60 protein-coding genes and 3 tRNA genes (2 of these 63 only partly in view) are annotated in these 56210 nt (G+C 57.0%); 22 read left to right on the forward strand and 41 right to left on the reverse strand.

Features of this window, described 5'->3' with window-relative positions:
- The 5 genes in view from hisB to G7069_RS09745 are tightly spaced (at most 10 nt apart) and all read right to left on the reverse strand, a layout consistent with a single transcriptional unit that may run on beyond the window.
- On the reverse strand, positions 1–167 hold the beginning of the coding sequence (hisB, locus tag G7069_RS09725) for a bifunctional histidinol-phosphatase/imidazoleglycerol-phosphate dehydratase HisB (protein ID WP_166297046.1). It extends 916 nt beyond the left edge of the window; the window shows 167 of its 1083 coding nt (coding positions 1–167); it begins with the start codon at positions 165–167; its stop codon lies off the left edge, out of view.
- On the reverse strand, positions 164–1246 hold the full coding sequence (gene hisC, locus G7069_RS09730; RefSeq protein ID WP_166297048.1) for a histidinol-phosphate transaminase: 1083 nt from the start codon (positions 1244–1246) through the stop codon (positions 164–166). Before hisC ends, hisB begins: the two co-directional genes overlap by 4 nt.
- Positions 1243–2541 carry a histidinol dehydrogenase gene (gene hisD, locus G7069_RS09735; RefSeq protein ID WP_166297050.1) on the reverse strand — a complete coding sequence of 433 codons (1299 nt, stop codon included), beginning with the start codon at positions 2539–2541 and terminating at the stop codon, positions 1243–1245. Before hisD ends, hisC begins: the two co-directional genes overlap by 4 nt.
- Positions 2538–3443, reverse strand: a complete 906-nt coding sequence (gene hisG, locus G7069_RS09740) for an ATP phosphoribosyltransferase (protein ID WP_166297052.1) — start codon at positions 3441–3443, stop codon at positions 2538–2540. The genes hisD and hisG overlap by 4 nt, the downstream gene beginning before the upstream one ends.
- A 10-nt stretch (positions 3444–3453) precedes the next feature.
- Entirely contained in the window at positions 3454–3768 is a 315-nt protein-coding gene (locus tag G7069_RS09745) for a YerC/YecD family TrpR-related protein (RefSeq protein ID WP_166297054.1), read from the reverse strand.
- Positions 3769–3888: 120 nt separating this feature from the next.
- Between G7069_RS09745 and cysS the strand changes: the two genes are divergently transcribed.
- The 3 genes from cysS to G7069_RS09760 all read left to right on the forward strand — a co-directional run bounded on the left by cysS (position 3889) and on the right by G7069_RS09760 (position 6937).
- Positions 3889–5259 carry a cysteine--tRNA ligase gene (gene cysS / locus G7069_RS09750; RefSeq protein WP_166297056.1) on the forward strand — a complete coding sequence of 457 codons (1371 nt, stop codon included), beginning with the start codon at positions 3889–3891 and terminating at the stop codon, positions 5257–5259.
- Positions 5259–5690, forward strand: coding sequence for a SufE family protein (locus G7069_RS09755; RefSeq protein ID WP_166297058.1), 432 nt, complete (start codon positions 5259–5261; stop codon positions 5688–5690). The genes cysS and G7069_RS09755 overlap by 1 nt, the downstream gene beginning before the upstream one ends.
- 68 nt (positions 5691–5758) lie before the next feature.
- The gene (locus G7069_RS09760) at positions 5759–6937 is read left to right on the forward strand and encodes an MFS transporter (protein WP_166297711.1); all 1179 of its coding nucleotides are present in this window, start codon (positions 5759–5761) and stop codon (positions 6935–6937) included.
- A 48-nt stretch (positions 6938–6985) separates the two neighbouring features.
- Here the strand turns inward: G7069_RS09760 and dksA are convergent, their stop codons facing one another.
- Positions 6986–8083, reverse strand: coding sequence for an RNA polymerase-binding protein DksA (gene dksA, locus G7069_RS09765; protein ID WP_166297060.1), 1098 nt, complete (start codon positions 8081–8083; stop codon positions 6986–6988).
- A 107-nt stretch (positions 8084–8190) separates the two neighbouring features.
- Here dksA and yidD point away from each other — a divergent pair, with 107 nt between their 5' ends.
- Genes yidD through G7069_RS09780 form a run of 3 tightly spaced genes read left to right on the forward strand, consistent with a single transcriptional unit; the run spans position 8191 to position 10591 of the window.
- Entirely contained in the window at positions 8191–8439 is a 249-nt protein-coding gene (gene yidD / locus G7069_RS09770) for a membrane protein insertion efficiency factor YidD (protein ID WP_205758716.1), read from the forward strand.
- Positions 8424–9770: a dihydroorotase gene (locus tag G7069_RS09775; protein ID WP_166297062.1), complete on the forward strand. Its 1347-nt coding sequence runs from the start codon at positions 8424–8426 to the stop codon at positions 9768–9770. Before yidD ends, G7069_RS09775 begins: the two co-directional genes overlap by 16 nt.
- Positions 9767–10591 carry a M23 family metallopeptidase gene (locus G7069_RS09780; RefSeq protein WP_166297064.1) on the forward strand — a complete coding sequence of 275 codons (825 nt, stop codon included), beginning with the start codon at positions 9767–9769 and terminating at the stop codon, positions 10589–10591. The genes G7069_RS09775 and G7069_RS09780 overlap by 4 nt, the downstream gene beginning before the upstream one ends.
- Positions 10592–10603: 12 nt before the next feature.
- On the opposite strand, the gene folE2 is transcribed toward G7069_RS09780, so the two are convergent.
- The 6 genes from folE2 to efp all read right to left on the reverse strand — a co-directional run bounded on the left by folE2 (position 10604) and on the right by efp (position 15530).
- A complete protein-coding gene (folE2, locus tag G7069_RS09785) occupies positions 10604–11524 on the reverse strand; it encodes a GTP cyclohydrolase FolE2 (protein WP_166297066.1) in 921 nt (306 codons plus the stop codon).
- Between the two features lie 9 nt (positions 11525–11533).
- Complete coding sequence (locus tag G7069_RS09790; RefSeq protein ID WP_166297068.1) at positions 11534–12163, reverse strand: hypothetical protein; 630 nt, start codon at positions 12161–12163, stop codon at positions 11534–11536.
- Positions 12163–12825, reverse strand: a complete 663-nt coding sequence (gph, locus tag G7069_RS09795; protein ID WP_166297070.1) for a phosphoglycolate phosphatase — start codon at positions 12823–12825, stop codon at positions 12163–12165. The genes G7069_RS09790 and gph overlap by 1 nt, the downstream gene beginning before the upstream one ends.
- A gap of 1 nt (position 12826) precedes the next feature.
- Positions 12827–13534 (reverse strand): bifunctional 2-polyprenyl-6-hydroxyphenol methylase/3-demethylubiquinol 3-O-methyltransferase UbiG, encoded by a 708-nt coding sequence (gene ubiG, locus G7069_RS09800; RefSeq protein WP_166297072.1) that lies wholly within the window; start codon positions 13532–13534, stop codon positions 12827–12829.
- Complete coding sequence (locus tag G7069_RS09805) at positions 13531–14877, reverse strand: TRZ/ATZ family hydrolase (RefSeq protein ID WP_166297074.1); 1347 nt, start codon at positions 14875–14877, stop codon at positions 13531–13533. The genes ubiG and G7069_RS09805 overlap by 4 nt, the downstream gene beginning before the upstream one ends.
- 86 nt (positions 14878–14963) lie before the next feature.
- Positions 14964–15530, reverse strand: coding sequence for an elongation factor P (gene efp, locus G7069_RS09810; RefSeq protein WP_166297076.1), 567 nt, complete (start codon positions 15528–15530; stop codon positions 14964–14966).
- Between the two features lie 92 nt (positions 15531–15622).
- Between efp and epmB the strand changes: the two genes are divergently transcribed.
- From epmB to G7069_RS09845, 7 genes are all read left to right on the forward strand, one after another.
- On the forward strand, positions 15623–16633 hold the full coding sequence (gene epmB, locus G7069_RS09815; protein WP_166297078.1) for an EF-P beta-lysylation protein EpmB: 1011 nt from the start codon (positions 15623–15625) through the stop codon (positions 16631–16633).
- Positions 16634–16719: 86 nt separating this feature from the next.
- Positions 16720–18795, forward strand: a complete 2076-nt coding sequence (locus G7069_RS09820) for an EAL domain-containing protein (RefSeq protein ID WP_166297080.1) — start codon at positions 16720–16722, stop codon at positions 18793–18795.
- Positions 18796–18810: 15 nt separating this feature from the next.
- Positions 18811–19671, forward strand: a complete 861-nt coding sequence (gluQRS, locus tag G7069_RS09825) for a tRNA glutamyl-Q(34) synthetase GluQRS (protein WP_166297082.1) — start codon at positions 18811–18813, stop codon at positions 19669–19671.
- 78 nt (positions 19672–19749) lie between these two features.
- The gene (locus G7069_RS09830; protein WP_166297084.1) at positions 19750–20490 is read left to right on the forward strand and encodes a beta-ketoacyl-ACP reductase; all 741 of its coding nucleotides are present in this window, start codon (positions 19750–19752) and stop codon (positions 20488–20490) included.
- Positions 20491–20553: 63 nt separating this feature from the next.
- The gene (phaR, locus tag G7069_RS09835; protein WP_166297086.1) at positions 20554–21045 is read left to right on the forward strand and encodes a polyhydroxyalkanoate synthesis repressor PhaR; all 492 of its coding nucleotides are present in this window, start codon (positions 20554–20556) and stop codon (positions 21043–21045) included.
- Position 21046: 1 nt separating this feature from the next.
- Positions 21047–21403, forward strand: coding sequence for a TfoX/Sxy family protein (locus tag G7069_RS09840; protein ID WP_166297087.1), 357 nt, complete (start codon positions 21047–21049; stop codon positions 21401–21403).
- A 103-nt stretch (positions 21404–21506) separates the two neighbouring features.
- Positions 21507–21875 carry a hypothetical protein gene (locus G7069_RS09845; protein WP_166297089.1) on the forward strand — a complete coding sequence of 123 codons (369 nt, stop codon included), beginning with the start codon at positions 21507–21509 and terminating at the stop codon, positions 21873–21875.
- Between the two features lie 30 nt (positions 21876–21905).
- Here the strand turns inward: G7069_RS09845 and G7069_RS09850 are convergent, their stop codons facing one another.
- Positions 21906–23540: an FMN-binding glutamate synthase family protein gene (locus tag G7069_RS09850; RefSeq protein WP_166297715.1), complete on the reverse strand. Its 1635-nt coding sequence runs from the start codon at positions 23538–23540 to the stop codon at positions 21906–21908.
- 157 nt (positions 23541–23697) lie between these two features.
- Between G7069_RS09850 and G7069_RS09855 the strand changes: the two genes are divergently transcribed.
- A complete protein-coding gene (locus G7069_RS09855; RefSeq protein ID WP_166297091.1) occupies positions 23698–25965 on the forward strand; it encodes a heavy metal translocating P-type ATPase in 2268 nt (755 codons plus the stop codon).
- Positions 25962–26354, forward strand: coding sequence for a Cu(I)-responsive transcriptional regulator (gene cueR, locus G7069_RS09860; RefSeq protein ID WP_166297093.1), 393 nt, complete (start codon positions 25962–25964; stop codon positions 26352–26354). The genes G7069_RS09855 and cueR overlap by 4 nt, the downstream gene beginning before the upstream one ends.
- 8 nt (positions 26355–26362) lie before the next feature.
- Here cueR and G7069_RS09865 read toward each other — a convergent pair.
- The 20 genes from G7069_RS09865 to G7069_RS09960 all read right to left on the reverse strand — a co-directional run bounded on the left by G7069_RS09865 (position 26363) and on the right by G7069_RS09960 (position 42471).
- Positions 26363–26449: transfer RNA gene (locus tag G7069_RS09865), tRNA-Leu, on the reverse strand.
- Between the two features lie 85 nt (positions 26450–26534).
- Positions 26535–26608, reverse strand: a tRNA-Cys gene (locus G7069_RS09870).
- Positions 26609–26652: 44 nt separating this feature from the next.
- Positions 26653–26728 (reverse strand) — tRNA-Gly (locus tag G7069_RS09875).
- A gap of 36 nt (positions 26729–26764) precedes the next feature.
- A complete protein-coding gene (gene pgsA, locus G7069_RS09880; protein WP_166297095.1) occupies positions 26765–27340 on the reverse strand; it encodes a CDP-diacylglycerol--glycerol-3-phosphate 3-phosphatidyltransferase in 576 nt (191 codons plus the stop codon).
- On the reverse strand, positions 27337–29226 hold the full coding sequence (uvrC, locus tag G7069_RS09885) for an excinuclease ABC subunit UvrC (protein WP_166297097.1): 1890 nt from the start codon (positions 29224–29226) through the stop codon (positions 27337–27339). Before uvrC ends, pgsA begins: the two co-directional genes overlap by 4 nt.
- Positions 29227–29228: 2 nt before the next feature.
- Complete coding sequence (gene kdsB / locus G7069_RS09890; RefSeq protein ID WP_166297099.1) at positions 29229–30002, reverse strand: 3-deoxy-manno-octulosonate cytidylyltransferase; 774 nt, start codon at positions 30000–30002, stop codon at positions 29229–29231.
- Positions 29999–31021 (reverse strand): tetraacyldisaccharide 4'-kinase, encoded by a 1023-nt coding sequence (gene lpxK, locus G7069_RS09895; protein WP_166297101.1) that lies wholly within the window; start codon positions 31019–31021, stop codon positions 29999–30001. The genes kdsB and lpxK overlap by 4 nt, the downstream gene beginning before the upstream one ends.
- Positions 31018–32766, reverse strand: a complete 1749-nt coding sequence (gene msbA / locus G7069_RS09900; RefSeq protein WP_166297103.1) for a lipid A export permease/ATP-binding protein MsbA — start codon at positions 32764–32766, stop codon at positions 31018–31020. The genes lpxK and msbA overlap by 4 nt, the downstream gene beginning before the upstream one ends.
- The gene (locus G7069_RS09905) at positions 32766–33212 is read right to left on the reverse strand and encodes a biopolymer transporter ExbD (RefSeq protein WP_166297105.1); all 447 of its coding nucleotides are present in this window, start codon (positions 33210–33212) and stop codon (positions 32766–32768) included. The genes msbA and G7069_RS09905 overlap by 1 nt, the downstream gene beginning before the upstream one ends.
- 7 nt (positions 33213–33219) lie before the next feature.
- The gene (locus G7069_RS09910) at positions 33220–33828 is read right to left on the reverse strand and encodes a MotA/TolQ/ExbB proton channel family protein (protein ID WP_166297107.1); all 609 of its coding nucleotides are present in this window, start codon (positions 33826–33828) and stop codon (positions 33220–33222) included.
- Positions 33829–33830: 2 nt separating this feature from the next.
- On the reverse strand, positions 33831–36239 hold the full coding sequence (locus G7069_RS09915; RefSeq protein ID WP_205758717.1) for a DNA internalization-related competence protein ComEC/Rec2: 2409 nt from the start codon (positions 36237–36239) through the stop codon (positions 33831–33833).
- Complete coding sequence (lolD, locus tag G7069_RS09920) at positions 36240–36932, reverse strand: lipoprotein-releasing ABC transporter ATP-binding protein LolD (protein ID WP_166297111.1); 693 nt, start codon at positions 36930–36932, stop codon at positions 36240–36242.
- Positions 36925–38169, reverse strand: a complete 1245-nt coding sequence (locus G7069_RS09925; RefSeq protein WP_166297113.1) for a lipoprotein-releasing ABC transporter permease subunit — start codon at positions 38167–38169, stop codon at positions 36925–36927. Before G7069_RS09925 ends, lolD begins: the two co-directional genes overlap by 8 nt.
- Positions 38170–38192: 23 nt before the next feature.
- The gene (locus G7069_RS09930; protein WP_166297115.1) at positions 38193–38531 is read right to left on the reverse strand and encodes a hypothetical protein; all 339 of its coding nucleotides are present in this window, start codon (positions 38529–38531) and stop codon (positions 38193–38195) included.
- A 70-nt stretch (positions 38532–38601) separates the two neighbouring features.
- On the reverse strand, positions 38602–38847 hold the full coding sequence (locus G7069_RS09935) for a succinate dehydrogenase assembly factor 2 (protein ID WP_166297117.1): 246 nt from the start codon (positions 38845–38847) through the stop codon (positions 38602–38604).
- Positions 38848–38871: 24 nt separating this feature from the next.
- On the reverse strand, positions 38872–39657 hold the full coding sequence (locus G7069_RS09940) for a succinate dehydrogenase iron-sulfur subunit (protein WP_166297119.1): 786 nt from the start codon (positions 39655–39657) through the stop codon (positions 38872–38874).
- A gap of 14 nt (positions 39658–39671) precedes the next feature.
- The gene (sdhA, locus tag G7069_RS09945; protein ID WP_166297121.1) at positions 39672–41462 is read right to left on the reverse strand and encodes a succinate dehydrogenase flavoprotein subunit; all 1791 of its coding nucleotides are present in this window, start codon (positions 41460–41462) and stop codon (positions 39672–39674) included.
- Between the two features lie 3 nt (positions 41463–41465).
- Positions 41466–41858 (reverse strand): succinate dehydrogenase, hydrophobic membrane anchor protein, encoded by a 393-nt coding sequence (gene sdhD / locus G7069_RS09950; RefSeq protein ID WP_166297123.1) that lies wholly within the window; start codon positions 41856–41858, stop codon positions 41466–41468.
- The gene (gene sdhC, locus G7069_RS09955; RefSeq protein WP_166297125.1) at positions 41855–42253 is read right to left on the reverse strand and encodes a succinate dehydrogenase, cytochrome b556 subunit; all 399 of its coding nucleotides are present in this window, start codon (positions 42251–42253) and stop codon (positions 41855–41857) included. The genes sdhD and sdhC overlap by 4 nt, the downstream gene beginning before the upstream one ends.
- A gap of 47 nt (positions 42254–42300) precedes the next feature.
- The gene (locus G7069_RS09960) at positions 42301–42471 is read right to left on the reverse strand and encodes a DUF1674 domain-containing protein (protein ID WP_166297127.1); all 171 of its coding nucleotides are present in this window, start codon (positions 42469–42471) and stop codon (positions 42301–42303) included.
- Between the two features lie 25 nt (positions 42472–42496).
- Here G7069_RS09960 and G7069_RS09965 point away from each other — a divergent pair, with 25 nt between their 5' ends.
- On the forward strand, positions 42497–43312 hold the full coding sequence (locus tag G7069_RS09965) for a folate-binding protein YgfZ (protein ID WP_166297129.1): 816 nt from the start codon (positions 42497–42499) through the stop codon (positions 43310–43312).
- Positions 43313–43315: 3 nt separating this feature from the next.
- Here the strand turns inward: G7069_RS09965 and G7069_RS09970 are convergent, their stop codons facing one another.
- From G7069_RS09970 to G7069_RS09990, 5 genes are all read right to left on the reverse strand, one after another.
- A complete protein-coding gene (locus G7069_RS09970; protein ID WP_166297131.1) occupies positions 43316–44854 on the reverse strand; it encodes a DUF2235 domain-containing protein in 1539 nt (512 codons plus the stop codon).
- A 102-nt stretch (positions 44855–44956) separates the two neighbouring features.
- On the reverse strand, positions 44957–47227 hold the full coding sequence (locus G7069_RS09975) for a thiamine pyrophosphate-dependent enzyme (RefSeq protein ID WP_166297133.1): 2271 nt from the start codon (positions 47225–47227) through the stop codon (positions 44957–44959).
- 14 nt (positions 47228–47241) lie between these two features.
- Positions 47242–47829 carry a GNAT family N-acetyltransferase gene (locus G7069_RS09980; RefSeq protein WP_166297135.1) on the reverse strand — a complete coding sequence of 196 codons (588 nt, stop codon included), beginning with the start codon at positions 47827–47829 and terminating at the stop codon, positions 47242–47244.
- 14 nt (positions 47830–47843) lie between these two features.
- On the reverse strand, positions 47844–49007 hold the full coding sequence (locus tag G7069_RS09985) for an acyl-CoA dehydrogenase family protein (RefSeq protein WP_166297137.1): 1164 nt from the start codon (positions 49005–49007) through the stop codon (positions 47844–47846).
- Positions 49008–49109: 102 nt separating this feature from the next.
- The gene (locus G7069_RS09990) at positions 49110–49913 is read right to left on the reverse strand and encodes a glycine zipper 2TM domain-containing protein (RefSeq protein WP_240912578.1); all 804 of its coding nucleotides are present in this window, start codon (positions 49911–49913) and stop codon (positions 49110–49112) included.
- A gap of 184 nt (positions 49914–50097) precedes the next feature.
- Here G7069_RS09990 and G7069_RS09995 point away from each other — a divergent pair, with 184 nt between their 5' ends.
- Both G7069_RS09995 and G7069_RS10000 read left to right on the forward strand, forming a co-directional pair.
- Positions 50098–50328: a DUF6116 family protein gene (locus tag G7069_RS09995; RefSeq protein ID WP_166297139.1), complete on the forward strand. Its 231-nt coding sequence runs from the start codon at positions 50098–50100 to the stop codon at positions 50326–50328.
- Positions 50329–50343: 15 nt separating this feature from the next.
- A complete protein-coding gene (locus tag G7069_RS10000) occupies positions 50344–51108 on the forward strand; it encodes a TatD family hydrolase (protein WP_205758718.1) in 765 nt (254 codons plus the stop codon).
- On the opposite strand, the gene G7069_RS10005 is transcribed toward G7069_RS10000, so the two are convergent.
- Positions 51105–51893, reverse strand: a complete 789-nt coding sequence (locus tag G7069_RS10005) for a tRNA threonylcarbamoyladenosine dehydratase (protein ID WP_166297141.1) — start codon at positions 51891–51893, stop codon at positions 51105–51107. The two genes, G7069_RS10000 and G7069_RS10005, sit on opposite strands and share 4 nt — an antisense overlap.
- Before the next feature lie 60 nt (positions 51894–51953).
- Between G7069_RS10005 and G7069_RS10010 the strand changes: the two genes are divergently transcribed.
- Together G7069_RS10010 and G7069_RS10015 are read left to right on the forward strand one after the other, a co-directional pair.
- Positions 51954–52400, forward strand: a complete 447-nt coding sequence (locus G7069_RS10010) for a cytochrome c (RefSeq protein ID WP_166297143.1) — start codon at positions 51954–51956, stop codon at positions 52398–52400.
- Positions 52401–52525: 125 nt separating this feature from the next.
- Positions 52526–52987: a glycine zipper 2TM domain-containing protein gene (locus G7069_RS10015; protein ID WP_166297145.1), complete on the forward strand. Its 462-nt coding sequence runs from the start codon at positions 52526–52528 to the stop codon at positions 52985–52987.
- Positions 52988–53081: 94 nt separating this feature from the next.
- Here the strand turns inward: G7069_RS10015 and G7069_RS10020 are convergent, their stop codons facing one another.
- Positions 53082–53291 carry a cold-shock protein gene (locus tag G7069_RS10020; RefSeq protein ID WP_166297147.1) on the reverse strand — a complete coding sequence of 70 codons (210 nt, stop codon included), beginning with the start codon at positions 53289–53291 and terminating at the stop codon, positions 53082–53084.
- A gap of 239 nt (positions 53292–53530) precedes the next feature.
- Between G7069_RS10020 and G7069_RS10025 the strand changes: the two genes are divergently transcribed.
- Positions 53531–54031: a DUF456 domain-containing protein gene (locus tag G7069_RS10025; RefSeq protein ID WP_166297149.1), complete on the forward strand. Its 501-nt coding sequence runs from the start codon at positions 53531–53533 to the stop codon at positions 54029–54031.
- The gene (locus tag G7069_RS10030) at positions 54028–55059 is read left to right on the forward strand and encodes a mechanosensitive ion channel family protein (protein ID WP_166297151.1); all 1032 of its coding nucleotides are present in this window, start codon (positions 54028–54030) and stop codon (positions 55057–55059) included. The genes G7069_RS10025 and G7069_RS10030 overlap by 4 nt, the downstream gene beginning before the upstream one ends.
- A 7-nt stretch (positions 55060–55066) precedes the next feature.
- On the opposite strand, the gene G7069_RS10035 is transcribed toward G7069_RS10030, so the two are convergent.
- Positions 55067–56210, reverse strand: partial view of a fumarate hydratase gene (locus G7069_RS10035; protein ID WP_240912580.1) — the 3' portion only. It continues 380 nt past the right edge of the window; 1144 of the gene's 1524 nt are visible here — the last part of the coding sequence; its start codon lies off the right edge, out of view; its stop codon occupies positions 55067–55069.

The raw sequence follows: 56210 nt of genomic DNA on the forward strand, positions 1-56210 counted from the left end.
TTCGTCACGATCACAAATTGCCAACCGGCAGCTTGTAAGCGCAAGAGCGCAGGAATGACACCATCGACAAAGCGCAGCTTCTCAAACGCATCGATTTGAAAATCGTCCGGTTCGGCAATCAAGGTGCCATCACGATCCACGAACAGGACAGGTACTGGCGACGTCATGCCTGCACCCTCGGCTGCGTGAGCGCAGAAATCACACAATCGATTTGTTCGGCTGTCCCAATGCTAATCCGCAGCGCATCTTCCAGACCGGGCGTTGCGCGCATATCGCGCACGATGACACCCGCGCCAAGCAGGCATGCCAACACGGACTCCGCATCTTCAAAACGCACGAGTAGAAAGTTTCCGTGTGAGGGATAGACGCGCCGCACACATGGAAAACGCAACAACGCATCTCGCAAACGCGTCCGCTGCTGCCGAACGACCAAGACCGCATCACGCGTCGCGGCTAACACCCGCGTCGTAAGTGCGTCCAATGCTGCCTGTACCGCTGGCTGTGCAAGGGGATACGGCGCTTGGCTACGTTTGAGCATGCCGATCAACGTCGGTGCGGCAATCACGCTGCCAATGCGCGCACCCGCAAGTGCGTGCGCCTTGGACAGTGTGCGCAGCAGAACAAGGTTGTCATAGGTATCGACGAGCGACACGCATGCATCCTCGTCTGCAAACTCCGCATACGCAGCATCGACCACGACCAAGGCCTTACTCGCTAAGCGCGTTGCGAGCTTCGCAATGTCTTCCAAGGCGATGCACTCACCGCTTGGATTACCCGGGTTGCAGATAAAAACGAGGGGGGCATCGTTGCTCAGGGCTGCCGTGGCCATCGCATCAAGATCGCTTCGCCAACCTTCGGGCGTATCCAATGCGGGCACTTCAATGACACGCGCACCTTGGAGCTTTGCGACCACCGCATACATACCAAATACCGGCGGCGCTATGACAACCGCACCCTGACCCGGCGCGCAAAATGTACGAACAAGTAGATCGATCCCTTCGTCGCTTCCGCGCGTCAACAAAAGTTGCGTTGGCGCAACGCCATAGAGTTCAGAAAGCGCTTCGCGGAGTGCGCTTGGTTGCGGATCAGGATATCGACGGAGTGTTCCGCTTGAATCACTTAAGGACGCCGATGGAGATTCATTGGCGTTGAGCCAAATATCGCCATCCAACACATCGCTGCGTGCAGAGCGATAGCCGCCAAAAGCACGGAGGTCCTCGCGCAGCAATATCTCCGCCGTGCTCATGCGCTTGCCGCCAATCGAATTTGCACTGCGCGCGCATGCGCATCGAGGCCTTCTGCTTCCGCCAAACGTGCCGCACACGGGCCAATCGTGCCAAGCCCCGAACGACTCGCCGTCTGTACCGTCAAGGCCTTCATAAAGCTCGAGACTGACAACCCACTCCATGCGCGCGCCGCGCCACCCGTCGGCAAAACGTGGTTGCTACCGGTGCAATAGTCGCCCAACGATTCAGGTGTCCAATCGCCCATGAAGACCGTACCGGCATTCTGTACGGATGACAGCCATTGCTCGGGTTCGCGTACGCTCAAGATCAAATGCTCAGGCGCGTAGTCATTGCTGACGGCAATCGCTTCTGCAATGTCCGCGACGCGAATAAAACGCGCATGCGCCAAGGCAAGACGCGCAATCGCCGCACGCGGGAGCGTCGCGATCTGTCGCTCGACTTCCAGCGCGGCTGCTTCAAGCAGTGCATCGTCGTCGCTCAGCAGAATCACTTGCGAATCAGGTCCATGCTCCGCCTGTGACAACAGGTCTGCAGCCACATAGGCCGCATTCGCGCCGGCGTCTGCGATGACCAACACTTCCGACGGGCCGGCGGGCATATCTATTGCAGGCCCACCCTGACGCTGAGCAACCTGTCGCTTGGCTTCGTCTACATACGCATTACCAGGACCGAAAACCTTATCGCACCGCGGTACGGTTTCCGTCCCAAGACTCATTGCAGCGATGGCCTGTGCGCCGCCTAGTTTGAATATCCGAACATTCGGTGCAAAGTGCGCGGCCACCACCACGGCCGGATCTGCTCGCCCGTCGGGTCGTGGCGGCGTGCACAGTACGACTTCTTCGCAGCCGGCCAGCATCGCTGGGATGGACAGCATCAATGCCGTCGACGGCAGGGGCGCACTCCCTGCCGGGACATAAAGACCCACCGTAGTAATTGGCCGCAACACGCGTTCACAGCGCACGCCTTGTGTCGTGTCGACCGCATAGGGTAAGGGCATCCCTGCACGGTGAAAGCATTCGATGCGCGCAGCCGCTTCTTTGATGGCTGAAAGCAGATCGGGCTGAAGTACATCAAACGCGGCTTGGCGCTCCGCCTCGTCCACCTCAAAATGATCGAGAGACACCTTGTCGAACTGTTCCGTCAGCGTGCGAAGCGCGCGATCGCCGTGCGTCGCGACTTCGGCAATGATTTCGCTCACGCGAACGCTTGTTTCCAAAGCAATGGTGCGCGCAGGACGCGCGAGGAGTTGCGTACGAAGCGTCGTATCGGCTTCATTCCAATGGATACGCCTCACGCCAACATCCTTTCAACGGGTAGCACCATCAACCCGCGTGCACCCGCACGTTTCAAGGCTTCCAATTGCTGCCAGCTGACCAAGCCATGACACAGCGCCTGCATCGCCAACAGTTCGCCGCCATCGACGGAATAACTTGTCGGTGGCTCGGAGTTCGGCAACAGCTTCAACACATCGGCCGCCGCCTCACGCGTGGTTTGAAAGATCAACAGTTTGCTGTCGCGTATGCGCAGTACGCCGTCGAGTCGCTGCAACAACACCTGCGCAATCTCATTGAGATCCGGATCGAGTTCGGCCACGGGTCCGGCAAGCACAGCTTCGCTTTGAAGCACATCACACACGGGCTTGAGCTGATTTGCTGCAAGCGTTGCCCCACTTGAAACGAGGTCGCAGATCAGGTCTGCTTGCCCAAGACGCGGCGCAATTTCGACTGAACCCGAAAGGACAACGACTTCCGCGTCCACCGATTGCTGTTGCAACCAAGCGCGTGTCAACGCCGGATAAGAAGTAGCGATGCGCATGCCGCTTAGTTGCGCAACGCCTTGCCATGTCCAGTCGTTCGGGATCGCCAACGAGAGCTTGCAACCGCCGAAAGCAAGCGCGCGCCATTCGCTGAAATTTGCGGCCTGCCCCATTTGACCTGCGTGTTCGGCCAACACGTTGCGGCCGACAATGCCTAAATCGCACAGCCCACTGTGAATCAGGCCGGGAATGTCGTCGTCGCGTACCAATAGCAGATCAACAGGTACGTTTTCGCCGTAGCAAAACAGTTTGTCTGGACGCTCGCGCCACACCAGTCCACATGCGCTGAGCAAGGCACGCGCCGGCTCACTCAGACGACCATTCTTTTGGATTGCAATGCGCAAGCGATCGCGGCGCATTGGCGCGGGCTTTGGGTTCATGTTGAACATCTCAAGGGGAAGGTGTTTGTGTTGCGAGTGCCGCGGCGTAACCACCTGCGCCCTGCTCCAAGGTGCGCGCAACGCGACCGATCGTCGTGACACTGACGCCGGTTTTGTCATGAATCGCGCGGTACGGCTCACCGGAGGCAATCTGCGGCACGACCTTCCATCGGTCACACATCGATTCAAGTTCGGCCGGCGTACAGAGGTCGCGCAGGAATGCAGCGACCTTTTTCGGATCGTCGAGTGCCGCGAGTGCACGCGCGAGCGAATGAAAGTCTGTGTCGGATTCACGCTTCGTGGGGCTATAGGGCCGGATTTTCATACTTGACTCAATGTGTTAACACGTTAATACATTAACATACTATGGGCACAGGATTGCAGCCGTCAAGTCCTATTTGGTTTTCCCGCCCGTTAAACTGTGGGCTTACCCTACGAGCCGTTTATGAGCCTGCATCTTTACAACAGCCTGAGCCGGACACTGGAACCCTTCGCACCCGCGGACCCCGATTGCCCGACCCTGTATCTCTGCGGGCCCACGGTCTACAACTACGTCCATATCGGCAATGCGCGCGGCCCCGTCGTTTTCGATGTGCTCGCCGCCCTCCTGCGCCGCCGCTACAAGGCCTTGAAGTACGCGCGCAACATTACGGACGTCGACGACAAGATCAACGCGGCGGCCAAAGAAGCCGGCGTGCCGATCAGTGTCATTACAGACAAATACGCCCATGCGTATGTGGAAGACATGTCAGCGCTCGGTGTGCAGGCCCCGGACATTGCACCAGCGGCAACCGCGCACATCGCCGAGATGATCGCCATGATCGAAACGCTGATCGAGAACGGTCATGCCTACGCCGCCGAAGGCCATGTGCTGTTTTCCGTGAACGCGTTTGCTGACTACGGCAAGCTGTCACGGCGCGATATTGAAGACATGCGCGCAGGCGCACGGGTGGAAGTTGCGCCCTACAAACGCGACCCGGGCGATTTTGTCCTGTGGAAGCCTTCGACCGACGACTTGCCCGGCTGGACCTCGCCTTGGGGCCGCGGTCGCCCCGGCTGGCACATCGAATGCTCAGCCATGGCCGCCAAACACTTAGGCGAAACGATCGACATCCATGCAGGCGGCGTGGATTTGCAGTTTCCACATCACGAAAATGAAATCGCGCAAAGCGAGTGCGCCCACGGCGGCAAAGTGTTTGCGCGCTGGTGGTTGCACAACGGCATGCTCAATTTCGACGGCGCCAAGATGAGTAAGTCCGTCGGCAATATCGAGCGCGTGCACGAACTCATTCAGAAGCATCCGCCGGAAGCCCTGCGCTTGGCATTGCTGTCGGCACATTACCGTCAACCGCTTGAATGGTCTGACCGGCTTGTTGATCAAAGCATTCGGACGCTGGATCGCCTTTACGGCACCCTGCGCGAGCTCGACGGCATTGAGGCACAGGCAGTGATTCCAGACAGCATCGAAGCGGCCTTGAATGACGATTTGAATACGCCCGCTGCGCTCGCAGAGATCGCACGCATTGCGGCGGATGCGCGCAAAGCCACTTCAATGGAAGACAAAGTGCGCTTGAAGTCCGAACTACTCGGCGCAGGTCTTGCGCTGCGCCTACTGCAACAAGAGCCCGACACTTGGTTCTCGCGTGGCGCGACTGAAGACGAAGATGCAAGCATTCAAGCCTTGGTGGATGCGCGCACTGAAGCCAAACAGAACCGCGACTTTGCGAAGGCCGATGCACTGCGTGCACAGCTCGATGGCTTAGGCATTCAATTGGAAGACACACCACAAGGTGTGCGCTGGACCAGGAAAGCCTAATGTCACTTTTCCCGATGGAAGCGTCCACGCAAGAAGCGCAAGCGGCAATCACCGACGAATTCACTTTGTTCAGCGATTGGTCCGAGCGCTATCAATATTTGATCGACCTCGGCAAAAAACTGCCACCGCTGGACGACGCGTTCAAGACAGAAACCTATCGCTTGCATGGCTGCCAATCCAATGTATGGATAACGCATCGCCTTGAGGATGGCCGTCTGTATTTTGATGCCGCCAGTGATTCAACCATCGTCGCAGGTCTGATTTTTCTTGCCCTGCGTGTGTATTCCGGCCGCGCACCTGACGAGATTCTTGCAACAACGCCAGATTACGTTCGTACCATCGGACTGGAACGCCATCTTTCGCCGACCCGCTCCAATGGACACGCTGCATTACTACAGTTCATTCAAGACCGCGCGAGCGACGCCCAGTGAGCGACACGATTTCGGCTGAAATCGCGCCCGCACCCTCGCCTTTTACGGTCACCGGCTTCCGATGGTTGATGGTGTACCGCATCGCCACGATGCTTTCCTATCAAATCGTGGCGGTGACAGTCGGCTGGCATATCTACAGCCTGACGCGTGATCCATGGCAATTGGGTTTGATCGGATTGGCGGAAGTGATTCCGTTTTTTTGCGTCGCACCGTTTGCGGGACATCTGGTCGACACACTGCCGCGTCGCAAACTCGGTATGGCGGCGAGCACCCTGCTTGGCATCAATGCCATCGTCCTCACATTCATCGCTAGCGGACATATTTCTTTTAATGGCACCTGGCCGATTTATGCGGCCGTGATGGTGGGTGGCGTGGGCCGCGCCTTTCTGGGCCCGATTTACAACGCATTGTTTGGACGCGTGCTGACGCGCGCACAATTTCCCAAAGGCGCAAGCTTGGGCAGCGTGATTTTTCAACTCGGTCTCGTGCTCGGCCCGGCCATTGGCGGTTTGATTGTTGGGCATTTTGGAAAAGCCACCGCTTACGCCACGTCAACCGTATTCGTCGTATTAGCGATTTTTGCGCTTGCGGTCATGAAAGTGACCGAGCCTGTGCAAACGCAAAATCGTGGACCAGTGTTTCAAAGCATCGGTGAAGGTCTGAAATTCGTATTCGGACATCAGATCTTGTTGGCTGCTTTGGCACTCGACATGTTTGCCGTTTTGTTTGGCGGCGCGATTTCACTCGCACCTGCCTTTATCAAAGACGTGTTGAATGCAGGTCCGGAAGCTTTGGGCATGTTGCGCGGCGCGCCCGCCTTGGGTTCGGTCTGCGTCGCGCTATGGCTGTCGCGTCATCCCTTGGATAAAAACGCCGGCAAAATCATGCTGTTTGCCGTGGCGGGGTTTGGCGCCTGCATGATCGGTTTCGGACTCAGCAAAGTCCTTTGGCTGTCCATTGTGTTTTTGTTGATTTCGGGCATGTTCGACGGCGTGTCAGTGATCTTGCGCTCGACCGTGTTGCAACTTGCGACGCCGGACGACATGCGCGGGCGCGTGTCATCGGTGAATAGTGTGTTTATCAGCAGTTCGAATGAACTGGGTGCGTTCTATGCGGGCTCAATGGCCAAGTTGCTGGGACTGGTGCCCGCCGTGGTGCTCGGCGGCTTTGTCACGATTGGCATTGTGACTGCGACGGCTACATTGGCGCCGCGCTTGCGCAAACTCAATATGCGGGAATTGCACTAAACATCTGAATTCCCTGTCCGCGAGACGGACAGGGAATCCCCGTTCGACTTAGTCGCTGAACTGACGTTGCAGGTGTTCGCGACGGCCTTGCGCATCCAAGGTGCGCTCGGCTTCCGGGCGTGCTTCCAAACGTTCGAGGCCGATTTCTTCACCGGTATCGACGCAGTAGCCGTAGTCGCCGTTATCGATGCGACGCAAGATTGAATCGAGCTTGCCGATCATTTTGCGGTTGCGATCGCGTTCGCGCAGTTCCAACGCATTTTCTGTTTCACGGCTGGCGCGTTCGGCATCATCACCCACATCGCGCACTTCTTCTTTCAGGCTTTCGATCGTTTGCTTCGATTCGGCCACCAAAGAAGCGCGACGATCGAGCAACTTCTGACGGAAGTACTCGATGTGCAGCGGATTCATGTATTCCTCTTCCACCGACGGCTTGTAGCCGGCCGGCAAAATCGGGCGTTTGGTTTCGCGATCAATGTCGTATTTGACGACTTTGACCTTGGACGACTTCGGCGCGACTTTTTCGGTCGGCGTCTTGGCGATCAGGGTTTTGCCGGTCGGGCGTTCGCGCGGCGGTGCCGGCGGAATCGGACGCGGTGCCGGTGCCGGTGCGACGGCCTTCTTACCGCTCTTCTTTGCCGGAGCTGCGACGCTGGCCGACTTCTTGACCGGTGCCGGTGCCGGTGCCGGCGTCGGTGCGGGCTTGGCAACGGGTGCCGGTGCAGCTTTCTTAGCCGGTGCTTTGACCGCCTTTACGGGCGCGGCTTTGACCGGTGCAGTCTTCTTCACTGCAACAACGGGGGCCTTCTTGGCAACGACGACTGCTTTCTTCGCAGGCGCTTTGCTCGCCGAGGGCTTTGCAGCCTTCGCCACAGCCTTTGCAGGCGCAGCCTTTTTCGCAGGTGCTTTGGCAACGACGGGCTTCTTGGCGACCTTCACAGGTGCTTTCACGGTCTTTTTGGCCGCTTTGGCGACTGGCTTAGCAGCGGGTTTGGCCGACTTGACCGCTTTCGCGGCCGGCTTCACCACTTTCTTTGCCACGACCGGTTTCTTTGCAGGTGCCGACTTCTTGGCGGGCGCCTTGGCCTTGGTGCTGGTCTTCGCAGTGGTTTTCACTGCTTTCTTTGCTGTTTTCTTGACTGCCACGAATCCGTCCTTACTGAAGTCCCTTGAGCGCGGGACGTCGGCTGTTATAGCCTAAGTACCCCTCGCCCGCAAGCCGGAGATACTGCGCCACGCGGCGTTGAATTGCTGTGATTTCAGAAATCCTCATTTTTTGCATTCGCATTTACAAGCGATTGCTGAGTCCGCTGTTGGGACCACGCTGCCGTTTTTACCCCAGTTGCTCTACGTATGGTATCGAAGCGATTCAACGCTTCGGTCCACTTCACGGCGGTTGGCTCACAATGAAACGTATCGTGCGCTGTCATCCCCTCAATCCTGGTGGGATCGATCCCGTACCCGAAAAAACCGACAAGGAGCCGAAATGTCATCGACATTGATCACCAACGCGCGCATTGTGAACGAAGGACGGGAGTACGTCGCCGATTTGCGTATTGAAGGCGACCGCATTGCATTGATTGGTGATGCCTTGGCGAGCAAACCCGGCGAAACAGTGCGCGATGCCAAGGGCGCGTGGTTGATGCCCGGTATGGTTGACGATCAAGTCCACTTTCGTGACCCCGGCCTGACGCATAAGGGCGACTTGGCAACAGAATCGCGCGCTGCGGTGGCGGGTGGCATCACCAGCTTCATGGATATGCCGAATACCGTGCCGCCCACGCTGTCCGCAGACGTCTTGGAAGCCAAATATGCGAATGCCAAAGGTCGAAGCGCTGGCAACTATGGCTTCTACATGGGCGCAAGCAACGACAACTTAGAACACATCAAAGTGATTGACCCGCTGGCGACACCTGGCGTCAAAGTGTTTATGGGTGCATCAACGGGCAACATGTTGGTGGACAACCCGGAAACCCTAAACGGCATTTTCGCCGCGGCCCCTGTGCCGATCATTACGCATTGCGAAGACACCCCGATGATCGACGCAATGATGGCCAAGTACCAAGCGGAATACGGCGATGCATTGAGTGCCGAGCAGCATCCGGACATTCGTTGCCGCGAAGCTTGCATCAAATCGACGCGCTTGGCTTTGGAACTCGCCCGCAAGCACGATGCGCGATTGCACGTGCTGCACATTTCGACAGCAGATGAATTGGCCTTGTTTGAACGCGGCCCGTTGATTCGTGCGGATGGCACGCGCAAACGCATCACGGCAGAAACCTGCGTGCACTTCTTACATTTCGATCGTGCCGACTACGCCACGCTCGGAAACTTCATCAAATGTAATCCGGCGATTAAAGACGAATCGGATCGCTTGGCCATTCTGCAAGCCTTGGCGGAAGACGTGCTGGATGTGCTGGCCACCGATCATGCCCCGCATACCTTGGAAGAGAAGCAATCGCCCTACGCGAAAGCGCCCAGCGGCTTGCCATTGGTGCAATACGCATTGATCTCGGCCCTTGAGCGCGCACATGAAGGTGCCCTCACCCGCTCGCAAGTGGTGCAGAAATTCGCGCACGCACCGGCGCAACTTTTTGATGTCAAAGACCGTGGCTTTATTCGCGAAGGTGGCTATGCCGATTTGGTCTTGGTTGAATCCAAACCCTTCACGGTCAAACGTGAAGAGGTGTTGAGCAAATGCGGTTGGTCGCCGTTTGAGGGTCAGACCTTTCATCACCGCATCGCATCGACTTGGGTGAACGGTGAATTGGCGTGGGACGGCACGGCAATCCTCAATGCATCGGCGGGTCGACGCATGGAATTTGCCCGATGAGGCACCTGTGGCGCCTGCTGTTTTTTGTATTGGCGAGCGCCACCGCACATGCACAGTCGATCGACACGTCGCGCGTGATTTCACTGCCGACTGAAGCGCTGGAAGGCAGCCTGGTGATCGGTCATGCACCTGTGGGTGCACGCGTTTCAGTTTTTGACAAAGATATCCGAGTCGGCGCTGACGGCGCATTCGTTTTCGCGGTGCCCCGCGAAACGAAAGGCAGCGTACGCGTCACCTTCACCACGACGGCTCACGAATCCTATTCAAAGCAAGTCAAAGTGCTGCCTAAAGAATGGGTGGAGCAGCGCGTGAACGGTGTGCCGCCCGCGACCGTGAACCCACCGCCTGCCATTGCCGAACGCATTGCGCGCGAGCAAGCCAGCGTGGTCGAAGCACGCAAGCGCAACGACAACCGGGAAGACTTTCTGCAAACCTTTATTTGGCCCGTCAAAGGCCGAATCAGTGGCCAGTTCGGCAATAGACGCGTGTACAACGGACAGCCGGGCGCGGCGCATTCGGGTGCCGATATTGCTGCGGCCAAAGACACGCCCATCAAAGCACCCGCAGATGGCGTCATTACGTTCGCGAACCCGGATCTATATCTCACCGGCGGCACAGTCGTGCTCGATCATGGTTTCGGCGTCAGCACCAATTACCTGCACATGTCGCGCATCGACGTCAAAGTCGGCGATGTGGTGAAACAAGGCGATATTCTCGGCGCGGTGGGCGCTACCGGACGCGCCACGGGTCCCCATTTGCATTGGGGCATGAGCTGGTTTGAAACGCGCGTGGACCCGTTGTTGATGGTGCAAGGCCAATAACGCGCCCGCGCCTTATTTGGCGATGATCTTCCCGCGCACCGATGCCACTGCATCGTGCGCATGCAAGCTTTCAATATGTGCCACGCGCACTGCGAATTCGCAGCCCAAGTCTGTGCGATGCGACAGTGCGGCCGCAATTCGACGCGATGCATCTTCACAGAACATCAGGTTTTGCGCGTTGCGTTCGGCGAAGGCTTGCTCGTCTTCCCGCTTCACGGCGGTTTGCACAGGTGTGCCCAATGCGTCTTCAACGATGTCGATGAGCGCTTCGATTGGCAACGCAATGGTGCAGGTATTCAGCGTCAGCGTGACTTCGGCGCGACTTCTTTGCGCATGCGGCGTGGCCGCCATGCCCTCACTGGATCGCATCCATTCTGAAATTGCGTGTGAATCCGTCGGCGTGTCACCAAACTTCGTCAAGAACGCTTCTGCATTCTTTTGACGTGACAACGCAGCGGATGCAGGACACGTACTTGAATAGTCGATGTCGACGCGGAGTTCGAACTGTTCAATCGCTTCCTTGCGCACCGCACGCACACGCACCGGATACTGTTTCCAACCCGAGTATTGGCTGATCAACGCCTTGCGATCAATCAAGTGGAGGAAGCGCGCTTGAATCCGTGCAGCGTTTGCCAGACCACTTTGTGATGCCACGCAATCCGCCAACACTTCAGACAGACGCTGGGTAGTGAATAAACCGTTTGCGACGTCTGATTGCAAAGTGAGATACAGACGCGACATGTGAATCCCACGTGCCTCTGCATCATTGAGATTGACTTCGACATCCACCATCGCCGGCACACGCACGCCTTCAGAGACCTCAATGGGCATGGCCATGCCAGCCATTCCGACCCAATCCAAAGGTCTTGCAAAATCAGCTTGATCAAATGCCACATCGGGCAAGGCCTTACGCGAAACGCTTGTGTCTTTCATTTCACTATTTTAGCCGCTACGTGCTGCACGCCAACTGGCCCATAGCACACTGAAACGTCCGACCTTGCCGTTTGAGGCTGTGACGCGACGATCGGCGACCGAATCCAACAGGCGCCGCGCACGTGGGCCATGCGCATTGCCCTCACCGAGTGTGGCGTTCGGCACACGACCGGCTGAAATCATCATCGTTCTGAGCAGTCGTTCAGGTTGAACGGCAAACGTGCCGCCGAATACCCTGTGCTCCGCCATCGCGACAGATCGCGCAAAGCCATCCAGTGTTCGCGCGACGGCGTCGATATCGCCTGAGATGCCCGCATCGCGTTCTCTGAGTGCACCCATTTCGTTGGCAATGCTGCCCCAATCAACGTTTAAAGGCTGCAGCACACTGCTCAATGGGTGACGACGCGCGCCCTTGGCCCAGCCGCGCAGTTCTTCTTGCCACCAGGCGAGCTTGGCCAAGCCCGGTGTCGCATCCTCGCCCGACCAAGCGGCCATCGCCAACTCATCGAGCCACGCAAACCAGACCCATGCCATTTCGCGTGTATTCGCAGGCACAAAAAGCTCGGCGATTTCCCATTCGGGCCAATGTGCACACCACTTGTCACGCGCGGCCTGCAGCGTCACCGTTGTATCCGACATCAGGGCCACACGTCTGCAGCAACAAGTGTGGAAATGTCATCGATCATCAGATCGGCACCCCAAGTTTCAGGATCATCGCCTTCTAATCGGTAACCCCACAACGCGACGATCGAACGCATGTCGGCGGCGCGCGCGGCTTGAATATCGCGCTCGTCGTCTCCGACGTACACACACTGGTCGACTGAGACACCCATGTCTGCAGTAGCGTGCAAGAGTGGCATCGGATGCGGCTTGCGTTCTGCCAATGTGTCACCGCCGATCAATACTTCGCTGCGCGTCATCCAGCCGAGTTTTTCGACGATATCGCGCGCAAGACCTTCGGGCTTGTTGGTAATGATGCCCCAACGCACGCCTGCGTCTTCGAGTGTTTGCAGAAAGGCCTCGACGCCCGCAAACGGACGCCCGTGTGCACCTGATTCTTTGGCGTACACCGACAAGAATTCCGGCACGTGTGCAATGCGAGTGGCTTCATCCCATTCCGGGAATGCCGCACCAATCATGGCGCGTGAACCTTTCGACACATGCGGACGCAGATCGACCAAGGCCATAGGCGCAGCATTGCGTGCGGCTTTCATCACATTGATCGTCGCCAACATATCGGGCGCGCTGTCTAACAAAGTGCCGTCTAGATCGAACAGCACAACCTTGGGAAAACCCGCCATCTCAAACAGGTTTCCGCGCAGTCGCGAGATAGTTGATGTCGGTTCTCGTGCTCAAGCGCGCACGGCTCACCAACGGCAGGTACTCAATGCCGCGCACGTCGTCCAAGCTGAGCCCTGCATCGCGCACGCCTTGTGCCAATTCAGCGGGCTTGATGAAGTCACGGTACTGGTGCGTGCCTGTCGGCAACAGTCGCGCCACGTACTCGGCCCCGACAATGGCCAATGCAAAGGCCGCAGGCGTGCGATTCAATGTGGACATACACAAGGTGCCACCGGGCTTCAACAAGCGCGCACAGGCCGCCAAAATGGCACCGGGATCTGGGACGTGCTCGAGCATTTCCATGCAGGTCACAACGTCGTACTGGCCTGCGCGTGTTTCAGCCAAGTCTTCTACCGGTGTCAGCAAGTACTCGACATCCACGCCCGCATCCAAAGCGTGCAACTTCGCCACTTCGATCAACTCATGTGCCAAATCAATCGCGGTGACGTCTGCACCATTGCGCGCCATGGCCTCACTCAATAGTCCACCGCCACAGCCGACATCCAGCACCTTGGCACCGGCAAGCGGTGCTTGCGCTTCGATATAGGCAAGTCGCACCGGATTCAGCACGTGCAGTGCTTTTTGTGGGCCTTGCGCGTCCCACCAGCGACTGGCCAGTGCACCAAACTTATCGAGTTCGGCTTGGCGTGCGTTGACGTGCACCGTCATCGCGCGGCTCCCACGGCAGCGATTTTTTTCTGCCACGTGCGGGCGTTGGCCAATACGGCTTGCTCATCCATGTCGACCAAGATGCGCTGTTCCAATTTTTGCTTGCCTGCAATCCAAACGTCGCTGACATCATTGCGCGTAGCCGCGTAAACGATTTGAGAAATCACGTGATACAGCGGCTGCGTTTCGACGGATGACAAATCAATGCAGGCGAGATCCGCTTGTTTGCCGATTTCGATGGAACCAATGGCATGGTCCAGATGCATGGCCTTTGCGCCACCCAGGGTCGCGGCACGCAAAGCCTCGGGCGCGGACAGTGCTGAGGCGTCGTCTGCCACTGCCTTGGCCAAAATTGCCGCCGTGCGGGTTTCGCCAATCATGTCGAGGTCGTTATTGCTGGCGACGCCATCGGTACCGATCGCCACATTCACGCCGGCCTTCATCAAGGCACATGCCGGGCAGAATCCAGAAGCCAACTTGAGGTTGGATTCGGGGCAATGCACAACGCTGACACCGTGCTCAGAACACAAATGAATTTCTTCGTTGGTGAGTTGCGTCATATGGACCGCCATCAACCCTCGGTTAATCAAACCGAGACGTCGCAGGCGTTCAATGGGCCGCACACCGTAGTCGGCGATGGATTGCTCGACTTCTTGCGCTGTTTCGTGCAAATGCAAATGCACCGGAATACCGAGCTTTTCCGACATGTCTCTGACACGCGCGAAATTGTCATCGTCAACGGTGTACGGCGCATGTGGTGCCATGGACGTGGTGATCAGCGGCTTGCCGTTCAGCGCATGATGCACTTCTTCGGCGCGCGCAAAGTACTCATCGTCGTCCTTTGCCCACGCTGTGGGGAAATCAATCACCGGCAGCCCGACTCGGACACGGAAGCCCAGTGCCTCATAGGTCTTGGCTTGGATGTCCGGAAAGAAGTAGTTTTCGTTACAGGTCGTCGTGCCACAGCGCAGCATTTCAGCGACCGCATGCGTACAGCCCGCTTCGACAAAGTCCGGCCCGATCACGGCACCTTCGATCGGCCAAATGTGTTGTTGCAGCCAAACCTTGAGCGGCAGATCATCGGCCACGCCCCGCATCAGACTCATCGGGTTGTGCGTATGGGCATTCACGAAGCCTGGAATCAATGCGGCATTCGGGCGACGCACGGTTTTCGCAGCGGTGTACTGTTGATGCGCCTCTGCAATCGGCAGGATATCGACGATGGCGTCGTCACGAATCACTACGGCATGCGCTTCCAGCACGACCGCGTGCGGCACCACCGGCACCACATAGCCGGCTTCAATCAGAACATCACAAGCTTGCGGTGCGTTTTCTTTTTGCATCTTCTCTCGACTCTTCCAAATAGCGGCGCTTTGCGTAGCGCGTCAACATGCTTGACGCGACGCCAAGACACCTTCTTGGAACTGTATTACTTCACGCGGCTCACGTATTCGCCGCTGCGCGTGTCGACTTTGATGATTTCTTCTTGACCGACGAACAAGGGCACACGAACGACCGCGCCGGTTTCCAACACCGCCGGCTTACCGCCGCCACCCGAGGTATCACCACGGACGCCCGGATCGGTTTCGGTAATTTTCAATTCAACAAAGTTCGGCGGCTGCACAGCGATCGGCGTGCCATTCCACAAGGTCACGACACAGTCTTCTTCGCCCTTCAACCACTTTTCAGCGCCGCCCATACCGGATTTGTCGGCTTGCACCTGTTCAAAACTCTCCGGATTCATGAAGTGCCAGTATTCGCCATCGCTGTAGAGATACTGCATATCGGTGTCCATCACGTCCGCGACTTCTACGCTATCGGTCGCCTTCATGGTGATTTCTTGCACGCGGCCGTTCTTAATGTTGCGAAACTTCATGCGCGTAAAGGCTTGGCCTTTGCCCGGCTTCACGTATTCGGTTTCCGTAATGACGCAAGGGTCGTTGTTGACCAAAATCTTTTGGCCGTTCTTGACGTCGTTCATACCCAAAGTGGCCATCGCCGGTATCTCCTGAAGCTGGGGGTCGAAGCAACGTGCCGCAACCGAATAAAATAGTGTCCCCGGACATCCTGCCCGGAATTAGACCGTCAATGATACCTGCAGCCCTCCCCGCCCAAAAGTCCGAACCGAGCTGGCAAGCCGCTTGGCGCAATGCCGTGACCGACCCCTACGACTTGCTCTCGCGCCTGAACTTGGGTCATTTGTCGGCCACGGTGTCCGCCGAGGCACGGGCGCAATTCCCCTTGCGGGTTCCGGAAGCTTTCGTGGCGCGCATGGTCTCGGGTGACCCCCACGACCCCCTGCTCCGGCAGGTGCTGCCATTGGACGCCGAGTGTTTGGACGTTCCGGGCTTCAGTTTCGACGCAGTGGGCGACGGAAAAGCTCTGGCTGCGCACGGGGTCCTGCACAAATATGCGGGCCGTGTCTTGCTGGTCACGACCGGCAGTTGTGCCATCCACTGCCGCTACTGCTTTCGACGCCACTTCCCCTATGCCGACGAAACGGCCTCGATCAACGACTGGGATGCTGCTGTCGCCTACATAGCGTATGACAGTTCGATTACGGAGGTCATCTTGTCAGGGGGCGATCCCCTGTCGCTGTCTACGCCCAAGCTATCGGCACTCACCACCCAGCTCTCGCGTGTCGACCATGTGCAACGTTTGCGCATCCACTCGCGCCTGCCCGTCGTGTTGCCCGAGCGTGTCGATGATGCGTTGGTCACTTGGCTCAGTACCATTGAGCGACCCGTCACTTGGGTCGTGCATGCGAACCATGCGAATGAATTCGACCGCGCGGTTGCCGAAGCGCTCCAGCGCATTCGATTGCCACATGTCACGCTGTTGAACCAAGCGGTCTTGTTGCGTGGCGTCAACGATTCGGTAGACGCGCTCGCAGATTTGAGTGAAAAGGCTTATGCGCAGGGCGTCTTGCCTTACTACCTACACTTATTAGATCGTGTGCATGGCACCGCGCACTTTGAAGTCAACGAACAAGACGCAAAAGCGTTGATAGTGGGATTGCGCGCACGTTTGCCCGGTTATCTGGTGCCCAGACTTGCGCGTGAAACCGAAGGCCACGACAGCAAAGATTTGTTGGCCTGAAGGACGACGACTTCATAACAGACTAAAATTTCGCTTATAAAGAGTGTGTCTGCTTTCCAAAGATTCAGCCCCAGGATCCCAGTGCAATGGCAAAACAGGAAAATCTAACCATCCGCGTCCTTGTCATTGATGACAGGCCAGAAGATGCGGAAGCGTTGGTCAGCGGCTTGCGAAATGAAGGGCTGCCTGTTCGTGCCACCCGTCCTGCCTCCACTGATGAGCTCTTGAGCTGCCTCACCCAACAATCTTTTGAGTTGGTCATTTCCCAACAGAACAGCACGCTCGTCCCGTTCAAACTCTTGGTTGAAGAAGTCCACAAGACCGGCAAAGACCTGCCCGTGATCATGGTGTTGGAGAAGTTCGAACAAGAAAGCGTGTCTGAAGCGATCCGCATGGGCGTCGATGCTTTGGCCCTGAGCTGGGTACCCGGCAACGTCTTGAAGGTCGTCCAACGCGAATTCCAATTGTTGACCGGCCGCCGTGACCTGCGCCGACTTGAAGCGAGCTTGCGCGAAAGCGAGCGTCGTTGCGATGCATTGATTGACTCCTCGCGTGAGCCGATCGCCTATGTGCACGAGGGCATGCATATTCGCGCCAACCCGGCTTATTTGGAAATGTTCGGCTACGAAGATTTCGAAGACGTTGAAGGCATGTCGATCCTTGACATGATTGCGCCCTCGGATTCCGATCGCTTCAAGAAACTCCTGAAAGGCTTTTCCAAAGGCGAAGTATCGACGGATGATCGTCAGGAAGTTCAAGCACGCGATGCAGAAGGCAAGAACTTCGCCGCGTCGATGGAGTTCTCGCATGCCGAATATGAAGGTGAAGCCTGCCTTCAAATCATCTTCCGTCGCCAAGAGCTGTCTGCCGATCTTGCCCAAGAGATCGATGATCTGAAGCGCCGCGACGTGGCGACCGGGTTGATCAATCGCCCGACCTTCTTGCAATCGCTTGAGCACGCCGTGTCTGGCGCAGCGAGCAATGGCGATGTGCATGGCCTGTTGCAGATTCAATTGGATCATTACAGCCAGTTGCTCAATCAGCTGGGCATGGATGCGGCCGACAAATTCATGCGTGCCTTGGGCGATCGAATCCGCCCGCTCATGACGGAAAAGGCGGAGCTTGCGCGCTTGGGTGAGTCTTCGCTTGCGATCTTGGTTCGTCATGCGCCGCACACAGAAACGCGCGCGCTCGCCGAATCGATTGTTGACGTGGTTCGCGCAAATATCTTCAAAATTGAAGACCAATCGATTACAGCCACGGCCAGTGTCGCTGCGGTGCAAATCGGTGAACGCAATGCGCAAGTGACGCGTGTCTTGCGCCGTGCTGAAGACCTCATCAATACCGCCGTCGGCCTTGGCGGTAATCGCTTTGAAATGTTCGATCCAAGCGAAGTGGACCGTGCCGAAGAGGCGCGTATCGAAGCGTGGGTGCAACGCATTCGCCAAGCGATCGATTCGAACCAGTTGATTCTGCACTTCCAACCCATTGCGAACTTGCTCGGCGATCCGCAGCCCTTCTATGAGTCTTATTTGCGCTTGCTCGACGTGTCCGGCGAAGCCATCGCACCCGGCGCATTTTTGGCGATTGCAGAAGAACGCGACATGATTCGTGAAATCGACAGCATCGTGATCGATCGCGCCGCGCAAACTTTGGCTTCGAACGTGACCGAACCCCTCACTCGAATTTTGGCGCAAATCAGTAAATCCGCCTTGTCGGATCCTGCGCTTGCGGATGAAGTGGGTGCCGTCATCTCGAAGTACAACTTGCAGCCGGGTCAATTGCTGTTGCTCACGCACGAGTCCAGCGTGTCGACACAACTCGTGCAGGCCGCAGAACTCAAGACGGCTTTGGACAAAATCGGTAGTGGCTTGGTCATCGGTCAGTTCGGTGCCGGTCTTAACTCGTTCCAACTGATGGCGCATTTGAAGCCGAAATTCGTCAAACTCGATGTCAGCTTCATGACGGACTTTGCCAAGTCACCCGAACAGCAAAACAAAGTGCGCCAGTTGGCAGAAGCGGCCAAAGCCGCAGGTATCCCGACCATTGCACCGCAGGTGTCAGATACCGCTTCGATGACCACCCTGTTCACCAATAGCGTCGAGTTTGTCGAAGGCAACTTCCTGTCACCCCCCGGACCGAATCTCGAATTCGAGTTCTAATTCAGCCGCATTGCGATGCACATCAGCGGCCGATTCGCACCCTCGCCTACCGGTCCGCTGCACGCGGGCTCGGTGGTCGCGGCACTCGGCAGTTACGTACACGCCAAACGTGCCGGCGGTACGTGGCGCGTTCGAATTGAAGACGTCGATCGCACACGCGAAATCCCTGGCGCAGCGAGCCAGCAGCTCGAACAGCTCGGCGTACTTGGATTCCATGCAGACGGCGACATTGTTCGCCAGTCTGACCGTGGCCACCTCTACCAAGACGCGCTCAATGCGCTGATTGCGCAAGACCGTGCATTCGAGTGCCACTGCAGCAGAACTGACCTCATTGCGCAGGGCGGTATTCATCGCCACTGCGTGGCCGGACAGCGTCGACCGGATCCCGCTTGGCGCCTCCGCGTGCCTGCACAGTGCACGATTCAATTTGAAGATGTTCTGCGCGGCTCGCAGTCTCAACGTGTCGACGAATGCGTTGGCGACTTCGTCCTGAAGCGTTCGGATGGTCATTGGGCTTACCAATTGGCGGTCGTCATCGATGACGCAGCGCAACAGATCACCGAAGTTGTGCGCGGTGCAGACCTGCTGGATTCAACGGCGCGACAGAGGCTTCTGCAACAGTATTTGTCACTGCCAACACCCACCTATCTGCACCTGCCACTGCTGCTGGACGACGAAGGCAAGAAATACTCGAAAAGCCTTAATTCCGAGGCAATTACCGCAGTGAATGCAACGCGACACCTGCAACAAGCGTGGCAAATTCTAGGCCAAGAAGCAGTACCTGACGACGCACAACTCCCAGTTGAAATTTGGTTGCAACGGGCGATTGATCGCTTTGAGGTCCATCGCATTCCAACCGATTCGGTACAGGCTTGAGACGCACTAACGCGAATCGAAACCTTTGAAGCCTAGAATCAAAGACATTGAATTCCGAATGGTTCCAGGAGGCTCGTTATGTCATCACGCGTTGCATTTGTCACCGGCGGTATGGGCGGAATCGGTACCGCAATCGTCAAGCAGCTATCGCAGCAGGGCCATCGGGTCGCCACCAATTACCGAAACGAAGAACGCGGTCGCGCATGGCAGGCTGACATGAAAGCGCAGGGCTTCGATGTCTTTATCGTCAAAGGCGATGTCACCTCGGCCGAAGACGCCGAGTCGATGGTGAAAGCCGTTGAAGCCGCACTGGGTCCCATTGAAGTGCTGGTCAACAACGCAGGTATCACCCGCGACAGCACCTTTCATCGCATGAAGTCCGACCAATGGGGCGACGTCATCAATACCAACCTCAATTCTTGCTTCAACGTGACCCGGCCCGTGATTGAAGGCATGCGTGAACGCAAGTGGGGCCGAATTATTCAAATTAGCTCTATCAATGGCTTGAAAGGCCAGTACGGCCAAGCGAACTACGCTGCCGCCAAGGCGGGCATGCACGGCTTCACGATTTCACTCGCGCGTGAAAATGCCCGCAACGGCATTACCGTCAACACCATTTCTCCGGGCTACATCGCCACCGATATGGTTATGGCCGTGCCCGAGGAAGTCCGTAACAAGATCATTGCCGACATCCCCACGGGTCGTCTGGGCACCCCCGAAGAAATTGCCTATGGGGTGGTGTTCTTGGCCGGTGACCAAGCCAGCTGGATCACGGGGTCGAATCTGGATATCAACGGCGGCCACCACATGGGTTGGTAAAGCGCTTGAAACCATGCACAATGGTGCAGCGCGTCATCTACGGCGCCTGCATCAGGTCAACGCATGAATAAGCTACGAGTCATCAAGAAGTATCCGAACCGTCGTTTATACGACACAGAAATCTCCAGCTACATCACCGTCGAAGATGTTCGCCAGCTGATTCTGGACGGGCTCGATTTCGAAGTGCGCGATGCCAAGACAGGCGACGATCTGACGCGTCAGGTGCTGCTGCAAATTATTGCCGAGCACGAGCAGTCGGGTGAACCCGTGTTGACGACGCCGATGCTGAGTCAAATCATTCGTTTGTACGGTGACAGCATGCAAGGCTTCATGGGCAACTATCTTGAACGCAGCATGCAGCTTTTCATGGATCAACAAGCACAGTTTCGGCAGCAATTCGGCGGCATGTTAGGCCCATCGCCTTGGACCATGATGAATCAACTGGCCGAGCGAAATATGGAAGTGTGGAAGGACATGCAATCGCAATTCCTCAATCCGTCCAACCCGCAAACGAACAAAGACGAAGAAACACAGAAGCGCCGCAGCGGAAAATAAGATGTCCACCGAACGCAGTTTCGTTGACTATGTGTTCGAACAAGCCGCGCTTGGTGATGCGCTGACCTGCAAACCGATGTTTGGCGAGTACGGTGTGTATTTGGAAGGCAAGATCATCGCCTTCATTTGCGACAACAGTCTGTTTATAAAAGCGGCAGACGGCACGCAGCATTTGACGCGACATCTGCCCATGCGACCGCCCTACCCTGGCGCAAAAGACTATCCGGTGGCCGATGAGTTGCTCGATGACACCGATGCCTTGCGCACGCTGTTGATCGAGACCGAAAAGGCACTGCCGGCCCCGAAAATCAAAAAGCCCAAACCTGAGCGCAGTCGCGCACGCAAGCCGAAGAGCTGAACCTAAACCTTGCGTCGTTCAGCCATTCACATTCCGCTCTAAGTCGACGCGCCACACTGTTTTCCAGCAAGCGGCACCCGATGTGTCGTGGGAGTTTCCAAACATGACGATTCGTTTCTTGACGCGCTTGGCCGCAGTTGCACTGACTGTGCCCGCACTCGCTTCAGCTGCCGGTCTCGATGCCGGCAAGCAGGCCTCGCAATGCTTTGCCATGTACAAAATTGCCGAGCAAGTGCCCGCCAATGCATCGCACCGCAACGATCTGAAAAAGCTGCAAGGCTTGATGTCTTGGTCAATGCAGAAGAGCGCAGTGACGCAGAAGCAATTCACTGAATGGTCGGGCGAAATGATGGACAAGATGGGCTCGCCGAAAAAGCCCAACAAGACCTTTATGAACGCAAAGATTCAAAGCTGCAATGGCTTCGCCAAAGCGCAATATGCAGAATTGGCGAAAGAAAAAGGCGCGAAGTAATCGCGCCTTAGTGCACCGAGTTTCGACCCTCTAATTTGCGCGAGACGCCCAGAGCTCTGACACCTTTGTCGGCGGGGCAAATGTATCCGCGCGCGCTTCACGCCAAAAGTGTTGGAACACGGCGTGATCCGGCAAGGTATCGCCCAATAGCGCACCTGCATGCACGGCGGGATACAAGCTGGCCAAGGAACGAATTTCGGTCGGCGTGACGCGACGCAAGATATGTTCCGGCCCCAATTGACTGGGATGCTGCAAGCCTGCGGCACACAACATGTCGCGCAATGCCTTCAAGGTGTTTTCGTGGAAGTTTGCAACGCGCTGTGCTTTGTCTTCCACATCAAGGCGCGTCCAACGATGCGGATTCTGTGTGGCAATCCCCGTCGGACACAAATCGTTGTGGCAACTCAGCGATTGAATGCAGCCGAGCGAGAACATGAAGGCACGACCTGCATTACACCAATCCGCCCCCAAGGCCATGGTGCGCGCAATCTCAAATGCACCGGTAATACGCCCCGCTGCGCCGAGATGGATCTTGTCGCGAAGCCCTGCGCCGACCAGCGTGTGTTGGACGAGCATCAAGCCTTCGCGCATCGGCAGGCCGACATGGTTGATGAACTCAGACGGCGCCGCCCCTGTGCCGCCTTCCGCACCATCCACCACGATGTAATCCGGCAACAGCCCGGTTTCCAGCATCGCTTTGACAATGCCAAACCACTCCCAGGGATGGCCGATCGCAAGCTTGAACCCTGCCGGCTTACCGCCGGACATCGTGCGCATATCGTCGATCAATTGCAGCAATTCGATCGGTGTCGAGAACGCGGAATGTCGCGCTGGCGAAACACAGTCCTGCCCCATCGGCACGCCGCGCGTGATTGAAATTTCTTCCGTGACTTTGGCCGCAGGCAAGACGCCACCATGACCCGGCTTCGCGCCTTGGGACAACTTCAACTCAACCATTTTGACTTGCGGGTCTTGCGCGTTTTTCGCAAACAGTTCCCGATTGAAAGTGCCATCTTCGTTTCTGCATCCGAAGTAGCCGGAACCCACTTCCCACACCAAGTCGCCGCCAAATTCGCGGTGATAGGGAGAAATCGATCCTTCGCCCGTGTCGTGACTGAAATGACCCATCTTGGCGCCCTTGTTGAGCGCACGAATCGCATTGGCCGAAAGCGCGCCGAAGCTCATCGCCGAAATGCTGAAGACGCTGGCCGAATAAGGTTGCGTGACCTTCTCGCCGCCAATGCGAATGCGATAGTCGTGCTCGTGATGGGGTGTGGGCGCCATCGAATGGTTGATCCATTCGTACTTGTCGCCGTACATGTCGAGCTCGCTACCAAACGGCACGACGTCTGAGACGCCTTTCGCACGCTGGTATACCAGTGCGCGCTGATCACGCGAATACGGCACTTCTTCAATATCGCGCTGGATGAAGTACTGCCGAATTTCCGGGCCAATGGACTCGAGGCCGTAGCGAAAGTGCGCCAACACCGGATAGAGCCGGCGCAAGGTGGTCTTTTTCTGCAGCAGATCCCAAGTCCCCAAGGCGGACAGCGCAGCGAAGATGCACACCAGAATCCACCAGCCGTTTGAATGCAGCATCAGGCCCGCAAGCGTTGAAAGCACCAACCCTGCGAGGGAGATGAAGTAGGCCGAGTATCGGAGCATAGTCACGCGGAATTGAGAGGACACCTCAGTTTCGCAGCTTTGGGGAAAGACATCATCAAGGCACCGGCCGAACGCACCCGTTTCACGCGCTTGACATTCCAATGATGTCAACCTTCATCCTGTCAGGCACCTGATAAAGAAACGGATGCAGATCACCATGAAATCCACAGACGCGCCCATTGAAGTCGCCATTGAAGGCATGACCTGCGCTTCCTGCGCCGCACGGGTAGAGAAGGCCCTGAACACCCTCCCAGACGTGTCCACGGCTGCCGTCAATCTGGCCACCGAACGCGCCACCGTGCACGGCACTGCCAGTTTCGAGGCCCTTCGCCAAGCCATCGAAAAGGCGGGCTACAGCGCTCACCCTGTCGCGTCCACGGCACAGGAGACCGCGGCTGCAAAAGAAAAGAAGGTCGCGGAAGGTATCCGTATCCGTCGAGACCTTGTGTTGGCCGCCGCGCTAACGCTGCCTGTCTTCGTCCTGGAAATGGGTGCGCACATCATTCCGTCCATGCATGCATGGATCTCAAACACGATCGGCATGCAGAACAGCTGGTATCTGCAATTTGTACTCACCTTGCTTGTCCTTGCCGTGCCAGGCAGGCGTTTCTTCAGCACAGGCATCCCCGCCCTCGTACGTCGTGCGCCCGATATGAACGCCTTGGTCGCGGTCGGCACCTCTGCAGCGTTTGGCTACTCCACCGTGGCCACCTTTGCACCTTCCGTGTTACCGGCAGGCACTGCCAATGTGTATTTCGAAGCTGCAGCGATGATTATCGTGCTCGTCCTGCTCGGGCGATATCTCGAATCACGTGCGAAAGGTCGTACTTCGGAAGCGATCCAACGTTTGGTAGGTCTGCAACCGAACACCGCGCGCGTGCATCGAAATGGAAAAATCGAATCTGTGCCGATTGAACAGGTGAAGGTTAACGATGTGCTTGAAATACAGCCGGGCGCGCGTGTTGCCGTGGATGGTGAAGTGCTGGATGGCGAAAGCTATGTAGACGAATCAATGATCACAGGCGAACCCGTGCCGACACTGAAACGCAAAGGCCAGCGTCTTATTGCCGGCACCATGAATCAAAAAGGCAGTTTGACCCTACGTGCCACTGCGGTTGGCAGTGAAACCTTACTCGCGCAAATCATCCGCATGGTTGAGCAAGCGCAAGGCGCGAAGCTTCCGATTCAAAGTTGGGTTGACAAGATCACACTGTGGTTTGTGCCTGCCGTGATGGCCGCGGCCACACTGACATTTTTGATCTGGCTCGTCTTCGGACCCACACCTGCCCTCGCCTTCGCTCTCGTCAATGCGGTTGCGGTGCTGATCATTGCCTGCCCCTGCGCCATGGGGCTCGCGACACCGACGTCGATCATGGTCGGGACCGGACGGGGTGCCGAGCTTGGCATTCTGTTTCGCAAGGGCGAAGCGCTGCAGACGCTGAAAGATGTGCAGGTGGTCGCCTTCGACAAAACCGGCACCCTCACTGAGGGCAAGCCCGTGTTGGCAGATCTGGAAGTGATGTCAGGCTACGACGCCAACGATGTACTGGCGAAGGTTGCGGCCGTCGAATCGCGCTCTGAACACCCGATTGCGGGTGCCATTGTCGCTGCGGCAGAAGCACGCGCATTGGCCTTGGGTTCGGTCACGCAATTCGAATCGGTCACCGGATTCGGCGTACGCGCCGATGTGGACGGCACACGCATCGAAGTCGGCGCGGATCGATTCATGCGTCAATTGAAGTTGGACATCAGTGCGTTCGCCGCGACTGCTGCGCGGATGGCTGAAGAAGCAAAATCACCGATCTATGTGGCGATCGATGGCGCACTCGTGGCTGTCCTTGCCGTTGCCGATCAAGTGAAGCCCGGCACACGCAGCGCGATTGCGTCGTTGCATGCGCAAGGCCTCAAGGTTGCGATGATCAGCGGCGACCATCAACGTACTGCGGAGGCAATTGCCAAGCAGTTAGGCATCGATGAAGTCATTGCCGAAGTACTGCCGGACGGCAAAGTCAGTGCCGTTCGCCGCTTGCGCAAGGCACACGGCGTTGTGGCATTTATCGGTGATGGCATCAACGATGCGCCAGCACTCGCTGAAGCGGATATCGGCATCGCTGTCGGCAGCGGCACCGACATCGCCATGGAATCTGCAGACGTTGTCTTGATGTCTGGCAACTTGCACACGGTGCCTACTGCCATTGCCCTATCGAAGGCCACGTTGAAAAACATTCGTCAGAACTTGTTCTGGGCATTTGGATACAACGTTGCGTTGATTCCGATTGCGGCCGGCGTCTTGTACCCGTTCAACGGTGTCTTGCTGTCGCCGGTCTTTGCCGCGGGCGCCATGGCGCTGTCGAGTGTCTTCGTGTTGGGCAACGCTTTGCGCCTTCGTCGATTCCAACCCGAAGTGATGCAGGTGATTGAATGAACATTGGTGAAGCATCCAAAGCCACCGGCGTGTCAGCCAAGATGATTCGTTACTACGAGCAGATCGGTTTGATTCCGAAGGCAGACCGCACATTTTCGGGCTATCGCGCTTACGGGCCGTCCGACATTCACAGACTTCACTTCATTCGACGCGCACGCGATCTCGGATTCTCCGTCGCCGAGATCACGACATTGCTCGAACTGTGGCATGACACCGATAGGCAAAGCGCAGACGTCAAACGTTTAGCGCAAGCGCACATTGAAGATTTGGAAAGTCGGATGCAACAGATGCAGCAAATGACGGATACATTGCGCAACCTGGTCAAGTGTTGCGCCGGTGATAGTCGCCCGGACTGCCCCATCTTGGAGGGGCTTCAACACAGCCAGTGAATCAGTGGTGGTGCTCGGAGTGGGAATCGAACCCACATTCCCTTGCGGGAGACGGATTTTAAGTCCGTTGCGTCTACCAATTTCGCCATCCGAGCCCGCGTTGATTTTCTCACACTGAACGGCTTGACTCACAGCCATTAAAAAACCCGGCTAAGCCGGGCTTTGAAATCCATCTTGCGATGGAGGCCGAGGTCGGAATCGAACCGGCGTACACGGATTTGCAATCCGCTGCATAACCACTCTGCCACCCGGCCGGTGACTGGAAAAAGAAACCCCGGCAGTGCCGGGGTTTCGAATTTGGAGCGGGAAAAGGGACTCGAACCCTCGACCCCGACCTTGGCAAGGTCGTGCTCTACCAACTGAGCTATTCCCGCATTGAGTGGGCTATTTTAGCCACTGAAACGAACTTGTCAACTATTTGGATTGCCTTCGCCGCGCGTAAGCGTCGGCCATGCCGCCGCGAGATAGGCCAATCCTGACCACAAGGTCAACAAAGCCGCAATCGCAAGTAAATAGTCCGAAATTCTGAAGACAGGAATACCGAGGAAATTGTCTTCATACAGCAGGCCAGTTAAGGCCACCATTTGCGCAACGGTTTTGAATTTCCCGATGGCTGCGACTTTGACTTTCCCGCGCTCACCCACTTCGGCCATCCATTCGCGCAACGCAGACACGGCAATCTCGCGGCCAATAATGACGGCCGCCCACATCGCCATCCAGATGGTGGGATGCTTTTGCACAATGATCAGCAAGACCACGGCCACCATGAGTTTGTCGGCGACCGGATCAAGAAATGCACCAAACGCCGAATACTGGTGGTAGCGACGTGCGATCCATCCATCTAACCAGTCGGTGATCGACGCCAAGGCAAAGAGCGCGGCGGCGGCGATGTTGGCCCACTTATACGGAAGATAGAAACACACCACCAAGACCGGGATCATGACGATACGCGCAATCGTCAACATGGTGGGAATTGTGATTCTCATCCTTGCGTTCCGTCTGGGTCCATGGCCTCAATGCCATGGAGACCAGCATAAATCCTTTCGGCCAAGGCTTCACTGATTCCTTCCACCTTTGCGATGTCGAGCACGGATGCGGACTTCAATCCGCCCAATCCGCCGAAATATTTCAGCAATGCAGCGCGTTTTCGCGGCCCAATGCCTTCGATTTCTTCCAGTTTGCTCGACGTGCGTGCTTTTTGTCGTTTGCCTCGATGGCCTGTGATTGCAAATCGATGCGCTTCATCGCGCACTTGCTGGATGTACTGCAGCGCGGGGGAAAACGCACCCGGCTGCACTTCCCGCCCGTCGTCCAAGATCAAGGTTTCGTGCCCTGCCTTGCGTGCTTCACCTTTCGCGACACCGACGAGCACCACGCCTTCGACGCCGAGTTCACGCATCACGTCACGCGCTTGTTTGAGCTGTCCTTCCCCGCCATCAATCAAGAGCACATCTGGCAAGCGCGGTCCTTCTGATGCTTCTGCGACGCGCTCAGCTTCGGTTTCTTGCAAGGTGTCCTTGGGACGGAAACGACGCGACAAGGCTTGGTGCATGGCGGCATAGTCATCACCTGGTGTAATGCCGGTGATGTTGTAGCGGCGATATTGGTCGCGCACTGCGCCTTTCTCGTCAAACACCACACATGACGCCACCGTCGCCTCGCCTTGCGTGTGGCTGATATCGAAACATTCCACGCGCTTGGGTGTTGCTGTGAGGCCCAAGAGCTCAACCAACGACGCCACACGTGCAGCCTGCGCACCTTGGCTTGCGTTTTCTGTGTTGACGGCGGTGGCGACATTTCGACGCGCCATATCGAGCAGCACGGCGCGTCTTCCGCGCACTTGCGTCCGCACTTGAACCGCGCGCCCAGAAGCCTCCGTCAGCGCAGCCTGCAGAATCTCGCGATCGTCGAAGTCTCGGTCCACCACGATTTCGCGCGGCGGCGCGTGTTCGAAGTAGTACTGCGACAAAAACGCACCCAAGGCATCGGACACATCGGAATGTCCATTGAGCTTCGGAAAGAATGTGCGCGTGCCTAGATTGCGACCGTCGCGCACCGAGAGCAAGACGACGCACGCGGTGCCGCCGAGAATGCTTGCGGCGAGCACATCCAAATCCCCTTCCGGATTCTCAACACTCTCACGCGCTTGGAGCTTACGAATACTGCCGATCAAGTCGCGAAGTTGAACCGCGCGCTCGAATTCCAAAGCTTCACTCGCTTCATGCATCTGCGTCGTGAGTTCTTGTGTCAGTGCATCACTTCGACCCGACAGAAAGTATTCGGCCCGACGTACGTCTTCGGCATAGTCTTGCTCTGAAATCAAACCGACACAGGGCGCAGTGCAGCGACCGATCTGATACTGCAAACAGGGACGGCTGCGATTCTTGAAGACGCTGTCCTCGCAATTGCGAAGCTTGAACAAGCGATGCATCAGATTCAATGTGTCGCGCACCGCAAGCACGCTCGGGTAAGGCCCATAGAACCGCCCTTTGCCCGCGCGCGTGCCGCGATGCGACTTGATGCGCGGCCACGCACCTGCGGTCACCAACACATAGGGATAGCTCTTATCGTCACGCAGCAGAATGTTGTAGCGCGGCTTGTGCGCTTTGATCAGTTCGTTCTCAACGAGCAAGGCTTCGCTTGCAGAACGCGTCACCGTCACTTCCATGCGCTGGATCTGCGAGACCATCAGCGCAATGCGACCGTTGTGCGCCTTTGAGAAATAGCTTGAAACGCGTTTCTTGAGTGAAGCGGCTTTGCCGACATACAGCAATTGATCGTCCGCACCGTACATGCGGTAGACGCCAGGCGCATTGGTCAGATGTTTGACGAACGCCTTACCGTCGAAGGGCACGGGCGGTTGCTCAGTCATGATTACAGTCGATGCATCTTCTGGAAATGGACTTCTGCGCGTTGCAGGTCCGCTTCAGTATCCACGCCGGGTGGGAAGGCCACCGGTGTGCGTGTCACTGCGATCGCGTGCCCTGCCTGCAATACACGGAGTTGCTCCAAGGATTCGAGTTGCTCCAACCGCGAAGCGGGCATCGCCGCAAATCGATTTAAGAAATTGACGCGATACGCATAAACGCCGATATGTCGAAGCCATGCGTCTTGCGACAAGTCGATCTGTTGCGTGTCGAACTGCCCGCGTTGCCAAGGAATGGGCGCCCGACTGAAATACATCGCCGCATCGGTGTCCGACGCGACCACCTTGACCACATTGGGATCAAACACTTCAGCCTCATGCGTGATGGGCGTCGCGAGTGTCGCCATATCAAAGCCCGTGCGCGCCAAGAGTTCGGCCACTGCACGAATACCTTCAGGCGGCGCAAACGGCTCATCCCCTTGCACGTTGACGACGATCTCGTTGTCCGCCCAACCACTCAATGCGGCACATTCTGCCAAACGGTCCGTGCCACTTGCATGATCGACACGCGTCATGACGGCTTTGAAGCCCGCCTCGGTCACTGCCGCATAAATGCGCGCGTCATCTACGGCGACCACGACCTCGCGCGCTCCGGCCTGGCTTGCTTGGTGCGCCACATGCACCACCATCGGGATACCGCCAATCAATCTCAGTGGTTTATCCGGGAGGCGGGTTGCCGCCATGCGTGCCGGAATCGCAACAACGAATTCAATCTCGCTCATGGGGCGCTCTGCTTCAAGGACGCAAGCCGTGCATCGAGTGCGGACCAGAATGCGTCCGGCAGTTCGGCTTCCACCGCAATCTCATACCAATGATCACGCGCGAACGCTCGGCATTTGGCCGCATCCTTGCTCGTCATCAGAACGGGTAGATCACTCGAAAACTCGAAATCACTTTCGCTAAAAACATGATGATCCGGAAACGGGTGCGGAACAACTGCAATGTCGTGCCGCTTCAACATGTCAAAGAAGCGCTGGGGATGTCCGATACCTGCAACCGCATGGACGCGCTGCCCTTCGAAGGCCGCGAGCGTCGCGGTACGCGCACTGTTCATTGATTTGACCTGCGTGGGTCTCACAAACATCGCTTGAAAGTCTGTGCCGATTCTTTCTGCGGCAGCATCTGGCAATGCCCCCAAATTGACGACACGAAAGTCAAAGCGCGTGGCGCCAAGCGGCGACTCACGCAGCGGACCCGCAGGCAACAAGCGGCCATTGCCATAGCCGCGCATCGCATCGATCACTTCGATTTCGATATCGCGTGCCAAGCCATAGTGCTGAAGGCCGTCATCGCACACGATGACATCGCAACCTGCCGCCACCAACGCGCGTGCAGCGGCAGCGCGACGTGCATCTGCACGAATGCGCACGCCTGTCGCTTGCGCGATCATCACCGGCTCATCGCCGCCTACAAGCGCAGGCGTCGTCGCATCGACCCAGATCGCTTGCTTGGGATTTGATCGACCGTAACCGCGCGTCGCAAGACCCGGCGTGTAACCCGCGGCCTGCAAATGTTTGATCAGCGAAAGCACGAGCGGCGTCTTGCCCGTCCCTCCCACGGAAATATTGCCGACGATAATCACCGGCACGCCGGGATGAAAGGCCTTCTTCCACCCTTTTGCGTAGGCCCGCGCGCGAAGACCGCTGAGGGTGCGAAAGAGTGCCTCACCTGCGTGTGCCCAGAATGGCACCAAGACTTCAGCGTCGTACCACCAAGCAGGCGTCTGCCGTTTCGCGCTCAACGCAGCTTGCCTTCGCGGAACTGCATGCGATGCAAATGTGCGTACACACCATCGTTCGCAATCAATTCTGCATGTGTGCCTTGTTCGACAATTTCGCCCTCATCGAGCACCAATACTTGGTCTGCGTGTTCGACTGTCGAAAGGCGATGCGCAATCACCAAGGTCGTGCGGTCCGGCATCAAGCGATCTAGCGCTTGTTGCACCAATCGCTCGGATTCGTTGTCGAGGGCTGCGGTGGCTTCGTCCAAGACCAAGATCGGCGCGTCCTTCAACATGGCGCGTGCAATCGCAATGCGCTGACGCTGACCCCCGGAAAGCTTGCTCCCACGTTCGCCGACATCAGACTGCGCGCCCTCGGGCATGCGATCCACGAACTCAGCGGCATTCGCATCACGAATCGCCGCCGCAATGCGCGCATCATCCGCATCGCCCATTTCGCCGTACGCGATGTTCTGCGCAATGCTGCCGTCAAACAAAGTTACCTGCTGACTCACCATCGCGACCTGTCGACGCAGATCGGCCAATGGATACTCAGAAATGGAATGTCCATCCAACAAAATTTCACCCGAATCCACTTCATAAAAACGCGGAATCAGTTTCACCAAAGTGGACTTGCCACTGCCTGAACGACCGACGATCGCAGTCACCGTGCCCGGGCGCGCCGTAAAACTAATCGCGGTCAATGCGTCGCGTTGCTGCCCGTCATAACGCACGCCGACATTGCGGAACTCAAGCAAACCGCGTGAGCGCGCCAAGGGGCGCGTGCCCGTGTCTTTTTCTTCCGGTGCATCCAACACGGTGAAGACACGCGATGCAGAATCGATCCCGCGTTCGAGCATGCTTTGCACATTGGTCAGTTGCCGCAACAGCGGCACGATGCTGATCATTGCGGTCAACAGCGCAAAGAAATCACCGGCTGTCAGTCGGCCATTCAAGGCCTCATGCCCTGCAATGATGAGCATGACCGCCACACCGACCGCACCAAACACTTGCACAAACATCGACAACAGGCCATTGGTGACTTGCACCTTCAAAGCCAAGTTAACGTTGTGTTTCGTTTGCGTACCGTAGCGGTCCATCTCGGCCGCTTGTGCGCCGTAGGTTTTGACTTCTTGATGCGCGCGCAGTGCTTGATCGGCCGACTGCAAGAGGTCGGCATTCGACTTCTGAATTTGTGTGTTCAATAAGCGGTAACGCTTGCCGACCTTGCCCATCGTCCAGCCCATCACGGGCGCCAGCACAAACAAGACCAACGACACGCGCCAGCTCGTCCAGAACATCACGCTGACATAGGCAATGATCGACAGCACATTGCTGACGATGACCTTCAATGCGTCGACGGCCGCTTGCGCCACCATTTCGGTATCGCCGCTCAAACGCGTGATCATGGTCGGCACGTTTTCACGATCAAACGCTTGGCCGGGCAAGTTCAAATACTTGCGCATCAAACGCATGCGCAAATCGCGCACCACGTTGCGACCGGAGCGCACGATGGCATAGTCACCGATCAAGCCACCTAGCCCGCGAATGAATAAGAACGCCACCAAAGACGCGGGCACCCAATAGCTAAACACGCGGTTGACCAACATTTCGTCGATCATCGGCTTGGTCAAGCGCAAGATGCCCGCACCGGCGGCCGCTTCAACGGCCATGCCGAAGAAGCCCAAGAAGATCCACAGCCGATACGGCTTGGCGAACGCCAAAAGCCGCTTGTAGATCTCCCAGGATTTGCCTGTCTCGACCATCAGCCGCCGCTCGCTTTGACGTCCTTTTCAGGCGTCGGAGGTGCCGTTGCGATCATGATCTTGGTAAAGCCCAATTGCCCTAACGCTTCATAGGCCGTCACCACCGACTGGTGTTGTGACCGACCGTCTGCACGCAGCAACACTGTGCGTGAGCGGTCTGTGCCCGCGACGTCGGTGATCGTCTGTTTCAAAGAATCAAGATCGCGCTTGAGGACTTCGCGGTCTTCAAAGAAATAGCGGCCGTCCTGACTCACGAGCAGCGTCAACGGTTTTGCCATATCCGGTGTTGCGATGCCGTCAGCCTTCGGCAACTGCAAGCGCAGTACCGCACGCGAATCAAATGTCGTGGTCACCACAAAGAAAATGATGAGACACAGAATGACATCGATCAGCGGCACTAGATCAAGGTTGGGCTCGTCGTCTGAATGTGTTTTGCCAAACTTCATAGGTCGCTCAGTGCGCGTCCTTGTTCAGTGCATCATCGAGGGCCATCGCGTCGTGTTCCATATCGATCATGTAGCCCGCAATGCGTGCGCGCAACGTGCGGTGCATGATCAAGGCTGGAATCGCAACGATCATGCCGGTCGCCGTACACACCAAGGCCTTACCGATACCGCCCGCCAATTGGTTCACATCGCCCATGCCGTGATCGAGGATGCCCAAAAACATTTGGATCATGCCGACGACGGTTCCGAACAGACCGAGCAGTGGACCGACTGAAGCAATGGTCCCAAGTGCCGGCAGAAATTTCTCCAAACGATGCACGATGTGGCGACCGACGTCTTCAATACGTTCGCTGCGCTGCAAATGGTGCTTGCCCCGCACTTCGACAACGGCGGCTAGAAGCGCGCCCAAGGGCGAGTTGGCTTCAAGTGCAGAGAGGTGACCGGCTTCGATCTTGCCTTTCATCGCCCATTGCGTCACTTCAGTCGCTAGGCCTACGGGCATCACGGTTGACTTTCGCAAAGCCCAGAAGCGCTCAATGACGATGGACAAGGCTGCTAAAGACAGCAGCAACAACGGAATCATTGGCCAGCCGCCGGCCTTTACAAGTTCAAGCACGTTTACCTCGGGTACGGGGGAAGGGGTGAACCTCGCTGTCCATAGAATAGCCCAGAGCCGCCGTTTACCCCATCGCCCGCCATGGCATCCCACACCCGCGTGCGCCGACTGCGCTCTTGCGTCACCTCAATGCCGTCAGCCGAGAAGTCAAAGCGCACTGCGCCTGAGGCGGGCGTATTGAGGGCCAAGGTGCCGGCATCCAACCAGCGTTGCCAGACTTGCTCACGCGGGTGCTTGAACTTGTTTCGATAGCCCGACGACGCCACCGCAAAGCGTGCCCCCACTGCACGTACAAAGGGAAAGGTCGAAGACGTCTTACTGCCATGGTGGGGCATCGAGACCACGTCTGCGCGCAAGGCGTTCCGATTCTCAGCGAGCATGCCGTGTTCGCCTTCTGCCTCGACGTCACCGGTCAGCAAGACCGTGCCATGGGGACTGGTCACCTTGAGCACGCAGCTGCTGCCATTGCCTGCGTAGGGCATGTTCGGCGCCGGTGCGAGCACTTCAAACTGGATGCCATCCCAGCGCCAACGATCACCACGCTTGCATTCCGCGTCGTGCGCAATGGGCGTTTCGAACGGTGCTTGGACCTGTTTGGGTCTCATGGCCTTGACCACCGCTGCCGCGCCGCCTGCATGGTCTGCATCTCCATGACTCAGCATGAGCATGTCGAGTTGGCGAATGCCCAAGGCTGCCAATGCCGGGACCACGACTTTCTCACCCGCATCAAAGCCTTCTTGTGTTTTCGCGTCGCGGCCGAACTGGGTTTGCGCCTTGGGTCCTGCGTCATACAACAGCGTGTGATGACGGGTTTGCACCAAGATCGACAAGCCCTGCCCTACATCTAAAAAGGTCACGATCATGCCTGAGTCGACTGGACGCGGCACTGCAGGCGCTAAGAGTGGCAGCCACAACGCTGTCGACAGCAGCCGAAGTGGCATGCCTCTCGGCATCAAAAGCCAAAACGCGCCGAGCAACGCGAACGCCAAGGCCCAGGGGCTCGCCTCTGCTAGCGTGATCTCAGCACCTGGCCACGACGCCATGTGTTGAAACAAGGGCCACGCACAGTCAAACAGCCACGCTGCGATCGACCACAGCACCTGCGATAGGCCAGCACTCACGGGCGCACAGACCACACCGGCAATCGACAAAGGCACAATCACCAAACCCCAGAGCGGCACAGCCACCAAATTCGCAAATGGCGCGATCCACGAGGTTTGCCCGAAAAACAAAATGCACAGGGGTAACAAACCGATTGTGGCGATCATCTGCGCGGATAGCATTTCTTTGACCTTGCCGTGTTTTACACCTTGAAGGCACCAAGCAAGCCATGCCACACCAAGGAAGCTCAACCAAAATCCGGGGCGCAGAAGATTGAAAGGATCGATCAGCGCCAAACTGATTGCCGATGCGGACAAGGCCTGTGCGACGCCAAAACGTCGACGCAATAAAAGCGCGCCTGTCATGCACCACATCATGAGCAAGGTACGCACCGTAGGTACTTCGCCGCCGGCCAGCAAGGTATAGGCAATCGCGACACAGGCACCCGCGGCAGGGGCGGCGATTTTGCGCGGCAAAAAGCCGCCCAGCCACGGGCAGAGCCACCACACAGCTGCGGCAAAGCACACGCCAACCAAAGCTGCCATCGCGACATGTGCGCCGGAGATCGCAATGAGGTGGGTTAATCCGTTCGCGCGCAGCACGCGCCAGTCGTCATCTTCGATACCGCGTGTGTCGCCGACCGCAAGCGCGCGGATAAAGCGCGTCGCGGGCGCGTTCGATTGCGCGATCGAAAGTCCAAGTGCATCGCGCACACCATTGACACCTGTGCCCTCGCCGACCGCGTCCAGCGAACTGCCACGCACGATGGTGCCTGTCGCGACGATGCGTTGGGTAAACGCCGTGCGTTCTGAATCCAAGCTGCCCGGATTTCGATAGCCGTGGGGTCGCTTCAGCTTGACTTGAAACGACCAGCGCGTTCCTGCATGCACGACTGGCAATGATTGGCGCGGCTTCGCGTACCAGCCCAGTCGAATGACTCGGCCACGCAACGCTTGCGGTGCGCCGGTGTCATCGACACGAAACAAGAAGCTGCGCCGCCCTTCTTCCTGCTGTGGCAGATCTTGCACTTGGCCTTTGACGTGAATCGATTTGCCTTCCATGGCAGCGGGCATCCACGCCGCTTGCATGGCGGTGACGTGGAGTGACGCCAAGCCCCAACCCACGAACACGGCACTCAGCCCGACAGCGCGCGCCGGCCACAGCCAGAAGCCCGCGCCGACAACGACAAAACACACTGCCAACCAATCTGGCAAGGTGCCCGCGAAATACACGCAGAACACGATGCCTGCCAACAACCCCGCGGCTGCGCGCGGACCTAAAATCGGCATCCTTGCCGAAGGTGACGCCATTTACACCTCGTCGAGTGTGACTTCCTTTAATTTGCCATTGGTCAGTTCAAGCACGCGGCCCAAACGCTTCGCCAACTTTCTGTTGTGCGTGACCATGACCAGACTGGTTTTTTGCGCGCGATTCAGTTCGAGCATCAGATTGAACACGGTGTCCGCTGTTCGGTCATCCAAGTTGCCCGTCGGTTCGTCACCCAGCACGCATGCAGGTGAATTGACCAATGCGCGCGCAACAGCAGCGCGCTGTCGTTCGCCGCCGGACAACTCACCCGGCTTATGTTCCAAGCGTGCGCCCAAACCCACTTGCTCAAGCAATGCTTTGGCCGCCGATGCCGCACCGTGAGGATCTACACCGCCCAACATTTGCGGCAGCATGACGTTTTCAAGCGCGGTGAATTCCGGAAGCAAGTGGTGGAATTGATAGATAAAGCCCAAAGATTTATTGCGCAATACACCGCGCGCCGCATCGTTCAACGCAGACATCTTTTGGCCCTGTACGTACACCTCTCCTGCGCTGGGTACGTCCAGGCCACCCAAGATATGCAGCAAGGTACTTTTGCCTGCGCCGGAAGCGCCGACGATGGCAACTGATTCGCCCGCTTCGACTTTGAAATCCAATTGCTCGAACACTTGCGTATTGAGCTTGCCTTCGCTGTAGGTCTTGCTCAGCGCATCCGCACGAATGATCTCACTCATAACGCAAGGCCTCCGCGGGCGGTGTGCGCGCAGCACGCCATGCCGGATACAAGGTGGCAAGAAATGCCATGGTCAATGCAATCAAAGCAATCCATACGACGGAACCCGCTTGCAAGTCGGTTGGCAAACCGGTGATGTAATACACATCTTCAGGCAACAAATCGACTTTGAAGACACCTTCAATCAGCTTGAGGATGGACTCCAAATTCAAGGTCAACAAAATCCCGCCGATCACACCTGCCACGGTGCCAATCAAACCAATCAAACTGCCTTGCACCATGAAGATGCCCATGACTTGGCGAGGCGTCATACCGAGTGTGCGTTGAATGGCGATGTCGGCTTGTTTGTCCGTCACGAGCATCACTTGAGACGACACCAAGTTGAAAGCGCCCATCGCAATAATGAGCGACAGCAAGATGCCCATCATGGTCTTTTCCATCTTGATGGCGCGAAAAATATTGCCGTTCTGCTGCATCCAATCCAGCACCAAATACGTGCCACCTAGGCGCAGCGCCAGATCCCGTCCGACTTCCCATGCCAAGTTCATGTCATAAAGCTTGAGGCGCACGCCGGTGACGGCGTCGTCCATTCGCAAGACACGCTGCAGGTCATGCATCTCCACAATCGCAAGCCCGGCATCGAATTCTTGATGGCCCGCTTCAAACACGCCACTCACCTTGAAGCGTTTTAACTGTGAGACCGCACCCATGCCCGTCACTTGAATGCCGGAGGTCGTGATCACGACGGAGTCGCCTACGTCGACACCCAGGGCCTGCGCCAATTCGGCGCCCAACAAAACATTGAAGCTGCCCGGCTGCAAAGATTTAAAGTCACCGCGCACAACTTTCTCGCCAATCACCGACACCTTGACCTCTTGGCTCGGCACGATGCCGCGTACGACGGCCGGACGCTTTTCACTGCCCGCAAGCAAAGCCTGCGTATCGATGTAAGGCGCAACGGCTTCAACGCGTTTGTCTTGCATCGCTAGCGACATCGCGCGCTGCCAGTTGTCCATCGGCCGCCCTTCAGCCGTCACCGTGACATGGGCCGCCATTTGCAAAAGCCGATCGCGAATTTCTTTCTGGAAGCCACCCATCACCGACAAGGTGGTGATCAATACGCAGACGCCCAGCGCGATGCCGAGAATCGATGCGAGTGAAATAAAAGAAATGAACCCGTTGCGTCGTTTGGCACGCAGGTAACGGAGCCCGATGGAGACAGGTAAAGGTTTGAACATGTGGGAAGACCGAAGGTGAACCCCTATGTTGACAGCAAAGGTGTGTGGACCGCATCCACGCCCGTGTCGCGCAGGGACCGGAGTTCACGAAGCGCGGCGGCTGAAAGGTCGCCCGGGCAAAGTAAGAGCGATTTTCTACGCATCGCCGCATCGCGCCATGCGAGCAGTACCCATTGACCTCGCATATTCAAACGGAAGCCGGAAACACGCCCCCCGCGCACCCGGATCTGCAGGCCTGATTCGTTTTTGTCCCATTGCAGGACACCGGTATGCCAGCCAGACATCGCTTGATGTGCGCGTAAGGCCTCAACCAACAAAATCAAAGAAAGCACGCCTTTCAATGCAATGTCCAATCCGGACACGCACGTAGCGACGGTTGCCAGTGCGAATGCACTCCAAGGAAGGACGCGAGATAAGCGCCCTTTGCACCACTCAATACGGCAGCTTGCGCATTCGATCGAGGAATTCCGATAGTTCCGCGTCATCACACGCCTCGTAGCCCATCACCCATCGCCACAGCGTATCGTCTTCGGTTTCCAATAAACGTAGGAAAACGATGCGATCGTTGTCGGATTGATGCGCCCAAGCGTGCTTCAAATAACGATCGAACAATTGATCCAACTCACGCATGCCACGACGACAACGCCAGCGGATGCGTGAGAGATCGGATTCACCCATGAGTACAGGTCTTACGGCCGCGTATTAAACGCGGCGCGCAAGCATCAACTTCTTGATTTCTGCAATCGCATGGGCCGGGTTCAAGCCCTTCGGACAGGTCCGTGCGCAATTCATGATGGTGTGACAGCGGTACAAGCGGAACGGATCTTCAAGATCGTCCAAACGTTCGCCGGTGTCTTCATCGCGCGAATCGACAATCCAACGATAGGCTTGCAACAAGATTGCCGGACCCAGATAACGATCACCATTCCACCAGTAGCTCGGGCAGCTGGTGCTGCAGCATGCGCACAAGATGCACTCGTACAAACCGTCGAGCTTCTTGCGGTCTTCCGGCGACTGCAAACGTTCGCGATCTGACGGCGTCGGGCTTTGCGTCCGCAGCCACGGCTTGATCGATGCGTATTGGGCGTAGAAATGGGTCAGATCCGGCACCAGATCTTTGACCACTTCCATATGCGGCAACGGATAGATCGGCACTTCGCCACCGCGGCAATCTTCGACCGCCTTGGTGCATGCCAAGGTATTCGTGCCATCGATATTCATGGCACAGCTGCCACAAATACCTTCGCGGCATGAACGACGGAAGGTCAGCGTCGGATCGACTTCGTTTTTGATCTTGATGAGCGCATCGAGCACCATCGGACCGCAGCGGTCCATGTCGAGCTCATAGGTGTCCGTGCGCGGGTTTGCGGTGTCATCGGGACTCCAGCGATACACCTTGAAGGTGCGCTTGCGCTTTGCGTCCGCGGGCGCAGCAAAGTGCTTGCCCTTTTGTACCGTCGAATTCTTGGGGAGCGAAAATTCTGCCATGTTCGTGCCAATCCTCAGTACTTGCGCTCTTTCGGCGGGATGTAACCCACTTCGTCCGACAAGGTGTACGTATGCACCGGACGATAGTCGATTTCGGTCTTACCTTCGCGATTCACGGAACACATGGTGTGTTTCATCCATTGTTCGTCGTTACGCGTCGGGAAGTCTTCGCGCGCATGCGCACCGCGTGATTCTGTGCGGTTTTCTGCAGACACGATGGTGACGAGCGCTTGATCGAGCAAGTTCTCGAGCTCCATCGTTTCGATAAGGTCCGAGTTCCAAATCAGCGAACGGTCGGCCACTTTGACGTCTTCAAACGAGGCGTGAATTTCACGCATGGCTTTGACGCCTTCAGCCAAGGTTTCGCCGGTACGGAAGACCGCGGCGTCCTTCTGCATCGTGCGTTGCATGCGATCGCGAATCACTGCAGTCGAGGTTGAGCCATTTGCATTGCGCAGTTTGTCCAAGCGCGACAGGGCTTTGTCGGTGGCATCATCCGCCAACTTGGCGTGCTTGCTGTCCGGCTTGATGATTTCTGCGGCGCGATTGGCCACGGCGCGACCGAACACCACGAGATCAAGCAAGGAGTTCGAACCGAGACGGTTGGCACCGTGCACCGACACGCACGCTGCTTCGCCGATCGAGAACAAACCCGGTACGACAGAATCCGGATCGCCATTGCGCAATTGCACGACTTCGCCGTGATAGTTGGTCGGGATACCGCCCATGTTGTAGTGCACCGTCGGGATGACCGGAATCGGTTCTTTCTCGACGTCGACGCCGGCGAAGATACGCGCGCTTTCGGCGATACCCGGCAGTTTTTCGTGGATGACTTCGGGGCCCAAATGGGTCAAGTCGAGCAAGATGTGATCTTTGTGCTCGCCGACGCCGCGGCCTTCGCGAATTTCAATGGTCATCGAACGGCTGACCATGTCACGCGGCGCGAGATCTTTCACGCTGGGTGCATAGCGTTCCATGAAGCGTTCGCCGTTGCTGTTGCGCAGAATGCCGCCTTCGCCGCGCACGCCTTCGGTGATCAAACAACCCGCACCGTAAATGCCGGTTGGATGGAACTGCACGAATTCCATGTCTTGCATTGCAAGACCTGCACGCAATGCCATACCGCCACCGTCACCCGTACAGGTATGTGCAGACGTCGCAGAGAAATACGCACGACCATATCCGCCGGTGGCGAGCACCGTGCCATGTGCGCGGAACAAGTGAAGCTCACCCGTTTCCATTTCCAAGGCAAGCACACCGCGACATTCGCCGTTGGCATCCATGATCAAATCGATCGCGAAGTATTCGATGAAGAACTGCGCGTCGTGTGCCAGTGATTGTTGGTAGAGGGTATGCAGAATGGCGTGGCCGGTGCGGTCAGCCGCGGCACACGTACGTTGAGCTGGCGGGCCTTCACCGTAACGCGTGGTCATACCGCCGAATGGGCGCTGATAAATCTTGCCCTCTTCGGTGCGTGAAAACGGTACGCCGTAGTGTTCGAGTTCAATGATGGCCGGAATGGCTTCTCGACACATGTATTCAATCGCGTCTTGGTCGCCCAACCAGTCCGAACCTTTAACGGTGTCGAAGAAGTGGTAGCGCCAATCGTCTTCACCCATGTTACCGAGCGCGGCAGCCACACCGCCTTGCGCCGCCACTGTGTGCGAGCGGGTCGGAAAGACTTTGGTGATACAGGCTGTTTTCAGACCCTTCTGGGCCAGACCGAACGTGGCGCGTAAGCCAGCACCGCCGGCGCCGACGACGACCATGTCGAAATCGTGTTGATGAATTTTGTAAGCAGACATTTCTCAGTTCCCCATCGCGCCGAGCGATATCTTGAGTACCGCCAAGACGCCTGCAATCGCAGCGATGGCAAAGATGAATTTGTTGAGCAGGATGCTCGTGATCAACCACTTCGGCGAATGCACGTAGTCTTCAATCACGACTTGGATGCCGAGACTGGCGTGCCAGCACATGGCAATCAAAAAGGCGATCACGACCACCGCACTGATCGGATGGGCCAAGGCCGCATGCATCGCGTCAAAGCCACCCTGCAAATTGCACAGCAACAGGCCGATCACATATGCGCCCGTGAGCAGCAAGGCAACGGCAGTGATGCGTTGTTGAATGAAATGTTCGGTGCCCGATTTGGCCGAACCGAGGCCACGGACATTCTTGAGGGGTGCGCGCAAACGACTCATTGGACACCGCCTTGATGCATCATCGCGACGCAAAAAATAATCGCCGTCAGCACAACGCTGCCGATGATGGTGAACCAGCTATTGCGTACAAAGGCCGCAATCGCGTAGCCCTTGCCGGCGTCTTGGAACAAATGACGAATGCCGTTCAACAAGTGATACGAGAAGGCCCAGGTCCAACCGAACATGAAGACCAAGCCGAGCGGTGATCCGAGACAAGCAGCAAATGCGTCCCATGCCTGGCGACCCATCGCGAGCTGGACGGCGCCGTACACCGCAATCAAGGCCCCCGCCGCGAGCACGATGCCAGTCGCGCGATGAAGGATGGACGTCACCATTTGCACTTGCCAGCGATAAACCTGCAAATGCGGTGACAACGGGCGGTTGGTTTTCGCCATGAGCGCGGAGTCTCCGAGAATTAAAATGCGTTACGAAATGAGTCTGTTCAGAAGTCGATGCAGCGACCATTCTTCTCCCAATCTCCGTAGCGCGTGGGCTCGAGCCCCTCGCGGCCACCGAACTCGGGGGGCGTCTGTTTGGCTGCGTCGGGCGGGGGTTGCGGGACGGGCTGATCTGCCTTTTCCACGCCTTCGCCTATGATTTCTTTCTCGCTCACCTGCTGATTCTACGATCCGGCCGCCATGTCACACAACCTGAACCCGCCTGACTCACCGGATTTTGCGCTGCCCGCGCTGGCCATTGTGTCCGTCGAAGGCCCTGATGCCAGCCGCTTTTTGCATGCGCAGAGCATGAATGATGTGGCGGATTTGTCTGTCATGGATTGGCACTTGGACGGCTGGCTGACACCTCAAGGGCGGCTCGTTGCGCTGTTTACGGTCATCAAGTTGTCTGCGGAGCATCTGCTTTTAGTGACGCCATCAAGCGGCGTGACCGAACTCGTGGCAGGGCTGCAACGCTTTGTATTTCGTAGCAAAGTAAAGCTTTCAACCATGCCCGGCGCAACAGTCGCGGGTGCCGCTGCAGAGCTGCCCGCAGGTACGCGCGTGCAAGTCAGTTCCGATGTCGTTCGAGTGCGTTGGCCCGGTGAGGCGCGCAGTATGTGTTTGCATTTGACTGGCCCCGCTGCGCCCGTGGATGCGATGCAGGCGACCCATTGGATGCGCCAAGACATGCGTCTTGGCATTCCGTGGATCGGTGCAGATGCGACGCCGGCTTGGACGCCGCAACAACTGTCTTTGGAGCGGTGGCCCGCTTTCAGCGTGAAAAAAGGCTGCTATCCCGGCCAAGAGATTGTGGCGAGGACGCATTTCCTTGGAAAGGGAAAGCGTCAATTGCACCGCATTCAATGGGCGACCGACCCAGGAGACTGCACTGAGTCGGCCATCGTTCAACGCTTTGGCACAGAGGCGCTCTGCGTGTTGCCCATCGACGCGAAAGACCACCCCGACCTGATGTGCGGCGTGGCTTTCGACGTTTTGCCGTTCGACCCGCGCTGAGGTTTAAATCATCAGGGCATGCTTAGGCTGCGCAAGCGTATTCAATTGCGCTTGCTTGAGTTGGAGGTTGCGCTCATCGCTCTGTGCTTGAACGAGTTGTGCGAGGCCCTCTTCAAAGCCAACGCGTGTAAGTGCTTCTAAGGTTGTCGGTTCACGACGCGCTGCCGGACCCGTGGTGGCCGAATCACTCAAGACGACATTGGTTTGACCATTCTGTCCACGCGCCAAGGTGACTTCCGTAAACATGCCTTGGGCACCTGTGGATTTCCAATGATTCATCGCACCCGTGGCCAATTGCGGGGCAGACATGTGTGCGAGCTCTGGATGACGCGTCTTCAAGCTTTCCATGGCCGCGATGGCGGAATGCAGCACGGGCTTTAGACCCGGCGACTGCAGCGTGTCGTTCAAGGGATCGATGCTGACGTGACCCGGTCCATTGGTTTCGCGCACCGGTGCGTGTTCTTGCGGTCGATAGTGAAACTGTTTTTGCATCGTCGTATCTACCGGGTCAACGCGATAGCAGGCCTTGGGGTCTTGCTCGCACTTTGACTCAGGTGCCAACGACATGCGCGCCTTGCGTGCGCCAGGGTCTGTGTCGCCAAAGAGTTCGCCGAGTGTCGTCGGCAGATTCCATTGTGTGTCATGCAGCTTCGAGTAGGCATCTTTTGATTGCGGCACTTTCTCGAGAATGCGCTTACCGGAGAACCCGTTCACGACATCCACCAATGCGTTTTCGATGCGAACGGACGCGGCATCTTTCGCGTGCCCGTGTGCGGTGTCACCATGACCGCCTGGCACCGTGACAGACAGATAGCGACCGTCTTTGCTTTGACCGTCGGGCAGAATTGGATTCGAATCAAAGCCCGCACGTCGCTCATCACGCGACACCACTTGCACACCGTACAGCGTGGAGGACGGCAAGCGACGGTCGGTGTTCTCCAGCGCACCGGTCGCGACCGGATCCAACAGGAGCGCGGCCTGCGGCACTTTGCCCGGCTCAACCAAATACTGCGTTTTGCTGCCGGGTTGAAGCACACCGCGCTCATGCACGAGGCGCAAGAAGGCAGCGGCTTGATCACCACCGCGGCTAAACCCCATGCCAACAACGCGCAATTGCGCTTGCGGGTCTTCTTTGCGCCATTCGGCCATTTGTTGGCACATGCGCTCGTATTGGCGTTCGATCTTTTCGACCGCGCCGGTGCCATCTGCCAAACCGCGAATGCGTTCCAAGGCGTTGCCTTCTGCGCCTACACCCGTCTGATAGCCGACCGAAATGCCATGCTTGCGTCCCGAGACCTCCAACGCATCCGCAAAATAGCCGACGGCCGTGCGCACCTTACCGTCCTGCGCGTTCTGGACACGATCGCGCGTTTGATTGCTGCCATCGAACATGGCGTAGAAGAGCCGCTCATGACGATTGTTGCCATGCAATTTTGGGACGCGCGTTTCCGCAATCTTGTCGACGGCATTGGCGAGTTGCCAGTTGTCTTCTACCGAAGGATTGCGTTCCTTTGTGCGGTCCAGTCCCGATGTGCTGCCCATGTGCCCTCCCGAGCATGTCTCTGAAATGAAATCGCCGACTGCGATGTATTCAAATTAGAGATTTGGGTCAGACGGGGAAACTGGATAAACCCGCTTAGCGTGTCAGAAAAGTCCTAATGCTGCGTCGACAATATCTGCCTCTTTTGGAATCACCAAGAAGGCAGCGCCTGCGAGCGGGGTATAGGTGTCAGCACCCGAGATGCGATGCATGGGTTTGCCACCCTGCCCGCCTTCCGTCAGTGCGGTGATGACACCCTCGCCGACGCCGGCACTGTGTCGACCTTCATCGACCACCAGGATGCGTGCGCATTCGCGTGCTTCGCGCACAATCGCTTCGGCATTCAAAGGCACCAACCAACGCAGATCGACCACACGGACCTTGCAGGCCTGCTTGCGCTCGATGTCGCGCGCTGCACGCAAGCTCATGGGCACGCCATTGCCGTAAGTGAAGATCACCAGGTCTTTGGCTTCAGGCGAATAGACACGTGGCTCACCGATGACCAAGGCTTTGTCAGGTGTCGGATAGTGCGTCAGCCAAGCGCCATCACCTGCTTCGTACAAATCTTTGGTCATGTACAAAGCGATGGGTTCAAGAAACACACTGACCCGTCCATCGACCTTCGACAAAGCGGCCAAGGTCCGCAACATCATCGCTGCATCATCACCGCGCGAAGGACAGCCCACGACAAGACCGGGAATATCACGCAATGCCGTGATCGAATTGTCATTGTGGAAGTGACCACCGAAACCACGCTGGTAGCCAAGCCCAGCGATACGAATCAGCATCGGGTTCGCGAACTGATTGTTGCTGAAGAATTGCAGACTGCATGCTTCGCCACGCACCTGATCGATGGCGTTGTGCAAATACGCCAAATATTGAATCTCGGGAATCGGCAGCATCCCCATGTTGGCGAACCCTTGGGCCATGCCGAGAATCATCGTCTCATCGAGCAAGGTGTTGAAGACGCGCCGATTGCCAAACGCTTTGTGCAAGCCTTTGGTCACGGTGTAAACTCCGCCCTTCTGCGCGACGTCTTCGCCGAACAGCAAGGTTTCGGGATACTTCGCCATCAAGTCATGCAGACCTTGGTTGATCTGCACCGCCAAATGTTTCGGGGCTTGTGCTTCAGGCAGCTTTTCTTCGCCACCAAACACTTGTTCGCGCGTGGCCTGGTAGTCATTGCGTTGCGCTTCCACCATGACCTTGTCTGGCGTGTAAGGCGCGAGCGGCGCAACGACGTGTGCCAAGGTTTCAATGCGCGGTCGCTGATCCGCGTCTTCCGCAGCTGCAAAACACCGTTTGCGCGTGTCTTCGTACAAGGCAAGAATTTCCATCTTGCTCATCAAACCCGACTCAAGCCCAATGGCTGCAGAACGCAACAGCGGATCGCTCGCTTCTACCGCGCACAGCTCTTCGAACGAACGCCATTCGATTTCAAAATCTGTACCTGCATGCCCCATGATGCGCGTTGTGCGCAAATGCAAAAAGGTCGGACGACGCGTGCGACGACAATGTTCGACGGCTTTCTCAACATCGGCATAGCCGTTGGCCAAATCCAAACCATCGGCATAGAAGTAGTCGAGATCAGGACGGTTGCGGAAAGACGCAGCGATCCAATCATTCGGCGTTTTCACCGAAATACCAATGCCATTGTCTTCGCACACAAACAAAACCGGTGCCGGCAACTTCTGATACGCAGTCCAAGATGCTGCGTTGAATGCGGTCTGTGCCGTCGCGTGATTCGCCGAAGCATCACCGAAAGAACAAATCGCAATGCTGTCGTCCGGAATCGGCAAGCCACTACGCAAGCGCTTACCGGCCTCGATGGCGATCGCCGTCCCCAATGCCTTCGGCAAGTGCGATGCAATCGTTGACGTTTGCGGCAACACCCAAAGCGGTTTGCTTCCCCACACTTTATGGCGGCCACCACTTGCGGGGTCTTCTGCACTCGCGGCAAAGCTCAAGGCCGAATCCATGATCGGATCCATGCCCGGCAGCTTGCGGAAACGTTCGGCCATGAAACCACCGCTGCGGTAGTGCAAGAACGCCGGATCTGTGTGGCGTGTCGCACGCGCCACCATCGCATTGCCTTCGTGTCCCGACGAGCCGATGGTGTAGAAAACTTTATTTTGAACGCGTAACTCGCGCGCCATTAGATCCAGATGTCTGGAAATCAATTGCGATTCGAACAACTCTCTGAAACCACGCGCGTCCAAGGCACTGCCTTCGAGAATGGCTTCATTGGGCGAAGGTTTGGCGTCTTTCGGGCCGTCCCAGGCTTTGACGAACTCCATGAAGTTGACGTCGCAAATCTTTGCGCGATTCAAATCTTTCATACGCGCAGGGATGGGGTTCGGGACAGACGCAAACATGAACGTGATTCCAGTTAAGCGGTGATAGGCGCACGTTGGGCGCGCCATTCTGAACGGGTTTGACCCCAGATATTGATTTCTGTTTCTTCGAAGGGCGCGGGCAGAAAATTGCCTGTTTTCAACAAGCGTGCACCCAAGCGTTGTGCCACCTGTGCAGATGCCGTGTTATTCGGATCCACGCTATGAATGACCTCGGTCCAATTCAGTACATCGAAGGCCCAATCGATCGCAGCCGAACACGCCTCAGTGACGTAGCCCTTGCCACGACACTCCGGATGACAGGCATAGCCCACTTCAGTCCCCGGCCAGCCTTCTGGCTGCCACGGACCGGCCTGACCCACAAACTGGCCGGATGATTTTTCAATCATGGAGAACATGCCAAACCCCTGCGTCCACCAAGCACCTGGCATCACCAAGAAACGACGCCATGCCTCACCGCGCTTGAGCGGACCGCCAATAAAGTGCGTACCCGGATCAGCCATCATTTCGGCGAAGCGCTCAAAATCCTCTGCGTGCGGCACACGCAGCCACAAGCGCTCCGTTTCAATCGCCGGCGCACCTTCTCGCAAACGTTCGAACCATTGGGCGTGCGTGGCAGCCATGCGCTTGCTCTTGTTTAGAACGCGTTGATGCCTGTGAGTTCGCGACCCACGACCAACTGATGGACGGTCTCCGTTCCTTCATAGGTGATCACGGATTCCAAGTTCAAAGCATGGCGAATCGGACAATGTTCAGTGGTGATACCCGCGCCACCCAACAGATCACGTGCTTCGCGTGCAATGTCGATGGCCATACGCACGTTGTTCCACTTGGCCAAGCTCACTTGCGTCGGTTGCATGGTGCCTGCGTCTTTCAATCGACCCAACTGCAAAGAGATCAACTGCGCTGCCGTGATACGACGCGCCCAGTCAGCCATCTTCAATTGTGCGCTTTGTGTTGCCGCCACCGGACGATCAAACAGGATGCGTTCTTTCGAATACTTCAAAGCTTCGTCAAGACACGCAATGGCTGCGCCGATCGGTCCCCAAGTGATGCCATAGCGCGCTTGCGTCAAGCATCCCAACGGACCTTTCAAGCCTTTCACGTTAGGCAGTCGATTCGATTCGGGCACACGCACATTGTCAAAGAAGAGTGCGGACGTCACCGAGGCGCGCAGGCTCATCTTGTGTTTGATCAGTTGCGCGTCAAAGCCCTTCATGCCCTTCTCAAGCAAGAAGCCCTGAATACCGTCTTCGGTTTGCGCCCACACAATGGCGACGTCGGCGAGGTTGCCATTGGTGATCCACATCTTCGATCCATTGATCACCCAGTCATCGCCGTCGCGCTTGGCATGGGTCTTCATGTTCGCGGGATCAGAACCACCGTGGGGCTCGGTCAAACCAAAACAGCCAATCGCTTTGCCTGCAGCCATATCCGGCAACCAACGACGCTTCTGTTCTTCCGTGCCGTAGGCGTAGATCGGATACATACACAGCGAACTTTGTACGCTGGCAAAACTACGAATGCCGGAATCACCGCGCTCGAGTTCCTGGCAGATCAAGCCGTAGCTGACACCGTTCAAACCTGCACAGCCGTATTCCTCAGGCAATGACGAACCCAGCAAACCGAGTTCGGCCATTTCAGAGATGAGTTCTTTCGGGAATTCACCACGGTCGAAATAGTCGCCAATGATCGGCAGGACGCGCTCATCCGTAAACCGCGCCACGGAGTCTTGAACGGCACGCTCCTCTTCGGTCAAAAGGGAACGGACATCGAAAAGATCGTAAGGATGCAAGGCCATGGCAAGGTAGAAAGTCGTGGTGAAACGAACATTCTACCCGTCCCCCAAATTGAAAACGGGACCGCAAGCGGTCCCGTCAGTTGAACCCAGCAGCGAATGGCTTTAAAGCGATGTCACGACGCGGCCATCGACCACTGGAAACGCATTTCCGCTCGGACGGTCATCCAAGCGCACCGTGCGCTCCCGTCCGGCAAAGCTATAGGTCACGTCATAGGCAGACTTCGTCGCACCGGCGACGTCAATACGTGTCCCCGGCTTCTTGGTGACGCGCTTCACACCGGTCTCGCCTTCGGGGGTGCGGTAGGTGACGTTGTAGGCAATGGTCTTCTCAGACGTTGTGCGGTCGTTGACCGTTTGACAGCGTTGCTCAGTACGATTCACCACGCGTCCGCCCACATGGCGACGGTCGATGCGGTTGCCGATGTAGCCACCTGCTGCGGCACCGGCGACGGTTGCGGCATCACGACCGCGACCATCCCCCACTCGATTCCCGGCCAAACCGCCAATCACTGCACCAATGACGGTGCCACCAATATTGCCGTCGCGTTCTGGCAGTCGCTCTTGCACGACTTGGTCATGACACGATTGGCGCGGTGTGTTTTGCGCAACGGTCTTCGTGACTGGCGCCACTTCCAATACGCGCGCAGACACCGTGCCGCCTTGCTTGACTTCATTCACCGCCAAGATGGGCGCACGTGTTTGCGCGAGCGTTGCTGCAGAGGGTGTCAGGGGCGCTGCGGCCATCGCCAAGTCATTCGTGGGCTGCGATGTGAGCGCAGAGTGCGCCACGGCCGGCTCAACCTTGTTGCCAGATGCGCGCATTTCATTAAAAGCCGCTACCGCGCCGCCGCCAACAAGCAATGCAGCGCCAATTGAGGCGGCAAGAATTTTATGGTCGGTGGTCATATGGAAGTCTCCTTGGACTCTGCGTTTTACGGCCTCCATTAAGGACCTCAGCGCCTGAACGTGCGCCGGATTCCGCCGCTATAAACTGTCGCCCTGCTGAATGTTCCCGATCCGTTCAATTGTGTAAACACGGGCTGACCCACGCCGTGCTAGCGTGATCTTGTCGAGTTAAGGAGTCCGCCTCATGGCAACATTTCTCTTGCGTCCCCTGCTGAAGTGGGCGGAAAAATTGAGTCATCCGCGTTTGTTTGCGGTGATCGGCGCCCTGTTCTTCTTCGACATGATCATTCCTGATTTCATTCCATTCATTGATGAAATCCTGCTCGGCCTGGGCACCTTGGTCTTAGCCAATATGAAGCGCAAGCACGTTGATACGAGTCGCACTGACAACGTGATCGATGGCGAAGCGCGCTAAGGCTTGGGCGAAGCCTTGTTGCAACTTTTTGATACGCATAGCCACTTCGACGTCGATGCATTCGATGCAGATCGCGATGTGGTGCTTGTACGTGCAAAAGCGGCGGGTGTGCATTGGCAATTGGTGCCAGCAATCGAACGCCAAGGCTGGCAAGGTCTAGCCGACGTCTGCAGCACTGACGCGGGCTTGCTGCCTGCTTTCGGATTGCATCCGGTCTACTTGAACACGCACTGTCAAGCAGACCTCGATGCATTGCCCACTTGGATCGCGAACCACACGAGCCTTGCCATTGGCGAAATCGGTTTGGACTATTTCATGCCCGAGCTCGACGTGGACATGCAACATCATTACTTCGAATCGCAACTGCACATCGCGCGCGAGTTGCGCTTGCCCGCCATTATTCATGCGCGCCGTGCGGTAGACGCGGTGATCCACGCACTTCGACGCATCAAGACAGTGGGCGGGATCGTGCACAGCTTTTCGGGAAGCGCGCAACAAGCGCAGCAACTCAACGCGTTGGGCTACAAAGTGGGTATTGGCGGTCCGGTGACCTATGCGCGTGCGCAACGCATGCATCGCGTCTTAAAGGAATTACCGCGCGATGGCTTCGTGTTGGAAACCGATGCACCGGATCAACCGGATTCGGAATGGCAAGGTCAACGCAATGAACCCGCACGTATCACGCAGGTTCTAACGCATGTGGCACGCATCCGCGACGAAGCTCCGGAGGACATTGCGCGATATACCACTGAAACAGCGCGCACACTCTTTGGCGTTTAGCTGGTTGCTTTCTTAAGCAGTTCCAAGACGCGACCCACAGCCGCGAATGCGAAGGCACCCGTCACATGTGTTGCCGCACCCAAACCCGCGCCACATTCCATGCGCAGAATTTCATCTTTGTTGAGCGCAGGTCGAACACCACACACCGATCCGTCCGCTTGCGGGTACTGAACGTTCTCTAGCGAATACACAGCCGAAATGCTGAAGTAACGATCCTTGTTGCGCGGAAAGTTGAATTCACTGCGCAATTTTTTGCGGATCAAAGACAGCATGGCATCGTGCTCCGTGCGTGACAGATCTCGCAAGCGAATCTGTGTCACATCGGTTCGACCACCGGCCGATCCCACCATCACCAACTTTTGCTTGCGCCGCTTGCAGAAGGCAGCCAATGTCACCTTGGTGCGAAAGCTATCGCATGCGTCCAGCACCACATCGACATCGTCGGACATCAATGCGTCCATGTTGGACTCGGTCAGGAACGACTGCACTTCGATCACTTCAATGGACGGGTTAATCGCGCGGCAGCGCGCCGCCATCTCCGAGATCTTGGGTCGGCCATAAGCGCCCGCCAAGGCGGGCAGTTGCCGATTGGTATTGGAGACGCAAATGTCGTCTGCGTCGATCAAGGTCAATTTGCCGACGCCGCTACGTGCAAGCGCTTCCACAGCCCAAGAGCCCACCCCGCCGACACCGACGACGCTGACATGCGCATCTTTCAGAGCGGCCAATGTGCCACTCCCATACAGGCGGTCAATGCCGCCAAATCGTTCTGCGCGTGGGTCCATGATCTTGGAATAATCCTCTTAATTCGTGCTACTTTCTGCTGAACCAGAGGAGGAACCCCAATGTCGACAGAAAATCCGAGGCCGCAAAGCGGCAATGCGTTCGGACGCTATTTTTTCATGTTGTTGCTCGGCTTGGTACTGGGCGCGATCGCAACCGTGATGATCACCAATGCCATCCAAGCGCGCAAAGACCACTTTCCTGATGCCGTCATGACTGTCATGTCCTGGCACATGGATCAATTGAAACAGAATGTTGAGGCAAATCGCTGTGCCGTGACTGACACGCTGCCCCACCTGCAATCATTGCGCCGCATGGCAGACAACTTGGAACCCGGTTTCAAGACCCTGTCTGCCGCAGACGCCAAGTTCGGCCAACACGCCAGCAACCTACGTAGCACGCTGGACGGCGCACTTGCCGCTCCGCCTTCAAGCTGCGACGGCTTGAAGAAAGTGATGGCGCAAATTGGTGACGGTTGCAAAACCTGCCATCAGGACTTCCGCAAATAATCGCGTGAAGCCTCGTTGACATCTCAAGCGCCGACATGAATGTCGGCGCTTTTTTTTGCCCCGGTTCGTTTGGTGTTCAGTCCGTCGAAGCTAGTTTCGGAAGTACATCCCTCGGAGGCTTCCTGATGAAGCATTACGCAAAGATTGCACTCATTGTCGCAACGACCTTGACGATGGGTGCCTGTGCGACCACGTCGAATGGCTATGGTTACGGCAACAGCGCACCAGGACCGGTATCCGGTCAATGCTATGACTGTGGCACGGTGACGCGCATCGACACGACCTCGCATTCGAATGCACCCAATGCCACCGGCGCGATTATTGGGGGCGTGGTGGGCGCAGTTGCTGCACGCCAAATTGCGAAAGACAAGACCTCTAGCGAAGGCAAGCAAAATGCTGCAGCCATTGCGGGTGCCGTAGGTGGCGCAGTCGCAGGTAACGCGATTCAAAACCGCACGCAGAATGACTACAGTGTCACCGTGCGCATGGATGACGGTCGCTACGTAACGACCTCGCAATCGGACATCGGCGGCATTCGAGAAGGCTCGTATGTGCGCGTGTACAACGGGCGTGCTTGGGCGCGCTGAGTGACGTTCGCGCTTCGATTCACGAACACAAAAAAAGGCCCGCGCGAGCGGGCCTTTTCCAATTCGATATCACGCGACAAGCGCGTGGAAAGAATTATGCAGCTTCGACTGCGTCGGCTTGCAGACCTTTTTGGCCTTGCACGACTGTGAAAGAGACGCGTTGGCCTTCTTTCAAGCTCTTGAAGCCTTGCATTTGGATCGCGCGGAAATGCACGAACACGTCTTCGCCGTTTTCACGGCTGATGAAGCCGAAGCCCTTCGCGTCGTTGAACCACTTAACGGTTCCGATTTCACGATTCGACATTGGTATTGCTCCTTGTAACAAACTAAATTAACGATGGTGCTGGTTACAAGGAGGAAGCGGGCAAAAGCGAGACAAACGTAAAACGGTTGCCGCACCGGCGGGCCACGGTTCACTGTGACCCTTGAAACTCAGCACTCGCACGGTAACCCCCTCACGGCCAAATTGCAATCACACCCTCACACTATTCAGAATTGACCCTCGGGCGCCCTCGGCCCACCCTTTCCGCTTGGAGTCCCCTATTGGACATGCAACACCTCTATTTTGCCGGCGCGGCTATCCTGATTCTGATCGGTCTGGCTGGCACTTTGCTCCCCGCTCTACCGGGCTTACCGCTTGTTTTTATTGGACTTTTGCTCGCTGCCTGGGCCGATCACTTCGAGCGCGTGGGTGCGGTCGTGCTGATCGTTTTGGGTGCCCTGACCGTCATTTCTTTAGTGGTGGATTACTGGGCATCGGCCAAAGGCGCGGCCCGGACGGGTGCCAGCCGCCTCGCCGTGATTGGTGCAGCGCTCGGCACACTTGCGACGTTTGTGCTCGGCCCGATCGGGCTATTTGCGGGTCCGTTCGTCGGTGCAGCGGTGGGTGAAATCCTCCATCGCCGCAGTCTGGCCGGCAAAGATTTGGGTGATGCAACCAAAGTTGGTTTGGGCGCGACGCTTGGCGTCATCTTTGGCATCGTGTTGAAACTCGGTATCGCGTTTCTGATGTTGGGTCTGTTTGCTATCGCGTGGTTTGCATGAACATTGCACAGCTTGCTTATGTTTGGATTCCGGCAGTTCGAAAGCATCTGTCCTTTCTTGATGCGGTGGATGATGCGTTTTCAGAAGTCCAAGACAAAGTTGCGAAACTGATTGGTACGCTGCCGCTGCTTGTCGTTGCACTCATCATTGTTGCCTTCTCGATTTGGTTTGGTGGTTGGTTTAGCCGCCGCATCAAAATTCTGCGCCGCATTTCGAACCAGAATCCGTACATGGACGGGCTGCTTCGAAACATCATCAAATTCTTGATCGTTTTGGGCGGCGTATTGCTGGCGCTCGACATGTTGGGTGCCACCTCGCTTGTGGGCGCCGTGTTGGGGTCTGCCGGTGTGGTCGGCTTGGTGCTCGGCTTTGCATTCAAAGACATTGCTGAGAACTATGTGTCCGGCATCTTGCTCAGCATTCGACAGCCGTTCAATCCTGGCGACTTGGTCAAAATCGATACGCATGAAGGTCGCGTTGTCGCGTTGACCGCGCGCGCAACCTTGTTGATGACATTGGATGGCAACCAGTTGCTATTGCCGAATGCCACGGTCTTCAAATCGGTCATGCTGAACTACACGCGCAATCCGCGGCGCCGCTTCGACTTCACAACGAACGTCAATATCGGTAGCTCATGGAGTGAGGCCATGAGTATCGGCATCAAGACCATTTCCGAGATACCTGGCGTACTTGCAGACCCCGCGCCTTCTGCCCTGATCAAGGACCTCGCTGACAATGGCGCCAGCTTGCAGTTCTTTGGCTGGATCGACCAGAAAAAGAGTGATCTCTCGAAGACCCGAAGCGAAGCGATGCGCTTGGTCAGGCGGAAACTGCGCGAGGCAGGTGCTTCGCCGCCAGATGCCACACAAAAAGTTGTGCTATCGCGCTTGCCAGATGCCGCAGAAACACTGCACATCGCCAACGAAGCGAAACACGCAGGTGACGTATCCGTGGACCGCACCTTGGACGATGCGGTCGCACATGCCAATAAAACGGAAGGCGGAAACTTATTGGATGATGCGAAATAATCGGCGCTTAGTTCAATTCCACCACAGGAATCTTGCCAATCTTTGCTTGCCACTCGCGCGGGCCCGTCTGGTGCACCGAGCTACCGTTTGAATCGACAGCCACCGTCACCGGCATGTCTTGTACTTCAAATTCGTAGATCGCCTCCATGCCGAGGTCTGGGAATGCAAGCACTTTCGCGGCTTTGATGGCTTTGCTCACCAAGTATGCGGCGCCACCCACGGCCATCAAATAGACCGATTTGTTATCTCGAATGGCATCGATCGCCATCGGGCCGCGCTCTGCTTTACCGACCATGCCGAGCAAGCCTGTTTGTTCCAGCATTTGACGCGTGAACTTGTCCATTCGCGTAGCCGTGGTTGGACCCGCGGGGCCTACAACTTCGTCGCGTACCGGGTCGACCGGACCCACGTAATAGATAAAGCGCCCTTTCAAATCGACCGGCAAGGTTTCACCGGCATCCAGCATTTGGGTCATACGCTTGTGCGCGGCATCGCGGCCGGTGAGAAGCTTTCCTGAGAGCAACAACACTTCGCCCGGCTTCCACGACGTCACGTCTTCGCGCGTGACCGTGTCTAGATTGACGCGGCGGCCTTTCGAGGCGTCGTAGGTCAATTGTGGCCAATCCGCCAACGACGGTGGATCCAACATCACCGGACCACTGCCATCCAAGGTGAAGTGTGCATGGCGCGTCGCTGCGCAATTGGGGATCATCGCAACCGGCAAATTGGCCGCGTGCGTCGGGTAGTCCTTGACCTTGATGTCGAGAACCGTGGTCAAGCCGCCGAGGCCTTGTGCGCCGATACCCAAGGCATTGACCTTGTCGAACAATTCAATGCGCAGTTCTTCAGCGCGCGTGTTTGCACCACGGGCCTTCAGTTCATTGATGTCGATGGATTCCATCAATGACTCTTTGGCCAGCAACATCGCCTTTTCTGCGGTGCCGCCGATACCGATGCCGAGCATGCCTGGCGGGCACCAACCTGCGCCCATCGTCGGCACAGTCTTCAATACCCAATCCACAATCGAGTCAGAGGGATTCAGCATCGCGAACTTCGACTTCGCTTCCGATCCGCCACCCTTCGCAGCGACGATCACGTCGACTGTATTGCCCGGAACGACTTTGATGTTGACCACCGCCGGGGTGTTGTCG

Source organism: Lysobacter sp. HDW10 (assembly GCF_011300685.1).
Classification (GTDB): Bacteria; Pseudomonadota; Gammaproteobacteria; order Xanthomonadales; family Xanthomonadaceae; genus Solilutibacter.

Excerpts from the sequence above, each read along its gene's own strand:
- hisC (WP_166297048.1), bottom strand. The coding sequence starts at position 1,246 with ATGAGCACGGCGGAGATATTGCTGCGCGAGGACCTCCGTGCTTTTGGC.
- hisG (WP_166297052.1), bottom strand. The coding sequence starts at position 3,443 with ATGAACCCAAAGCCCGCGCCAATGCGCCGCGATCGCTTGCGCATTGCA.
- G7069_RS09745 (WP_166297054.1), bottom strand. The coding sequence starts at position 3,768 with ATGAAAATCCGGCCCTATAGCCCCACGAAGCGTGAATCCGACACAGAC.
- cysS (WP_166297056.1), top strand. The coding sequence starts at position 3,889 with ATGAGCCTGCATCTTTACAACAGCCTGAGCCGGACACTGGAACCCTTC.
- G7069_RS09755 (WP_166297058.1), top strand. The coding sequence starts at position 5,259 with ATGTCACTTTTCCCGATGGAAGCGTCCACGCAAGAAGCGCAAGCGGCA.
- G7069_RS09760 (WP_166297711.1), top strand. The coding sequence starts at position 5,759 with ATGGTGTACCGCATCGCCACGATGCTTTCCTATCAAATCGTGGCGGTG.
- G7069_RS09775 (WP_166297062.1), top strand. The coding sequence starts at position 8,424 with ATGTCATCGACATTGATCACCAACGCGCGCATTGTGAACGAAGGACGG.
- G7069_RS09780 (WP_166297064.1), top strand. The coding sequence starts at position 9,767 with ATGAGGCACCTGTGGCGCCTGCTGTTTTTTGTATTGGCGAGCGCCACC.
- folE2 (WP_166297066.1), bottom strand. The coding sequence starts at position 11,524 with ATGAAAGACACAAGCGTTTCGCGTAAGGCCTTGCCCGATGTGGCATTT.
- G7069_RS09790 (WP_166297068.1), bottom strand. The coding sequence starts at position 12,163 with ATGTCGGATACAACGGTGACGCTGCAGGCCGCGCGTGACAAGTGGTGT.
- gph (WP_166297070.1), bottom strand. The coding sequence starts at position 12,825 with ATGGCGGGTTTTCCCAAGGTTGTGCTGTTCGATCTAGACGGCACTTTG.
- ubiG (WP_166297072.1), bottom strand. The coding sequence starts at position 13,534 with ATGACGGTGCACGTCAACGCACGCCAAGCCGAACTCGATAAGTTTGGT.
- G7069_RS09805 (WP_166297074.1), bottom strand. The coding sequence starts at position 14,877 with ATGCAAAAAGAAAACGCACCGCAAGCTTGTGATGTTCTGATTGAAGCC.
- efp (WP_166297076.1), bottom strand. The coding sequence starts at position 15,530 with ATGGCCACTTTGGGTATGAACGACGTCAAGAACGGCCAAAAGATTTTG.
- epmB (WP_166297078.1), top strand. The coding sequence starts at position 15,623 with ATGATACCTGCAGCCCTCCCCGCCCAAAAGTCCGAACCGAGCTGGCAA.
- G7069_RS09820 (WP_166297080.1), top strand. The coding sequence starts at position 16,720 with ATGGCAAAACAGGAAAATCTAACCATCCGCGTCCTTGTCATTGATGAC.
- gluQRS (WP_166297082.1), top strand. The coding sequence starts at position 18,811 with ATGCACATCAGCGGCCGATTCGCACCCTCGCCTACCGGTCCGCTGCAC.
- G7069_RS09830 (WP_166297084.1), top strand. The coding sequence starts at position 19,750 with ATGTCATCACGCGTTGCATTTGTCACCGGCGGTATGGGCGGAATCGGT.
- phaR (WP_166297086.1), top strand. The coding sequence starts at position 20,554 with ATGAATAAGCTACGAGTCATCAAGAAGTATCCGAACCGTCGTTTATAC.
- G7069_RS09840 (WP_166297087.1), top strand. The coding sequence starts at position 21,047 with ATGTCCACCGAACGCAGTTTCGTTGACTATGTGTTCGAACAAGCCGCG.
- G7069_RS09845 (WP_166297089.1), top strand. The coding sequence starts at position 21,507 with ATGACGATTCGTTTCTTGACGCGCTTGGCCGCAGTTGCACTGACTGTG.
- G7069_RS09850 (WP_166297715.1), bottom strand. The coding sequence starts at position 23,540 with ATGCTCCGATACTCGGCCTACTTCATCTCCCTCGCAGGGTTGGTGCTT.
- G7069_RS09855 (WP_166297091.1), top strand. The coding sequence starts at position 23,698 with ATGAAATCCACAGACGCGCCCATTGAAGTCGCCATTGAAGGCATGACC.
- cueR (WP_166297093.1), top strand. The coding sequence starts at position 25,962 with ATGAACATTGGTGAAGCATCCAAAGCCACCGGCGTGTCAGCCAAGATG.
- pgsA (WP_166297095.1), bottom strand. The coding sequence starts at position 27,340 with ATGAGAATCACAATTCCCACCATGTTGACGATTGCGCGTATCGTCATG.
- uvrC (WP_166297097.1), bottom strand. The coding sequence starts at position 29,226 with ATGACTGAGCAACCGCCCGTGCCCTTCGACGGTAAGGCGTTCGTCAAA.
- kdsB (WP_166297099.1), bottom strand. The coding sequence starts at position 30,002 with ATGAGCGAGATTGAATTCGTTGTTGCGATTCCGGCACGCATGGCGGCA.
- msbA (WP_166297103.1), bottom strand. The coding sequence starts at position 32,766 with ATGGTCGAGACAGGCAAATCCTGGGAGATCTACAAGCGGCTTTTGGCG.
- G7069_RS09905 (WP_166297105.1), bottom strand. The coding sequence starts at position 33,212 with ATGAAGTTTGGCAAAACACATTCAGACGACGAGCCCAACCTTGATCTA.
- G7069_RS09915 (WP_205758717.1), bottom strand. The coding sequence starts at position 36,239 with ATGGCGTCACCTTCGGCAAGGATGCCGATTTTAGGTCCGCGCGCAGCC.
- lolD (WP_166297111.1), bottom strand. The coding sequence starts at position 36,932 with ATGAGTGAGATCATTCGTGCGGATGCGCTGAGCAAGACCTACAGCGAA.
- G7069_RS09925 (WP_166297113.1), bottom strand. The coding sequence starts at position 38,169 with ATGTTCAAACCTTTACCTGTCTCCATCGGGCTCCGTTACCTGCGTGCC.
- G7069_RS09935 (WP_166297117.1), bottom strand. The coding sequence starts at position 38,847 with ATGGGTGAATCCGATCTCTCACGCATCCGCTGGCGTTGTCGTCGTGGC.
- G7069_RS09940 (WP_166297119.1), bottom strand. The coding sequence starts at position 39,657 with ATGGCAGAATTTTCGCTCCCCAAGAATTCGACGGTACAAAAGGGCAAG.
- sdhA (WP_166297121.1), bottom strand. The coding sequence starts at position 41,462 with ATGTCTGCTTACAAAATTCATCAACACGATTTCGACATGGTCGTCGTC.
- sdhD (WP_166297123.1), bottom strand. The coding sequence starts at position 41,858 with ATGAGTCGTTTGCGCGCACCCCTCAAGAATGTCCGTGGCCTCGGTTCG.
- sdhC (WP_166297125.1), bottom strand. The coding sequence starts at position 42,253 with ATGGCGAAAACCAACCGCCCGTTGTCACCGCATTTGCAGGTTTATCGC.
- G7069_RS09965 (WP_166297129.1), top strand. The coding sequence starts at position 42,497 with ATGTCACACAACCTGAACCCGCCTGACTCACCGGATTTTGCGCTGCCC.
- G7069_RS09970 (WP_166297131.1), bottom strand. The coding sequence starts at position 44,854 with ATGGGCAGCACATCGGGACTGGACCGCACAAAGGAACGCAATCCTTCG.
- G7069_RS09975 (WP_166297133.1), bottom strand. The coding sequence starts at position 47,227 with ATGTTTGCGTCTGTCCCGAACCCCATCCCTGCGCGTATGAAAGATTTG.
- G7069_RS09980 (WP_166297135.1), bottom strand. The coding sequence starts at position 47,829 with ATGGCTGCCACGCACGCCCAATGGTTCGAACGTTTGCGAGAAGGTGCG.
- G7069_RS09985 (WP_166297137.1), bottom strand. The coding sequence starts at position 49,007 with ATGGCCTTGCATCCTTACGATCTTTTCGATGTCCGTTCCCTTTTGACC.
- G7069_RS09990 (WP_240912578.1), bottom strand. The coding sequence starts at position 49,913 with ATGACCACCGACCATAAAATTCTTGCCGCCTCAATTGGCGCTGCATTG.
- G7069_RS09995 (WP_166297139.1), top strand. The coding sequence starts at position 50,098 with ATGGCAACATTTCTCTTGCGTCCCCTGCTGAAGTGGGCGGAAAAATTG.
- G7069_RS10005 (WP_166297141.1), bottom strand. The coding sequence starts at position 51,893 with ATGGACCCACGCGCAGAACGATTTGGCGGCATTGACCGCCTGTATGGG.
- G7069_RS10010 (WP_166297143.1), top strand. The coding sequence starts at position 51,954 with ATGTCGACAGAAAATCCGAGGCCGCAAAGCGGCAATGCGTTCGGACGC.
- G7069_RS10015 (WP_166297145.1), top strand. The coding sequence starts at position 52,526 with ATGAAGCATTACGCAAAGATTGCACTCATTGTCGCAACGACCTTGACG.
- G7069_RS10020 (WP_166297147.1), bottom strand. The coding sequence starts at position 53,291 with ATGTCGAATCGTGAAATCGGAACCGTTAAGTGGTTCAACGACGCGAAG.
- G7069_RS10030 (WP_166297151.1), top strand. The coding sequence starts at position 54,028 with ATGAACATTGCACAGCTTGCTTATGTTTGGATTCCGGCAGTTCGAAAG.